The organism is Pantoea eucrina (assembly GCF_001691555.1).
Classification (GTDB): domain Bacteria; phylum Pseudomonadota; class Gammaproteobacteria; order Enterobacterales; family Enterobacteriaceae; genus Pantoea; species Pantoea borealis.
In genome coordinates, this window is record NZ_MAYN01000008.1 from 1348025 (window position 1) to 1405695 (window position 57671).

At 57.0% G+C, this 57671-nt stretch carries 53 protein-coding genes (2 of these 53 running past the window's edge); 28 read left to right on the forward strand and 25 right to left on the reverse strand.

Annotation, left to right across the window (positions count from 1 at the left end):
- Nucleotides 1-340, forward strand: partial view of an efflux RND transporter periplasmic adaptor subunit gene (locus BBA90_RS12445; RefSeq protein ID WP_065649418.1) — the final stretch only. The gene continues 815 nt to the left of window position 1, outside the view; 340 of the gene's 1155 nt are visible here — the last part of the coding sequence; its start codon lies beyond the left edge, outside the window; the stop codon is at nt 338-340.
- A 15-nt stretch (nt 341-355) separates the two neighbouring features.
- A complete protein-coding gene (locus tag BBA90_RS12450; RefSeq protein WP_065649419.1) occupies nt 356-3508 on the forward strand; it encodes an efflux RND transporter permease subunit in 3153 nt (1050 codons plus the stop codon).
- Nucleotides 3509-3594: 86 nt separating this feature from the next.
- Here the strand turns inward: BBA90_RS12450 and BBA90_RS12455 are convergent, their stop codons facing one another.
- Entirely contained in the window at nt 3595-4077 is a 483-nt protein-coding gene (locus BBA90_RS12455) for an RrF2 family transcriptional regulator (protein ID WP_065649420.1), read from the reverse strand.
- A 159-nt stretch (nt 4078-4236) separates the two neighbouring features.
- Nucleotides 4237-5436, reverse strand: coding sequence for an MFS transporter (locus tag BBA90_RS12460; RefSeq protein ID WP_065649421.1), 1200 nt, complete (start codon nt 5434-5436; stop codon nt 4237-4239).
- 201 nt (nt 5437-5637) lie between these two features.
- Between BBA90_RS12460 and tus the strand changes: the two genes are divergently transcribed.
- Nucleotides 5638-6567, forward strand: a complete 930-nt coding sequence (gene tus, locus BBA90_RS12465) for a DNA replication terminus site-binding protein (RefSeq protein WP_065649422.1) — start codon at nt 5638-5640, stop codon at nt 6565-6567.
- Nucleotides 6568-6590: 23 nt separating this feature from the next.
- Here the strand turns inward: tus and fumC are convergent, their stop codons facing one another.
- Nucleotides 6591-7988 carry a class II fumarate hydratase gene (fumC, locus tag BBA90_RS12470; protein WP_065649423.1) on the reverse strand — a complete coding sequence of 466 codons (1398 nt, stop codon included), beginning with the start codon at nt 7986-7988 and terminating at the stop codon, nt 6591-6593.
- A 179-nt stretch (nt 7989-8167) separates the two neighbouring features.
- Here fumC and manA point away from each other — a divergent pair, with 179 nt between their 5' ends.
- The 3 genes from manA to add all read left to right on the forward strand — a co-directional run bounded on the left by manA (nt 8168) and on the right by add (nt 12124).
- Nucleotides 8168-9352, forward strand: coding sequence for a mannose-6-phosphate isomerase (gene manA, locus BBA90_RS12475; protein WP_065649424.1), 1185 nt, complete (start codon nt 8168-8170; stop codon nt 9350-9352).
- Between the two features lie 119 nt (nt 9353-9471).
- A complete protein-coding gene (locus BBA90_RS12480) occupies nt 9472-10971 on the forward strand; it encodes a YdgA family protein (protein WP_065649425.1) in 1500 nt (499 codons plus the stop codon).
- A gap of 154 nt (nt 10972-11125) precedes the next feature.
- A complete protein-coding gene (add, locus tag BBA90_RS12485) occupies nt 11126-12124 on the forward strand; it encodes an adenosine deaminase (protein WP_065649426.1) in 999 nt (332 codons plus the stop codon).
- Between the two features lie 48 nt (nt 12125-12172).
- Here the strand turns inward: add and BBA90_RS12490 are convergent, their stop codons facing one another.
- The 5 genes from BBA90_RS12490 to BBA90_RS12510 all read right to left on the reverse strand — a co-directional run bounded on the left by BBA90_RS12490 (nt 12173) and on the right by BBA90_RS12510 (nt 17855).
- Nucleotides 12173-13213: an oxidoreductase gene (locus tag BBA90_RS12490; protein ID WP_065649427.1), complete on the reverse strand. Its 1041-nt coding sequence runs from the start codon at nt 13211-13213 to the stop codon at nt 12173-12175.
- Between the two features lie 65 nt (nt 13214-13278).
- The gene (gene araC, locus BBA90_RS12495; RefSeq protein WP_065649428.1) at nt 13279-14202 is read right to left on the reverse strand and encodes an arabinose operon transcriptional regulator AraC; all 924 of its coding nucleotides are present in this window, start codon (nt 14200-14202) and stop codon (nt 13279-13281) included.
- 56 nt (nt 14203-14258) lie between these two features.
- Entirely contained in the window at nt 14259-15245 is a 987-nt protein-coding gene (gene araH, locus BBA90_RS12500) for an L-arabinose ABC transporter permease AraH (protein WP_065649429.1), read from the reverse strand.
- Nucleotides 15246-15262: 17 nt separating this feature from the next.
- Nucleotides 15263-16783 (reverse strand): L-arabinose ABC transporter ATP-binding protein AraG, encoded by a 1521-nt coding sequence (araG, locus tag BBA90_RS12505; RefSeq protein ID WP_065649430.1) that lies wholly within the window; start codon nt 16781-16783, stop codon nt 15263-15265.
- A gap of 88 nt (nt 16784-16871) precedes the next feature.
- Nucleotides 16872-17855 (reverse strand): arabinose ABC transporter substrate-binding protein, encoded by a 984-nt coding sequence (locus BBA90_RS12510; protein WP_065649431.1) that lies wholly within the window; start codon nt 17853-17855, stop codon nt 16872-16874.
- Nucleotides 17856-18222: 367 nt separating this feature from the next.
- Here BBA90_RS12510 and BBA90_RS12515 point away from each other — a divergent pair, with 367 nt between their 5' ends.
- Both BBA90_RS12515 and araA read left to right on the forward strand, forming a co-directional pair.
- The gene (locus BBA90_RS12515; protein WP_065649432.1) at nt 18223-19908 is read left to right on the forward strand and encodes a ribulokinase; all 1686 of its coding nucleotides are present in this window, start codon (nt 18223-18225) and stop codon (nt 19906-19908) included.
- Between the two features lie 12 nt (nt 19909-19920).
- The gene (gene araA / locus BBA90_RS12520; RefSeq protein ID WP_065649433.1) at nt 19921-21423 is read left to right on the forward strand and encodes an L-arabinose isomerase; all 1503 of its coding nucleotides are present in this window, start codon (nt 19921-19923) and stop codon (nt 21421-21423) included.
- 1210 nt (nt 21424-22633) lie between these two features.
- On the opposite strand, the gene yjfF is transcribed toward araA, so the two are convergent.
- Genes yjfF through ytfQ form a run of 4 tightly spaced genes read right to left on the reverse strand, consistent with a single transcriptional unit; the run spans nt 22634 to nt 27157 of the window.
- Nucleotides 22634-23620, reverse strand: a complete 987-nt coding sequence (yjfF, locus tag BBA90_RS12530) for a galactofuranose ABC transporter, permease protein YjfF (protein ID WP_065649435.1) — start codon at nt 23618-23620, stop codon at nt 22634-22636.
- A complete protein-coding gene (gene ytfT / locus BBA90_RS12535) occupies nt 23617-24618 on the reverse strand; it encodes a galactofuranose ABC transporter, ATP-binding protein YtfT (RefSeq protein ID WP_412159152.1) in 1002 nt (333 codons plus the stop codon). The genes yjfF and ytfT overlap by 4 nt, the downstream gene beginning before the upstream one ends.
- 7 nt (nt 24619-24625) lie before the next feature.
- Nucleotides 24626-26146: a galactofuranose ABC transporter, ATP-binding protein YtfR gene (gene ytfR / locus BBA90_RS12540; RefSeq protein ID WP_065649437.1), complete on the reverse strand. Its 1521-nt coding sequence runs from the start codon at nt 26144-26146 to the stop codon at nt 24626-24628.
- A gap of 54 nt (nt 26147-26200) precedes the next feature.
- Nucleotides 26201-27157, reverse strand: a complete 957-nt coding sequence (ytfQ, locus tag BBA90_RS12545) for a galactofuranose ABC transporter, galactofuranose-binding protein YtfQ (protein ID WP_065649438.1) — start codon at nt 27155-27157, stop codon at nt 26201-26203.
- A gap of 619 nt (nt 27158-27776) precedes the next feature.
- On the opposite strand from ytfQ, the gene ydgT reads away from it, so the two are divergent.
- The 9 genes from ydgT to nth all read left to right on the forward strand — a co-directional run bounded on the left by ydgT (nt 27777) and on the right by nth (nt 35256).
- Nucleotides 27777-27992 carry a transcription modulator YdgT gene (ydgT, locus tag BBA90_RS12550; RefSeq protein ID WP_039384201.1) on the forward strand — a complete coding sequence of 72 codons (216 nt, stop codon included), beginning with the start codon at nt 27777-27779 and terminating at the stop codon, nt 27990-27992.
- Between the two features lie 2 nt (nt 27993-27994).
- On the forward strand, nt 27995-28438 hold the full coding sequence (locus tag BBA90_RS12555; protein ID WP_065649439.1) for a DUF2569 domain-containing protein: 444 nt from the start codon (nt 27995-27997) through the stop codon (nt 28436-28438).
- Between the two features lie 113 nt (nt 28439-28551).
- Nucleotides 28552-29133 (forward strand): electron transport complex subunit RsxA, encoded by a 582-nt coding sequence (gene rsxA, locus BBA90_RS12560; RefSeq protein WP_065649440.1) that lies wholly within the window; start codon nt 28552-28554, stop codon nt 29131-29133.
- Nucleotide 29134: 1 nt separating this feature from the next.
- Nucleotides 29135-29713 carry an electron transport complex subunit RsxB gene (rsxB, locus tag BBA90_RS12565; protein WP_065649441.1) on the forward strand — a complete coding sequence of 193 codons (579 nt, stop codon included), beginning with the start codon at nt 29135-29137 and terminating at the stop codon, nt 29711-29713.
- Entirely contained in the window at nt 29706-32228 is a 2523-nt protein-coding gene (gene rsxC, locus BBA90_RS12570; protein WP_065649442.1) for an electron transport complex subunit RsxC, read from the forward strand. The genes rsxB and rsxC overlap by 8 nt, the downstream gene beginning before the upstream one ends.
- A complete protein-coding gene (gene rsxD, locus BBA90_RS12575) occupies nt 32229-33287 on the forward strand; it encodes an electron transport complex subunit RsxD (RefSeq protein ID WP_065649443.1) in 1059 nt (352 codons plus the stop codon).
- A gap of 3 nt (nt 33288-33290) precedes the next feature.
- Complete coding sequence (gene rsxG / locus BBA90_RS12580) at nt 33291-33920, forward strand: electron transport complex subunit RsxG (protein ID WP_065649444.1); 630 nt, start codon at nt 33291-33293, stop codon at nt 33918-33920.
- A complete protein-coding gene (locus tag BBA90_RS12585) occupies nt 33917-34624 on the forward strand; it encodes an electron transport complex subunit E (protein WP_065649445.1) in 708 nt (235 codons plus the stop codon). The genes rsxG and BBA90_RS12585 overlap by 4 nt, the downstream gene beginning before the upstream one ends.
- Entirely contained in the window at nt 34621-35256 is a 636-nt protein-coding gene (nth, locus tag BBA90_RS12590; protein WP_065649446.1) for an endonuclease III, read from the forward strand. Before BBA90_RS12585 ends, nth begins: the two co-directional genes overlap by 4 nt.
- 35 nt (nt 35257-35291) lie before the next feature.
- Here the strand turns inward: nth and BBA90_RS12595 are convergent, their stop codons facing one another.
- Complete coding sequence (locus BBA90_RS12595; protein ID WP_206099911.1) at nt 35292-36356, reverse strand: mechanosensitive ion channel family protein; 1065 nt, start codon at nt 36354-36356, stop codon at nt 35292-35294.
- Between the two features lie 747 nt (nt 36357-37103).
- Between BBA90_RS12595 and dtpA the strand changes: the two genes are divergently transcribed.
- Both dtpA and gstA read left to right on the forward strand, forming a co-directional pair.
- Nucleotides 37104-38609 carry a dipeptide/tripeptide permease DtpA gene (dtpA, locus tag BBA90_RS12600; RefSeq protein WP_065649448.1) on the forward strand — a complete coding sequence of 502 codons (1506 nt, stop codon included), beginning with the start codon at nt 37104-37106 and terminating at the stop codon, nt 38607-38609.
- Between the two features lie 167 nt (nt 38610-38776).
- The gene (gstA, locus tag BBA90_RS12605) at nt 38777-39382 is read left to right on the forward strand and encodes a glutathione transferase GstA (RefSeq protein ID WP_065649449.1); all 606 of its coding nucleotides are present in this window, start codon (nt 38777-38779) and stop codon (nt 39380-39382) included.
- 41 nt (nt 39383-39423) lie between these two features.
- On the opposite strand, the gene pdxY is transcribed toward gstA, so the two are convergent.
- The 5 genes from pdxY to anmK all read right to left on the reverse strand — a co-directional run bounded on the left by pdxY (nt 39424) and on the right by anmK (nt 43888).
- A complete protein-coding gene (gene pdxY, locus BBA90_RS12610; RefSeq protein ID WP_065649450.1) occupies nt 39424-40284 on the reverse strand; it encodes a pyridoxal kinase PdxY in 861 nt (286 codons plus the stop codon).
- A 54-nt stretch (nt 40285-40338) separates the two neighbouring features.
- A complete protein-coding gene (gene tyrS, locus BBA90_RS12615) occupies nt 40339-41613 on the reverse strand; it encodes a tyrosine--tRNA ligase (protein WP_065649451.1) in 1275 nt (424 codons plus the stop codon).
- Between the two features lie 138 nt (nt 41614-41751).
- Complete coding sequence (pdxH, locus tag BBA90_RS12620; RefSeq protein ID WP_065649452.1) at nt 41752-42408, reverse strand: pyridoxamine 5'-phosphate oxidase; 657 nt, start codon at nt 42406-42408, stop codon at nt 41752-41754.
- A gap of 19 nt (nt 42409-42427) precedes the next feature.
- Nucleotides 42428-42757, reverse strand: a complete 330-nt coding sequence (locus tag BBA90_RS12625) for an MliC family protein (RefSeq protein ID WP_065649453.1) — start codon at nt 42755-42757, stop codon at nt 42428-42430.
- 9 nt (nt 42758-42766) lie between these two features.
- Nucleotides 42767-43888 carry an anhydro-N-acetylmuramic acid kinase gene (gene anmK / locus BBA90_RS12630; protein WP_065650478.1) on the reverse strand — a complete coding sequence of 374 codons (1122 nt, stop codon included), beginning with the start codon at nt 43886-43888 and terminating at the stop codon, nt 42767-42769.
- 277 nt (nt 43889-44165) lie between these two features.
- Here anmK and slyB point away from each other — a divergent pair, with 277 nt between their 5' ends.
- Complete coding sequence (slyB, locus tag BBA90_RS12635) at nt 44166-44633, forward strand: outer membrane lipoprotein SlyB (protein WP_039384159.1); 468 nt, start codon at nt 44166-44168, stop codon at nt 44631-44633.
- 40 nt (nt 44634-44673) lie between these two features.
- Here the strand turns inward: slyB and slyA are convergent, their stop codons facing one another.
- The 5 genes from slyA to BBA90_RS12660 all read right to left on the reverse strand — a co-directional run bounded on the left by slyA (nt 44674) and on the right by BBA90_RS12660 (nt 47733).
- Nucleotides 44674-45111 (reverse strand): transcriptional regulator SlyA, encoded by a 438-nt coding sequence (slyA, locus tag BBA90_RS12640; protein WP_039384157.1) that lies wholly within the window; start codon nt 45109-45111, stop codon nt 44674-44676.
- A 197-nt stretch (nt 45112-45308) separates the two neighbouring features.
- Nucleotides 45309-45776 carry a hypothetical protein gene (locus BBA90_RS12645; protein WP_065649454.1) on the reverse strand — a complete coding sequence of 156 codons (468 nt, stop codon included), beginning with the start codon at nt 45774-45776 and terminating at the stop codon, nt 45309-45311.
- A 127-nt stretch (nt 45777-45903) separates the two neighbouring features.
- The gene (gene sodC, locus BBA90_RS12650; RefSeq protein WP_065649455.1) at nt 45904-46422 is read right to left on the reverse strand and encodes a superoxide dismutase family protein; all 519 of its coding nucleotides are present in this window, start codon (nt 46420-46422) and stop codon (nt 45904-45906) included.
- Nucleotides 46423-46503: 81 nt separating this feature from the next.
- Nucleotides 46504-47400 carry an aldo/keto reductase gene (locus tag BBA90_RS12655; protein WP_065649456.1) on the reverse strand — a complete coding sequence of 299 codons (897 nt, stop codon included), beginning with the start codon at nt 47398-47400 and terminating at the stop codon, nt 46504-46506.
- A gap of 63 nt (nt 47401-47463) precedes the next feature.
- A complete protein-coding gene (locus BBA90_RS12660) occupies nt 47464-47733 on the reverse strand; it encodes a DUF1289 domain-containing protein (RefSeq protein WP_075050744.1) in 270 nt (89 codons plus the stop codon).
- A 185-nt stretch (nt 47734-47918) separates the two neighbouring features.
- Here BBA90_RS12660 and eptA point away from each other — a divergent pair, with 185 nt between their 5' ends.
- The 5 genes from eptA (at nt 47919) to rnt (ending at nt 52633) form a co-directional block, all read left to right on the forward strand.
- Nucleotides 47919-49556, forward strand: coding sequence for a phosphoethanolamine transferase EptA (gene eptA / locus BBA90_RS12665; RefSeq protein ID WP_065649457.1), 1638 nt, complete (start codon nt 47919-47921; stop codon nt 49554-49556).
- A 39-nt stretch (nt 49557-49595) separates the two neighbouring features.
- Nucleotides 49596-50198: a TetR/AcrR family transcriptional regulator gene (locus BBA90_RS12670; RefSeq protein WP_065649458.1), complete on the forward strand. Its 603-nt coding sequence runs from the start codon at nt 49596-49598 to the stop codon at nt 50196-50198.
- A 42-nt stretch (nt 50199-50240) separates the two neighbouring features.
- Nucleotides 50241-51338 (forward strand): alkene reductase, encoded by a 1098-nt coding sequence (locus BBA90_RS12675; protein ID WP_065649459.1) that lies wholly within the window; start codon nt 50241-50243, stop codon nt 51336-51338.
- Between the two features lie 95 nt (nt 51339-51433).
- Complete coding sequence (gloA, locus tag BBA90_RS12680) at nt 51434-51841, forward strand: lactoylglutathione lyase (protein ID WP_065649460.1); 408 nt, start codon at nt 51434-51436, stop codon at nt 51839-51841.
- 108 nt (nt 51842-51949) lie between these two features.
- Nucleotides 51950-52633 carry a ribonuclease T gene (gene rnt / locus BBA90_RS12685; protein ID WP_065649461.1) on the forward strand — a complete coding sequence of 228 codons (684 nt, stop codon included), beginning with the start codon at nt 51950-51952 and terminating at the stop codon, nt 52631-52633.
- Nucleotides 52634-52671: 38 nt separating this feature from the next.
- Here the strand turns inward: rnt and BBA90_RS12690 are convergent, their stop codons facing one another.
- Nucleotides 52672-53004 (reverse strand): Grx4 family monothiol glutaredoxin, encoded by a 333-nt coding sequence (locus BBA90_RS12690; RefSeq protein ID WP_065649462.1) that lies wholly within the window; start codon nt 53002-53004, stop codon nt 52672-52674.
- Between the two features lie 352 nt (nt 53005-53356).
- Here BBA90_RS12690 and BBA90_RS12695 point away from each other — a divergent pair, with 352 nt between their 5' ends.
- The gene (locus BBA90_RS12695; protein WP_065649463.1) at nt 53357-54145 is read left to right on the forward strand and encodes a C40 family peptidase; all 789 of its coding nucleotides are present in this window, start codon (nt 53357-53359) and stop codon (nt 54143-54145) included.
- Nucleotides 54146-54543: 398 nt separating this feature from the next.
- On the forward strand, nt 54544-55569 hold the full coding sequence (gene purR, locus BBA90_RS12700; RefSeq protein ID WP_065649464.1) for an HTH-type transcriptional repressor PurR: 1026 nt from the start codon (nt 54544-54546) through the stop codon (nt 55567-55569).
- Here purR and punR read toward each other — a convergent pair.
- The gene (punR, locus tag BBA90_RS12705) at nt 55566-56477 is read right to left on the reverse strand and encodes a DNA-binding transcriptional activator PunR (protein WP_065649465.1); all 912 of its coding nucleotides are present in this window, start codon (nt 56475-56477) and stop codon (nt 55566-55568) included. The genes purR and punR overlap by 4 nt on opposite strands.
- Before the next feature lie 109 nt (nt 56478-56586).
- Here punR and punC point away from each other — a divergent pair, with 109 nt between their 5' ends.
- Nucleotides 56587-57671 carry the 5' portion of a purine nucleoside transporter PunC gene (gene punC, locus BBA90_RS12710; protein ID WP_065649466.1) on the forward strand. 109 nt of this gene lie beyond the right edge of the window, so only the first 1085 of its 1194 coding nucleotides appear in the window; the start codon lies at nt 56587-56589; its stop codon lies beyond the right edge, outside the window.

The following is a 57671-nucleotide window of genomic DNA, read 5'->3' on the forward strand; positions in this document are numbered from 1 at the left end:
CACCATCCGCATGCGCGCACGGCTTGATAATTCACAGCGCGAGCTGACGCCGGGGCTGTTTGCCCGCGTCCGGCTGCCGGGTCGCGCTGATTTCACCGCGCTGCTGATTGATGACAAGGCAATTCTTACCGATCAGAATCGCCGTTATGTCTACATTGTTGACGCAGAAGGAAAAGCGCAGCGGCGGGATATCCGGCCCGGCGATCTCTCCGGCGGACTGCGTATTGTTCAGCAGGGTCTGCAGCCTGGCGATCGCGTGATCGTTAACGGCCTGCAAAAAGTCTTTATGCCCGGCATGCCGGTACAGGCTCAGTCTGTCGCAATGCGCCCCGCCCCTTAACCGAGACCCTATTCTATGGATTTCTCTCGCTTTTTCATCGACCGGCCCATTTTCGCGGCGGTGCTGTCGATACTGATTTTTGCCACCGGGTTAATTGCCATTCCGCTGCTGCCGATCAGCGAATACCCGGATGTGGTGCCGCCCAGCGTACAGGTGCGTGCCGAATATCCCGGCGCTAACCCAAAAGCGATCGCGGATTCTGTCGCCACGCCGCTGGAAGAGGCGATCAACGGCGTTGAAAATATGATGTATATGAAGTCGGTGGCCGGCTCCGATGGCGTACTGGTCACCACCGTGACTTTCCGCCCCGGCACCGATCCCGACCAGGCGCAGGTTCAGGTGCAGAACCGCGTGGCGCAGGCTGAAGCACGCCTGCCGGAAGCGGTGCGCCAGCTGGGGCTGACCACCCAGAAAATGTCGCCCACGCTGACGCTGGTTGTGCATCTTTTTTCACCCCACGGCAAGTATGATTCGCTCTACCTGCGCAACTACGCCACCCTGAAGGTAAAAGATGAGCTGGCACGCCTGCCCGGCGTCGGCCAGATTCAGATCTTCGGTGCCGGCGAATATGCGATGCGCGTCTGGCTCGATCCCGGCAAAGTCGCCGCACGCGGCATGACGGCCGCAGAGGTGATTGCCGCCATGCGCGAACAGAACGTGCAGGTCTCTGCCGGCCAGCTCGGCGCGGAACCCACCCGCAAAGCCAGCGATTTCCTGCTCTCTATCAACACCCAGGGGCGGCTGGAGAGCGAGGAGCAGTTTGGCGCTATCATCCTGAAAAGCACGGCTGACGGTTCTCTGGTGCGGCTGCGCGACGTGGCACGCATTGAAATGGGCTCCGGCAGCTACGCCCTGCGTTCGCAGCTGAATAACAAGGATGCGGTCGGCATCGGTATTTTCCAGGCGCCGGGGGCAAACGCAATTGATCTCTCCGACGCGGTGCGGGCAAAGATGAACGAGCTGGCAACCCGTTTCCCGGAGGATGTGCAGTGGGCAGCGCCTTATGATCCTACGGTGTTTGTCCGCGACTCTATCCACGCCGTGGTGCAGACGCTGTTTGAGGCGATTGTGCTGGTTGTGCTGGTTGTGATCCTGTTTCTCCAGACCTGGCGCGCCTCCATTATTCCGCTGCTGGCGGTACCGGTGTCCGTGGTCGGTACCTTTAGCGTGCTCTGGCTGCTGGGTTTCTCACTCAATACCCTCAGCCTCTTCGGGCTGGTGCTGGCTATCGGCATTGTGGTGGATGACGCCATCGTGGTAGTGGAGAACGTTGAGCGCAATATCGAACAGGGTCTGACGCCGGTGGCTGCCGCACACCAGGCGATGCGCGAAGTATCAGGGCCGATTATCGCCATCGCGCTGGTGCTCTGCGCAGTGTTTGTGCCGATGGCGTTTCTCTCCGGCGTGACCGGGCAGTTCTATAAGCAGTTTGCCGTGACCATCGCCATCTCGACGGTGATCTCCGCCATTAACTCGCTGACGCTCTCGCCGGCGCTGGCGGCCAAGCTGCTGAAAGGCCATCACGCGCCAAAAGATCTGCCCGGCCGGCTGATTGACCGTCTGTTTGGCTGGCTGTTCCGTCCGTTTAACCGTTTCTTCCAGCGCAGTGCAACGGGCTATGAATCCCTGGTCGGCAGCACGCTGCGCCGGCGCGGCGCGGTGTTTGCGGTCTATCTGCTGCTGCTTGCCGGTGCAGGCTTTATGTTCCACAGCGTGCCAGGCGGGTTTATTCCCACACAGGATAAACTTTATCTGATCGGCGGCGTAAAAATGCCGGAGGGGGCTTCGCTGGCGCGCACCGATGCGGTGATCCGCGAGATGAGCGAGATTGGCATGCATACTGACGGCGTCGCCTATGCGGTTGCGTTTCCTGGACTGAACGCGCTGCAGTTTACCAATACGCCGAATGCCGGCACGGTATTCTTTGGCCTGAAACCCTTCAGCGAACGCACGCGCAGCGCGGCAGAAATCAATGCTGAGCTGAATGCCAAAATCGCGAAAATTCAGCAGGGTTTTGGCTTTTCGATTATGCCCCCGCCGATCCTGGGTCTGGGCCAGGGGTCAGGTTACTCGCTTTATGTGCAGGATCGCGGCGGTCTCGGCTATGGCGCACTGCAGGAGGCTATTAATACTCTCTCCGGTGCCGTGATGCAGACGCCGGGCATGATGTTTCCGATCTCCTCCTATCAGGCCAACGTCCCGCAGCTTGATGTGCAGGTCGATCGCGATAAAGCCCGCGCGCAGGGCGTGGCGTTGCCCGATCTCTTCACCACGCTGCAGGTTTATCTGGGTTCGGCCTACGTTAACGATTTCAACAAATTTGGCCGTACCTGGCGCGTGATGGCGCAGGCAGACGGGGATTTCCGGGACAGCGTTGAAGATATTACCTCGCTGCGTACCCGTAATGACCGGGGCGAAATGGTGCCCATCGGCAGCATGGTGCATGTCACCACCACCTACGGGCCCGATCCGGTGATCCGCTACAACGGCTATCCCGCTGCGGATCTGATTGGCGATGCCGATCCGCGCGTGCTCTCTTCCGCTCAGGCGATGGCGCAGCTGGAAACCATGTCAGAACAGATGTTGCCCAACGGCATGAATATCGAATGGACTGACCTGAGTTATCAGCAGGCAACCCAGGGCAACAGCGCATTTATCGTTTTCCCGGTTGCAGTCCTGCTGGCATTTCTGGTGCTGGCAGCGCTTTATGAGAGCTGGACGCTGCCGCTGGCGGTGATCCTGATTGTGCCGGTAACCATGCTTTCAGCGCTGGCGGGCGTCTGGCTGACCGGCGGTGATAACAACGTGTTTGTGCAGGTCGGGCTGGTGGTGCTGATGGGGCTGGCGTGCAAAAACGCCATTCTTATTGTGGAGTTTGCCCGTGAGCTGGAGATGCAGGGTAAAAGCATTACGGCCGCCGCACTGGAAGCCTGTCGTCTGCGTCTGCGGCCGATTGTGATGACCTCAATTGCGTTTATCGCCGGTACGATTCCGCTGATTCTCGGCGAAGGCGCTGGCGCGGAAGTGCGCGGCGTGACCGGTATTACCGTGTTTGCCGGTATGCTTGGCGTTACCCTGTTTGGCCTGTTCCTGACGCCGGTGTTTTACGTCACGCTGCGCAAGCTGGTGACACGACGCGCCCCTGCAGAAAGCGCAACGTCAGCATAACAACGTTATACATGCAAAAGCCCGGCTGCAGCCGGGCTTTTTTATATGCTATTGATGTTCCGGCTGCGTATGACGCACCGGTGTTATCAGGGTTTCTGGCAGAGTCCGGCGGGTTCAACATCCGGCAGCGGCTCACAATTGCTGGTATCGTTACTTTTCAGTTCGTTCAGCGCATCCGCCACGGTACGCGTCTCCAGCACTTTCAGCGACGCCTCTTCCGCCTCCTGAGCAATCGATTTGAAATACCAGCAGAGGTTGGCGCTGACCAGACAACGCGGTGCAACATCCGGTCGCGACGCCCACAGTTTTTTGTCTTCAATCACTGACGTATAGATATCGCGTAGCGTGATCTCCGCTGCGGGCCGGCCCAGATGAATTGAGCCGGTACGACCCAGCGTCGAAACAATAATGCCATCGCGCGTCAGCGGAACCATCAGTTTACGAATAAAACTGGGATTCGCCTCCAGACCGTACGCCAGAATTGCGCTGGTCGAGCGTTTTCCCAGTTGCTCCGCCATCGCGACACTTAAAACCATCTGCAGAGCTGTCGGGAAGCGATAATCTAACATTTCAATATCCTGAGTTGCGGCTTATCTTTTTGTTTTTATAGCGCGTCAATGAGTGAACAATGAGCAATAAATATAACAAACACTGTTGCTTTTTAGAAGCAACCCCGGCCTTACAGGGCACGGATTCCCCATCTGCAAGGCGGTTTGCGCACAAGCTGCTTAGTTTTGCACGGACGACGCCTGCGCCGGTAACTGCTGCTTAAGCAGCATGACCAGCAATACATTTACGCCTGCCAGCCCGCACAGCACCCAGAGCGTGATATCAGCGCCGGCATGGGCAAACAGCCAGCCGCCCGCCAGCGGCGTCAGCGCCTGCCCTATCAGCGCTGGCCGCGCCATACGACCGGTGACCACGGCATAATGCTCTGGTTTGACCACAACCAGCGGTAATGTACCGCGTACGATGGCCCGCAAGCCGTTCCCGGCGCCATACAGCATCATCGCAACCAGCGCCATGGCCGGAAACAGCGCCAGCAGCATTAGCCCCGCTGCGACCAGTCCCACAGAGAACAAAGCAGTCCATATGGGGTGACTACGCTTAAACAGGACATCCAGAAGCCGCGAGCCGATCTGACAGGGACCGAGAATGGCACTGAGCGCCAGCGCCGCGCTCAGTGAATAACCGCCTGACTGAAGCAGCGTAATAAGCTGAACCGAGATGGCGGTCATAATAACCGAAGCGAGGGTGAAAATGGCGCACAGCAGCCAGAAAAGTTGTGATGAGGGGGCGTTCTGCAGGGCATCAGAGACGGCGCCGGTCTCACCTCCCCTGCTCTCTGTTTGCATCACCGGCGGCGGCAGCGCATAGCGATAGGCGGGGAATACCAGCAGCGTGAGCAACGCAGCAATAATGAAACAGGCGTCACGCCAGCCGGCGAGCGCAATCAGCCATGCCGTTCCCGGCCATACCAGCGTGGTACATAAGCCCGAAATCAGCGTCACCCCGGTAATGGCGCTGCGCGCCTGTCCGCCATACAGCGTGCCGAGCGTCGCAAACAGCGCATCGTAAAGGCTCATGGCCATCCCTGTGCCTATCAGCAGCCATGCAGCAAAAAACCAGCCGGGCCGATAGCTCAGCCCCATGAGCACCAGGCCTGCAGCCATCACGATACCGCCGCCTGCCAGCAGTGCCGGTCCGTATCCACGGGCAATCAGACGGCCGCTAAGCGGCGCCAGCAAACCCGAGACCAGAATACCGAGCGACAGTGCGCCATAGACCCACTGCCGGGGCCAGCCGGTTTCAGCGATAATCGGAGCGGCCATCACAGCCATCAGGTAGAACGACCCGCCCCATGAAAGGATCTGGACCGCACCCAGCGTGATAATAGCCGGAATAGCGGGTTTTGCATGATAGCGCACAGGGTGGCCCCATATAAGATAAAGCGTTGTTATAGCATGGATATTCTTCAGGCTGAACGCTCTTTGCTGTTAAGCAGCTAACCACTCCGGGACTTCTGTCAGGCCTCATATAAAATTAATAAGTATGCTGTAACTAAAATAGCCTCTTGCCAGCGACGTGTACACAGGTACATTAAGGATGTTGTAACAAAGGAGAACATAATGGCTCGCTACGATTTAGTCGCTGATTTACATGAGTGCGTCAATACGCTGGAACAGCGCCTCGGCGCGCTGCGCGCCAGCATTGAGCAGCAGCCGCTGCTGGTGGCTCGCGTATTTAGCCTGCCGGCAATTGAAAAAGGTCATGAACATGACGAGATTGATAAAATAACGGTTACCCAGCATCTGGGAAAAAGCGCGCGCGAGATGGCGCTCACCCACTACTGCCGGCTGTTTATGCAGCATCAGTCAGAAAAGCTCAGTACTAAAGCGGCCGTACGGCTGCCCGGTGCGCTCTGTATTGAGGCAGACGAACATGCTGCTGAACAGATTACCCTGCAGGTCAGCGAGATCAACGCGCTCAAGCAGCGGCTGGAGCAGCTGATAACCGTGGAGTCCGGTTTACCGAGCGAAGCGCGCTTTGAATTTGTGCATCAGCATCTGCGCGGACTGATTACGCTGAATGCCTATCGCAGCGTGCCCCTGCTTCATGCGCCGGATACGCTGCGCTTTGGCTGGGCCAATAAAAACATCATTAAAAATCTGACGCGGGAAGCCGTTATTGAGCAGCTGGAGCGCAGCCTGAAAGCAAATCGCGCTCAGGCGCCCTGGACGCGCGAGCAGTGGGCAGAAAAAGTTCAGCTGGAGCTGGAGCTGGTGCGATCGCTGCCGGCGAGCGCAAAGCTGAAAATCAAACGGCCGGTCAAAGTGCAGCCTATTGCACGCGTCTGGCGCGCCAGCGAGAAGAAACAGACGCAGCTGGCCTGCCCTTCTCCGCTGCTGGTACTGTGTCGTGACAAAACGCAGGTGCCGGTACTGGGCGAACTGCTGAATTACGACGCAGAGAACATCGCCCATCGCTATAAACCGCTGGCGCAGCCGCTGCATCTGATCATCCCGCGTCTGCACCTCTGGAGCGACCGCCTCGCCTGACGGCGCGGCCGCCCCCTGCGGGATTACGCTTTCATGCTGCCAACCATCTCTTCCGGGCGCACCCAGGCATCGAACTGCGCCTCATCCAGATAACCGAGCTGCAGCGCGGCCGCTTTAAGCGTCAGGCCCTCTTTATGGGCTTTTTTGGCAATCTCAGCCGCTTTGTCATAGCCAATGTGCGTATTCAGCGCAGTTACCAGCATCAGAGACTCATTAAGCAGCTGATCGATGCGCTCCCGCACCGGCTCAATGCCTGTTGCACAGTGATGATTAAAGCTGTCCATGCCGTCGGCCAGCAGCCGTACCGACTGCAGGAAGTTATGAATCACCATAGGACGGAATACGTTCAGCTCAAAGTTGCCGGACGCGCCGCCCATATTGATCGCCACATCGTTGCCCATGACCTGGCAGCAGAGCATGGTCATCGCTTCACACTGCGTCGGATTCACTTTACCCGGCATAATCGAGCTGCCCGGCTCATTTTCCGGGATGCTGATCTCACCAATGCCGCAGCGCGGACCGGAAGAGAGCCAGCGGACGTCGTTGGCAATTTTCATCAGCGACGCCGCCAGACCTTTCAGCGCGCCGTGCGCATGCACCAGCGCATCGCAGGTTGCCAGCGCTTCAAATTTGTTGGGCGCGGTAACAAATGACTGACCGGTCAGCGCGGCCAGCGCCTGCGCCACGCGGACGGCGTATTCAGGATGCGTGTTCAGGCCGGTGCCCACGGCGGTGCCGCCCAGCGCCAGCTCAGACAGATGAGGAATGCTGTTTTCAACGTGCTTCAGGCTATGCTCCAGCATGGCCACCCAGCCGGAGATCTCCTGCCCCAGCGTCAGCGGCGTGGCATCCTGCAGGTGCGTACGGCCAATTTTCACAATATCGCTGAATGCATCTGCTTTGCGGGCCAGTGTGGTTTTGAGCACCTCCAGCTGCGGAATAAGCTGCTCGCGCAGTACCGTGACGGCCGCCACGTGCATAGCGGTGGGAAAGACATCGTTAGAGCTCTGGCTTTTATTCACATCATCATTAGGGTGCACCCGCCGCGCCATACCGCGCTCACCGCCGAGGATTTCGCTCGCGCGATTGGCCAGTACCTCATTCATATTCATGTTGGTCTGGGTGCCGGAGCCGGTCTGCCAGATCGCCAGCGGAAACTGATCGGCGTGCTGGTTGGCCAGTACCTCATCCGCCGCGCGAATAATCGCTGCCGCGCGATCGTCCGGCAGCAGCTGCAGATCGCGGTTCACCTCCGCCGCTGCCCGCTTGGTCTGCGCCAGAGCCCGGACCAGCTCAACCGGCATTTTCTCAGTTGAAATACGAAAATGCTCCAGCGAACGTTGCGTCTGTGCGCCCCAGAGTTTGTCTGCCGGCACATCGATGGGACCCATTGAATCTTTTTCAGTGCGACTGGCTGCCATAGCCCTCTTCTCCTTACTCAGTAGTGAAGTGATACCTGCATGGGACGTCTGAACACCCTGCTGGCGATCCGAATCAATAAAACAGTATGCGGTCACATCGCGTTTCCTGCACACAGGTCGCGCTAATTGCTGACATTTTCTGCTTTACTGGGCAATAACTGTTCAGCTGAGGGCAAAATATGCATAAATTGAATAACTCACTGCAGTATTACGACTGGGGCAGCACAACGGCGTTAACGGCACTGTATGGTATCGCCGATCCGCAGGGCCGGCCGCTGGCAGAACTGTGGATGGGCGCGCATCCGAAAAGTCCGTCCACGCTGATTGTTGACGGCCGGCACGCTTCGCTGCGCGATCTCATTGCGCGCGATCCGGTCGTCATGCTGGGAAGCGCCGTCGCCGACCGGTTCGGTGAACTGCCGTTTCTGTTTAAGGTGCTCTGCGCGGCGAAAGCGCTCTCCGTGCAGGCGCATCCGGACAAACACGCAGCTGCCGCCGGTTTTGCCCGTGAAAACGCGGCCGGTATTGCTCCGGATGCGCCGCAGCGCAGCTATAAAGATGCCAGCCATAAACCAGAGCTGCTCTATGCGCTTACGCCTTTCCAGGCGCTGAACGGTTTCCGCGAGCGGCCTGAAATGGTGTCGCTGCTGAGCGCGGTAGCGGGCGCGCATCCGCAGATTGGACACTTTATTGAGCAGGCCACGCCAGATGCCCTTGCCCGCCTGTTTGCCACGCTGTTCTCGCTGCAGGGGGATGAAAAAAGGCGTGCGCTGGCGATCCTGTGCTCAGTGGCAGCGTCACGGGATGCGGAGCCGTGGCTGACTGTACGGCAGCTGGCGGCTGATTACCCGGACGATAACGGTCTGTTTGCACCACTGCTGCTTAACCAGCTGCTGCTGCAGCCCGGCGAAGCGATGTTTCTCTCTGCCGGAACGCCACACGCTTACCTGCAGGGCACTGCACTGGAAGTTATGGCAAATTCAGATAATGTGCTGCGTGCCGGCCTGACGCCAAAATTTATCGATATGCCGGAGCTGCTGGCTAACCTGAACTTTACCGCCCGCGCGGCCGGTACGCTGCGGCTGCAGCCTGAGCGCGATGCGCAGGCGCTGCATTTTCCGGTGCCGGTGGATGATTTTGCTTTTGCCATTCACTTGCTTTCCGCCGTGGCGCAGCCGCTGGCACCGGCCGGCGTCGCCCTGCTGTTCTGTATTGAGGGTGAAGCACGGCTTGCCAGCGCGGATAGCCAGCTTATCCTGCAGCCAGGCGAATCCTGTTTTGTTGCCGCCCGCGAAGCACCGATTGCAGCCTCAGGCAGCGGACGTCTGGCCCGCGTCTTCTGCGCGCTCACTGCAGACGGCTGACGCTGCGCCGGTTAACTGCTATCCTTTCAGACGATTACTTTAAACGCCTGCGGGCGTTTTTCTTCACCCGGCGCGTTACCCTGACGGGGCGCGAACGCAAGGATAAGGATGACTCAGCGATGAAAAAGACTCAGGTTGCAGCAGGTGTGATTGTCGCGCTCGGTGTGGTTTGGACCGGCGCAGCGTGGTTTACCGGCAAGCAGATTGAAAGCCATAAGGATGAGATGCTGCAACATGCCAACAGCCAGATTAACGCCTGGGCACCCAACAGCCGCCTGACGCTGAGCTATCAGGATTATCAGCGCGGCCTGTTCAGCAGCAGCACGAAACTGGTTGTTCAGGCGAGCTCGCAAACGGTGGATAATCCGCTGCTTAAGCCGGGTCAGACCATTGTGCTGAATGAAACCATCGATCACGGCCCTTTCCCCTTTGCGCAACTGAAGCGCGGCAATATTCTGCCGGCAATGGCCTCAGTGCACTCAGAGCTTGCCAATACTGACGCGGTGAAAAAACTGTTCGCGCTGACTGACGGCAAATCACTGGTTGCAGCCGATACGCGTATTGGTTACAGCGGGGCTACTGATACGGCGCTGACCCTGCTGCCAGTGGATTACAGCAACGCACAGACCGGCGACCGGCTGGCCACCAACGGCGGTAAGCTTGACGTCAGCGCCGACAGCAAAGGCGATAAAGTCAGCCTGAAAGGTGAGTTTTCCAGCATCGCCGTCACCAGCAAAAATCAGCTGGAGCAGCCGGTGCTGTTCACCCTGAACGGTCTGGCACTGGGCGGTGATACTCACCTGAGCCCGGAAGGCGTGCGCGTGGGCGATCAGAACATCACGCTGGATAAACTGGAAGCGAGCATCAACGGTCAGCAGGGAATGACGCTGCAGAACATCGACGGTAAATCCTCTTTTGATAATAAAGAGGGCAAAATCGGCGGCACCATTGATTACAAAGTGGGAAATATCAACCTGCAGCAGCAGCCTTTCGGCGAAGCGCGTCTGGCGATGAAGTTTTCGCAGTTTGATGCGCAGGCGGTGAAAACCTTCTCCGATACTTACAATGCCCAGATGCAGGATCTGCTGCGCCAGCCGGGTGTGGCTGAGGATCCGATTCGCTATCAGGCCAGCGTGCAGACTATTTTGCGCAACAACCTGCCGCTGCTGCTGAAAGGCGCGCCGGCGGTGAGCATTGCGCCGCTGAGCTGGAAAAATGATAAAGGTGAAAGCACGTTTAACCTGAATATCGGCTTCAACGATCCGGCGGCAGTCAGCGGCGAGGCGCAGAGCCTGGGGGCAGCAGTGGATCGCATGCTGAAAACGCTGGATGGCAAACTGAATATCAATATGCCAATGGCAACAGAAACGATGCGTCATGTTGGCCTGGCAGAAGGATACCAGGGAGATGACGCGCAGAAGCTGGCCGATCAGCAGGTCAAAGGCGTGGCTGCGATGGGCCAGATGTTCCGTCTGACGCAGCAGCAGGATAATAATATTGTCACCAGTCTGCAGTATGCGAACGGTCAGGTAACGATGAACGGTGACAAGATGTCGCTGGAGCAGTTCCTCTCCCGCTATATGCTGGGAATGCCAACCAGTGAAGGCATGCCACAGTAACCTCTGCGGTACGCCGCCTCATCCTGCGGGAAGAGGCGGCGCCTTTTCGCTCTAATATTCACCATCTGTTCTCCGCTTTGCGCAAATCGCTGGCGCAGTTGCGCAAGATATTTTTATAATGCTCTGCACTTTATTCCTGACAAGCGAGTGCGCCATGATCGACCAGCAGCTTCCTCTTACCGATATTCACCGCCACCTTGATGGCAATATCCGCGCCCAAACTATTCTCGATCTCGGCCGCCAGTTTAACCTCTCTCTGCCCGCCAGCTCTCTTGAAGCACTGCGTCCTCACGTGCAGGTCACCGCTAACGAACCCGACCTGGTGAGTTTTCTGCAGAAGCTCGACTGGGGCGTTAAGGTGCTGGGCGATCTCGACGCCTGTCGCCGCATTGCGCTGGAAAACGTCGAAGATGCAGCGCGTGCAGGCATTCACTATGCGGAACTCCGCTTCTCTCCGGGCTATATGGCGATGACCCATAATCTGCCGGTAGCGGGCGTAACAGAGGCGGTAATTGATGGTGTGCGTGCGGGCGTGAAGCAGTACGGTGTGGATGTCAATCTGATTGGCATTATGAGCCGCACCTTTGGTGAAGAGGCGTGTTTGCGCGAGCTGGAAGGATTACTGGCACATCGCGACGGCATCACCGCCGTGGATCTGGCGGGCGATGAGCTGGGCTTTCCGGGCAGTGAGTTTCTGAGCCACTTCAACCGGGCACGTGACGCCGGTTTTCGCATCACCGTGCACGCCGGCGAAGCGGCGGGTCCGGAGAGTATCTGGCAGGCCATTCGCGAACTGGGCGCGGAGCGTATCGGTCACGGCGTTAAGGCGATTGAAGATCGGGCGCTGATGGATTTTCTGGCTGAGCAGCGTATCGGCATCGAATCCTGCCTGACCTCAAACATCCAGACCAGCACCGTCTCCTCGCTGGAGAAGCATCCGCTGAAAGCGTTCCTGCAGCACGGTATTCTGGCCACGCTGAATACTGATGACCCGGCGGTTCAGGGTGTGGAACTGGCGCATGAATATGAGGTGGCGGCCCCTGCAGCAGGTCTCTCTCTGGCAGAGATCCGCCAGGCGCAGGAAAATGGTGTGGCGATTGCATTCCTGAGCGAAGCGGAGAAAGCGGCGCTGCGCCAGCGCGTAGCAGGCTGAGGCGCTAAGCACCAGAGATAACGCGCCGCCCTGCGGCGGCGCGTAACATCAGCGCGGTGACATTGCCTGACGCTTCTCTGCAGACTGCAGACCCAGCTCAATCAGCTCCATAACCTGTATCGCCTCTTCTGCCTGCACCGGATTTTGCCCCGTGCCGGCTATCGCGTCGCGGATCGCCGCATAGTAGGCCGGATAGTTGCCCGGCTGCGTCAGCAGCTCCTGCTCCACCAGCATATCGCCTTCCGCCAGCGTCAGCGTGCCGTTGCGCATATCGTAGCCCCACGCCTGCTGCGGCGGTCTGGCGCCTGATTTCAGACTATCCTCCTGCGGATCGAGCCCATACTTTACGTAGCTGCCGCGCGTGCCGTGTACCACAAAGCGCGGTGACTCTGCTGCCACCAGCATGCTGGCGTGCAGCACCACGCGGCGCGTCGGGTAAGTCAGCACCGCGTGGAAATAGTCAGTGGTTTGCGCGCCCGGGCGCAGCTCTGCCATATCCACATTGATCGCGACCGGCATACCAAACAGCTGCAGCGCCTGATCCAGCACGTGCGGGCCGAGGTCAAACCAGATGCCGCTGCCCGGTCCCTTCATCTCGCGCCAGCGCTGGCGAACTTCCGGGCGAAAGCGGTCGAAATGTGACTCCAGATAGCGTATCTCGCCAAGCGTGCCCTCACTGAGTAACGTTTTCAGCGTCAGAAAATCGCTGTCCCAGCGGCGGTTATGGAATACCGACAGCAGCAATCCTCTGGATTTTGCCAGCTGATCGAGCTCACGCGCCTGCGATAGCGTGACGGTGAAAGGCTTGTCAACGACCACATGCTTGCCGGCATTCAGGGCCGCTTTAGCCAGCGGAAAATGGGTGTCATTGGGGGTGGGGATCACAATCAGCTGCAGGGTGGGATCGTCCAGCAGCGCCTGCGGATCGGCGACGACCTGTACCGAGGGCCAGTCAGCATGCACTTTACCGGCATCACTGCTGGAGATCGCTGCCAGTTCCATATCGGCTGTTCCGGCGATTAAAGGGGCATGAAAGGTTTTACTGGCAAAGCCATAGCCTATCAGGCCGACACGTAGTTTATCGCTCATTCTCACTCCTTTTGTCATATACCCGACTGATTTAAGACGAATCAGCCGGTGAGAACAAGGTGGAATCAGCTGAAAGAGATCGCCCGGCCAGGCTCCGGCCAGTTCTGCTGCGCTTCGAGCGCGTCGTGCGCATCCTGGCTGCGGCGGCGGAAATCACTCGGACTGACGCCCACGCGTTTGCGGAACACGCGTGAAAAGTAGAGCTGATCGTCATAGCCTACTTCCCGTCCCACGGAGGCGATAGGCTCCTGCGTTGTCTGCAGCAGCAGCTTGGCGCGGATCACCCGCTGATCTTCACGCCAGCGCAGCAGATTAATGCCCATCTGTTCGCGGAACAGATGCGCCAGCCGCGAAGGCGATAAACAGACATGCCGCGCCACCTCCTCGATTTTGACTTCGCTGGCAAGATGATTGGTCACAAACTGGCAGGCTTCAATCACGCGCGGATCGCGAATTTGCTGATGACTGCGCGGATCCTCTTCCACCGCACGCAGCAGCAGACGCTCCAGCAGGTTCATCGCCAGCTCTTCAGCAAAGCGACGCCCGGAGTTGTGCGTCTGTTCAATGCTGGCAAACAGGCGATCAAATTCGCCGCACAGCGCTTCGGTCAGACGCAGCCGGCCCACGCCCTGCTTCTGATCCTGCCACTCCAGCCAGTCGATCCAGTAGGCGCGCGGCCGAAAATAGACCCAGCGATGGTGCCAGCACGGACTGTCTGGTGCACGTCCATAGTAGTGCGGCGTTTTCGGCTGGAACAGCAGCAGGTCACCCGGCTCACAGTCAAAAGCGGATTCGCCATCAAAGACCCGGCCTTTGCCACGGATGGTGAGATTGAGAATATAGCCCTTCATCCCCAGCGGTCGATCGATAAAAAAGTCGAGCGGCTCCTGCGCGTTAATCGGCGTGAGCCCCGCTACCAGCCAGGCGTTAAACGGATAGCCCGGCAGCAGGGGGTTCTGTTGTTCACTGGGGGGTTCGCGATGGTACATAGTGCCCTCACTCTCAGCATGACGCGCGGCGCAACACCCGGGTTGCGCCGCCAGGATCAAACGGCTCTGTTTTTCTGTTTATAGCGATCGAAAATCACTGCGGCTAACAGTATCAGACCCCGCACGACATACTGTGAGAATGGCGAGATATTCAGTAAATTCATCGCATTCTCTACGGTCCCCAGGATCAGCACCCCCGCCACCACATAGGAAATTTTACCGATGCCGCCCTTCAGCGAGACGCCGCCCAGCACGCAGGCCGAGATCACAATCAGTTCATAGCCCAGCGAAGTCATGGGCTGACCGCTGGTCATACGCGAGGCCAGAATGATGCCCGCGGCGGCTGAAACCAGTCCTGAAAGGATAAAGATAATGATGCGGGTACGCACTACCGGCACGCCAGCCAGCCGGGCAGCTTCTTCATTGCCGCCAATTGCCAGTGTGTTGCGGCCAAACGTGGTTTTGTTCAGCAGGAAACCAAACGCAACCATGGTGGCAATGGTGAGCCAGATAGGTGCCGGCACGCCCAGCCAGTTAGCATAACCCAGCGCAAAAAAGCGTTCATCTTCAATGCCTACCGCTTTACCGTCAGAGAAGATATAGGCCAGTCCGCGCACAATCTGCATCGTTGCCAGCGTGGTGATCAGGGCGTTGATTTTTAACCGGGCAATGACAAATCCGTTCACAAAACCGGTCGCCATCCCCAGCAGCAGCCCGGCGGCTACGCCAATCCACAGGCTTTCGGTCATGTTGATCACCACCGCCGTCACCACGCCGGCGCAGGCGATAACCGAGGCGATGGAGAGATCAAAGTCGCCCGACGCCAGACAGAACAGCATACCGCAGGCCACCATGCCGGACATCGACATCGCCAGGCCCAGCCCTTTCATATTAATAAACGTGCCAAAGTTCGGCACAAAGATGGCGCAGACAATAAACAGCAGCGCAAAAACCACCAGCATGCCGAAATTGTCCCAGATACGTCCCAGCTGCAGCCCGCTGCGCTGCACCGGTGGCGTGTTGGAAGTGGTAGATGAAGCCATTGTTGCTCTCCTGTACATCAGGCCACGGCGGCCGCTTGAGGGGTTTTCGGCATCGCCAGACTGAGCGTCAGCTGTTCGGTTGCCGTGTCGTGCGTCAGTTCTCCGGCAATTTCACCTTCGCGCATGACAATAATGCGGTCGGCGAGCCCCATCACTTCGGGCAGATCGCTGGATGCAAACAGCACCGCAATCCCTTTGCCTGCCAGTTGGTAAATCAGATTGTAAATTTCATGCTTCGCGCCAACGTCAATACCGCGCGTTGGCTCATCCAGCATGATCACGTTCATCTCTTCCGAGAGCCAGCGACCCAGAATGGCCTTTTGCTGGTTGCCCCCGGAGAGGTTCATGATCAGCTGATGCGGACCAGGCGTCTTGATATTGAGCGAACGGATATGGCTTTCTGCGTTTTTCGCCTCCCAGGCAGGTCTGATCAGGCAGCCCGCCGTGAGGTTATGGCGTCGCGCGCTGATATTGATGTTCTCCCGCACGGAGTGCACCGGAATAATGCCTTCCGCTTTGCGATCTTCAGGACAGAGCATAATGCCCGCCCGGATGGCATCAATCGGCTGGCGGATCGTGAGCGGCCTGCCATCAAGTGAAACCGTGCCGCCACGCAGTTTTGTGGCCCCAAACAGCCCTTTCATCAGCTCGCTGCGTCCGGCACCTACCAGACCAAACAACCCTACAATTTCTCCCGCGCGCACGGTCAGTGAGACAGGCATGCGCACCCCTTTCGCCTCGACCTGGTCGAGCTGAAAACGAACGGCGCCCAGCTCGCGTGGCGCATAGCCATAGATATCGCCCAGGTTGCGCCCGACCATCGCCTCGACCAGATCGTCGTGGTGGGTATTGGGCATATCCGTAAACGTGCGCACATAACGGCCATCTTTAAACACGGTAATTGCATCGCTCAGGGCAAAAATCTCCTCCATGCGATGCGACACATAAAGCACCACCCGTCCCTCGGCCCGCAGCTGACGGATAACGCGGAACAGGTGCTCAATTTCGCGCGCTGAGAGCGAACTGGTTGGTTCATCAAACGCAATAATGCGGGCGTTGCGCGCCAGCGCCTTTGCAATCTCCACCATCTGCCACTGACCCAGTGAGAGATATTTCAGTGGCATATCGGGATCGATATCCATCCCGAGGTTTTTCAGCTGCAGTCCGGCTTCATAACGCAGCAGTTTGCGGTTTACCAGACCGCGTTTATGCGGCAGCTGGCCGAGATAGATATTCTCCGCCACGCTCATTTCCGGTACCAGGTGCAGCTCCTGATAGATGATGGCGACGCCGGCATCCAGCGCATCAACCGTATTGGTGAAGTGTTTTGCCTCGCCCTGGATGCGGATTTCACCGCTCGTGGGCTGATAACTGCCGCTGAGGATCTTCAGCAGCGTTGATTTTCCTGCGCCGTTTTCGCCCATCAGCGCGTGCACCTCACCGGCGCGGCACTCAAAGCCGATATCCTGCAGTGCTTTTACGCCAGGAAAGGTTTTGCTGATGCCATGAAAAGAGAGAAATGCCTGATCGGTCTCCATGGAAACTCCTGATAATGCCCGTCGGATTTCAGGTGCTCATAAATGCGCACCCTGCAAACCAGGTACGCATGAATGCGCGCCCTGTGCGTTACATCAGCCCTTTCTTCGCCAGTTCGGTTTTGAAGTTATCGCGGGTGATCAGCACCACATCCGTCACCTCTGTAAATCTGGCAGGTTCTTCGCCTTTAGTGACCCAGTTGTAGAGCATCTGGCTGCTCTTATAACCGTGAACATCCGGGCTGGGCAGCAGTGAACCATAGAAACCGGTCGCGGAGCCTTTAGAGAGTTCGCTGATCGCATCCACGCCGTTAATGCCGATACCAATCACATCCGGCGCTTTGAAACCCTGGCCCTCAGTGGCGCGCACGCCGCCCAGCACGGTGTTATCGTTCATGCCGACAATCAGCCAGTGTTTCACTTCCGGGTGCTGCACCAGCAGCGAGTTACCGGCATCAAACGCGCCGGGAATATCGTTGGATTTGGTCGGGACCTGATAAATCTGCTTCTCAGGGAAGCCTGCTGCTTTAATGGCCGCCATCGAGCCGCCGGTACGACGACGCGCCGTATCCAGTTCGTTAGCGGTGATCGCCATCACCGCCGTCTCTTTAACGTCCCAGCCGCGTTTCTGCATCTCTTTATAGAGTTCCTGACCCTGGCGCTCGCCGATCTTTGTTGCCGCCATCATTACCAGCGGAACGGTCTCCATTGGCTTGCCTTTCGCCGTGACAAACTGGTCATCTACCGCGATCACTTTCAGATCGTAGCTGCGCGCTTTCGCCATAATGGCCGAGCCGAGTTTGGGATCGGGGGTGCAGATGACAAAACCTTTCGCACCGCTGGCCGCGAGGCTGTCGATGGCGTTAAGCGTTTTTTCACCATCGGGGACCGCAATTTTAATCACCTCAAAACCCAGATCTTTGCCGGCTTTATCAGCAAATTTCCATTCGGTCTGAAACCACGGCTCCTCTGGTTGTTTAACGAGAAAACCGAGCTTCATCGTCTCGGCGATAGCGGAATGTGACATAACCGCGGCGAGGCTGACGGCCGCCAGCGCTTTAGTGAATTTATGCATGATGCTCTCCGGCACAATGGTGTTTTATCGCTGTTATTAACGTTTTTGTGTAAACGCTACCATCTGAATTCTGCTTTCTTGTACAGCGCAAAATCAGCGCGTTAGCTCAAGAGTTGCTGAAAGGCTGTGCAAACGCTGGGCTAGTTGTAGCGAGAAATGCGGCACAAAATGTAGAGCGGTATCACATAGCAAAACGAAGGCAAAAATATCCATATATTCAGCAAAATTAACCGGTGCCTGACTTTTGCGGCCGATCACACAACCTCTCCGATGACAGAAAAGTACATATTGTCAGCCACTGATGACTAACGGCCCGGGACATTGCCTCGCAGGATAGAACCCATATAACTCACACAGGAGAATCCCGATGGGTGCTGGCGCCATAACAATTGGGCTGGATTTTGGCAGTGACTCAGTGCGTGCGCTGGCGGTTGACTGCCACAGCGGCAAAGAGCTGGAAAAAGCGGTGGTCAACTATTCGCGCTGGGCGCAGGGCCAGTTCTGCGACGCGCACGCTAACCGGTTTCGTCATCATCCGCAGGACTACATCGATGCCCTGGAGCAGGCGCTGGTCAGCGTGCTGCAGGCATTAACGCCTGAACAGCGCGCGGCGGTAGCCGGGATCGGCGTGGATACAACCGGATCAACGCCGGCGCCTGTCGATCGCGACGGTAATGTCCTGGCGCTGCGACCGGAATTTGCCGCAAATCCCAACGCCATGTTTGTGCTGTGGAAAGATCATACTGCTATTGAAGAAGCTGAAGCGATCACGCGCCTGTGTCACAGCGGGCGCTTTACCGACTACACCCGCTATATTGGCGGCATTTACTCCTCCGAATGGTTCTGGGCGAAAATCTTACACGTCTCGCGGGAGGATGCCGCCGTGCGGGAGGCGGCTGTTTCCTGGGTTGAACTCTGCGACTGGGTGCCGGCGCTGCTAAGCGGTACGACCGCCCCCGATAAGCTGCGTCGCGGGCGCTGCGCCGCCGGACATAAATCGCTCTGGCATCCGGAGTGGCAGGGCCTGCCAGACGTGGCCTTTCTCAACGCGCTTGACCCCATGCTGACGGAACAGCTCGATTCACCGCTGTTTACCGATACCTGGACCGCCGACCTGCCGGTTGGCACACTGAGCGCTGAATGGGCTGCCCGTCTTGGATTATCCGAACAGGTGGTTATCTCTGGCGGCGCCTTTGACTGCCACATGGGCGCGGTCGGGGCCGGTGCTCAGCCCTATACGCTGGTAAAAGTCATTGGTACATCAACCTGCGACATTCTGATTGCAGACAGTGAAACCGTCGGCGACCGCGCGATCCGGGGCATTTGCGGCCAGGTCGACGGCAGCGTTGTTCCTGGTGCGATTGGCTGCGAAGCGGGCCAGTCGGCCTTTGGCGATATCTACGCCTGGTTCAGCCGCCTGCTCGGCTGGCCACTGCAACAGGCGGCGCAGCGTCATCCTGAACTGCAACCGCAGCTGGCTGCGCTGCAGCAGGATCTGATCCGCGAGCTTACCGAAGCCTGGGCCGCCAATCCGCAACTCGATCATCTGCCGGTGGTGCTGGACTGGTTTAATGGTCGCCGTACCCCGGATGCCAATCAGCGGCTGAAAGGCGTCATTACCGATCTTAATCTGGGCACCGATGCACCGGCACTGTTTGGCGGGCTGATCGCCGCCACGGCTTTTGGCGCAAGGGCCATTATGGAGTGCTTTGAGCAGCAGGCGATTCCGGTAAAAAGCATTCTGACGCTGGGGGGGATCGCCCGCAAATCCCCTGCCATTATGCAGGCGTGCTGTGATGTGATGAACCGTCCGCTGGATATTGTTGCGTCAGACGAGTGCTGCGCACTGGGTGCGGCAATTTTTGCGGCCGTGGCGGCAGAGGTCTATCCCGACGTACCTGCCGCTCAGCAGGTGATGGCCAGCCCGATTGCAGTCACGCTGCAGCCCGACGCACAGCGCGTAGCGGCGTATCAGCAGCTCTATCAACGTTATCAAAACTGGTGTGAGGCGGCTGAACCACAGTACGCGCCGCGCACCCTATCCGCACAGTAAAGGAGTGGTTTAATGGAACAGCATAACGCACAGCACGTGTGGTTTGTTATCGGTACACAGCACCTCTACGGCGCGGAAACGTTGCGCCAGGTGGAAGAGCACGCGCGTCAGGTAATGGAAGGGCTTAATCAGGCGGGTACACTGCCGGTGCCGCTGGTGCTTCAGCCGCTGGTCAAATCGCCGGATGAGGCGCTGGCGCTCTGCCGGGCAGCGAATCACGACAACCAGTGCGTCGGCATCATCACCTGGCTGCACACGTTTTCGCCGGCAAAAATGTGGATTGGCGGACTGAGCGTTTTAAATAAGCCGCTGCTGCAGTTCCATACCCAGTTTAATGCAGAGATCCCGTGGGACAGCATGGATATGGATTTTATGAACCTGAACCAGACCGCACACGGCGGCCGCGAGTTCGGTTTCATCGGCGCACGTATGGGATTACAGCATAGCGTGATCACCGGCCACTGGCAGGATCGCACCAGCCAGCAGCGTATCAGCCGCTGGATCAACGCCGCGCTGGCAAAACAGGCGAGCCAGCAGCTTAAGGTTGCCCGTTTTGGCGATAACATGCGTGAAGTTGCCGTCACTGAAGGTGACAAGGTTGCCGCCCAGATCCAGTTTGGCTACGCCGTTAACGGCTGGGGCGTGGGCGATCTGGTTGAGGTGATCAATGGCGTCAGCGACGGTGACGTCAGCGCGCTGATCGATGAGTATGAGAGTCAGTATCTCTTCAGCGAGGCGGCAGCCGTTAACGGCGACAAGCGGCAGAACGTGCTGGACGCTGCGCGCATTGAGCTGGGCCTGAAACGCTTCCTGGAGGATGAAGGGTGTAAAGCGTTTACCACCAACTTCCAGACGCTGCACGGTATGACGCAGCTGCCAGGGCTGGCAGTGCAGCGTCTGATGGGCCAGGGCTATGGCTTTGCCGGCGAGGGTGACTGGAAAACCGCAGCGCTGCTGCACATTCTCAAAGTGCAGGCAGGCACACGTGCGGGCGGTACCTCTTTCATGGAGGATTACACGTATCACTTCTCGCCGGGCAACGATCTGGTGCTGGGTTCGCACATGCTGGAAGTTTGTCCTTCTATCGCCAAAGAGGAGAAACCGCTGATTGATGTTCAGTTCCTGGGTATTGGCGGCAAGGCCGATCCGGCGCGCCTGATTTTCTCGACGCCGGCCGGACGCGCGATCAATGCCAGCGTGATCGATCTTGGCGATCGTTTCCGCCTGCTGGTTAACGTGGTGGATGCGATTGAGCAGCCTAAACCGCTGCCAAAGCTGCCGGTTGCCCGTGCGCTGTGGCGTGCTCAGCCGTCGCTGGCAACGGCGTCAGAAGCCTGGATCCTTGGCGGCGGCGCGCACCATACGGTATTCAGCCAGGCGCTGGATCTGGAGGATATGTATCTCTACGGCGAACTGAACGGTATTGAAGTCATGGTGATCGATGAAGAAACCCGCCTGCCTGCGTTTAAGGACGCGCTGCGCTGGAACGAAGTTTATTACCGCTTAGCCCGCTGATTCTGATAACTGACCAGAAATTAAGCCGCGCGCCGTCGCGGCTTTTTTATTGCCTGAAATTCCCGGTTTAAAACCGGCCAGGGAGCCAATATCGGCCAGGGGCACATAAATGCGTATGGCAAGGGAGCCGGTATCGGCCAGGGGCGCATAAATGCACCCCCTACGGGGGTAACGGTGGCACGCCGCAGGGGCGGCATTAATGCCGCCCTGGTTTCCGCAGATATCCGATACGGGAAGATGGGGTTCTGGCAATGCGCGATGGGGCTGGCAGGCCGGTAAAGCCCGGGGTGAAGAGCTAAGCGTCCGCGCCAGGGATGGCGCGGCCGATCGGCAGGACGCCGGGTTCCTTTGCGATCACCCCGGGCTTGACCGGCCGTGGTATCGAAATGAATGGGAAGCCAGGGAGCCGGTGTCGGCCAAGGGCGCATAAATGCGTATGGCTGAGGAGCCAATATCGGCCAGGGGCGCATTAATGCGTATGGCTGAGGAGCCGGTATCGGCCAGGGGCGCATGAATGCGCCCCCTACGGGGTAACGGTGGCTCGCCGCAGGGGCGGCATTAATGCCGCCCTGGTTTCCGCAGATATCCGATACGGGAAGATGGGGTTCTGGCAACGCGTGATGGGGCTGGCAGGCCGGTAAAGCCCGGGGCGAAGAGCAAAGCGTCCGCGCCAGGGATGGCGCGGCCGATCGGCAGGACGCCGGGTTCCTTTGCGATCGCCCCGGGCTTTACCGGCCGTAGTATCGAAATGAATGGAGGCTGAGGAGCCGGTGTCAGCCAGGGGCGCATGAATGCGTATGGCTGAGGAGCCGGTATCGGCCAGGGGCGCATGGATGCGTATGGCCAGGGAGCCAATATCGGCCAGGGGCGCATTAATGCGCCCCCTACGGGGTGACTGTGGCATGCCGCAGGGGCGGCATTAATGCTGCCCTGGTTTCCGCAGATATCCGATACGGGAAGATAGGGTTCTGGCAACGCGCGATGGGGCTGGCAGGCCGGTAAAGCCCGGGGCGAAGAGCAAAGCGTCCGCGCCAGGGATGGCGCGGCCAATCGGCAGGACGCCGGGTTCCTTTGCGATCGCCCCGGGCTTTACCGGCCGTGGTATCGACATGAATGGAGGCAGGGAGCCGGTGTCGGCCAGGGGCGCATAAATGCGCCCCCTACGGGTGGGATGATGCCGGATGGAGGCCAGGGGCGTATAAATGCGCCCCTACGGGGTCAGGCGTTTGACCGGTGCGTTTTGCTGGCGATCCCACATCACGGTCAGCATGCGCTGCAAGGCGATAAAAGCAAACAGCAGGATACCGATAGCAATCTTGGTCCACCACGAACTCAGCGTCCCGTCGAAATTAATCCACGTCTGAATCAGACCCTGAATCAGTACGCCAAACAGCGTGCCGAGCACGGTACCCACACCGCCCGACAGCAGCGTACCGCCAATCACTACCGAAGCAATTGCATCCAGCTCTACGCCCAACCCGGCCAGCGCGTAACCGGCTGAGGTATAGATAGAGAACACAATACCGGCCAGCGTCGCCAGCGTTGTGGAAAGCATATAAACCTTAATGGTCGTCGCGCGGGTCGACACGCCCATCAGCTGCGCCGAGGTGAGATTGCCGCCAATAGCGTATACCTGATTTCCGAATCGGGTACGGTGCGCCAGAATAATGCCCCCGGCGACCACCACCAGCATAATCACCGCCAGCAGGCTCAGCCGTCCGCCGCCAGGGATTTTCCACGCCAGGCCTGACAGCGTGGCGTAAAGAGGATGATCAATCGGAATGGAATTCTCTGACACCAGGTAACTGCAGCCGCGCAGAAAAAACATACCTGCCAGCGTAATAATAAACGCCGGGATCTTCAGCGCATCAATCAGCCAGCCCATCATGGCGCCGAACAGCGCCCCCAGCGCGAGAACCACTGCAAACGCCAGCAGCGGATCCAGGTGGAAATCACCGATAATGCGTGCCAGAAACACGCCGGTAAAGGCGATCACCGCCCCTACAGACAGATCGATGCCGCCGGACAAAATCACAAAGGTCATGCCCACGGCAATAATGCCCAGAAAAGCGTTATCCGTCAGAATATTGCAGATAACCCGTGTTGATGCGAAGCCTGGAAACTGGCTCAGACAGAACAGATAACCTGCCACAAATACCAGCAGCGTGATCATCAATGGCAAATGACGCTTTATCATCTTGAACGCTTCCCCTTCAGCATGGCGATAAAACGCGGCGACTGCAGCAACAGCACGCACATCACGACCACCGCTTTCACAACCTGGTTGAGTTCTGGCGGGAAACCCGACAGCAGGATCCCGGTATTCATAGACTGGATAATCAGAGCACCCATCAGCGACAGCACCAGGTTAAAGCGGCCGCCCATCAGGGATGCGCCGCCAATCACCACGGCCAGAATGGCATCCAGCTCCAGCCACAGGCCGGCGTTATTGGCGTCAGCACCCCGGATATCGGCTGCCACAATCAGTCCGGCTACCGCCGCACATAAGCCGCTAATCACATAGGTCGACATCACCACCAGCCAGCCGTTAACGCCTGCATTGCGCGCCGCGCGCAGGTTGATGCCCACCGCTTCAATAAACAGCCCCAGCGCTGTTTTGCGCGTTAGCAACCAGACGGCCAGCGCCACCAGCAGCGTGATCCACACCGGTACCGGTAACCAGAGCAGCGAGCCGCTGCCAAACCACGCCAGGCTCTCGCTGTTGAACGTCACGATCTGCCCCTGCGTAATCAGCTGGGCCACGCCCCGCCCCGCTACCATAAGAATCAGCGTGGCCACAAACGGCTGAATCTTCAGCAGCGCAACCAGCACCCCATTCCATAAGCCGCATAGCAGACCGGTGCCCAGCGTTACCAGTACAATCACGCTCAGGCTATGTCCGGCGACGGTCAGCGTGGCCGCCGTTGCGCCCGCAATCGCCATAACCGCACCCACGGACAGATCAATTCCGCCGGTCGCAATCACCAGCGTCATCCCCACGGCGAGCAGCGCTACCGGTGCAGCACGGTTCAGAATATCGATTGGGCTGCCAAACAGACGACCATCCTGAATATGAATGGCAAAAAAGTTATTCGCGACCAGGCTGTCAATCAGCAGCACCAGAATCAGCGCGGCGATCTGTGGCATACCCGGCGGCAGTTTCAGCTTACGTCTTTCAGGTTTTGACTGTGTCATAGGTGATTCAAGCATGTTGTGCGCCTCCCTCAGCAATGGCGTTCACAATGGACGCCACGGAGAGCTGCTCGAGTGGAATTTCAGCCACCTGCTTCAGATCGCGCATAATCACTACGCGATCGGCGTAGCCAACCAGCTCTTCCAGTTCCGAAGAGATCACCAGCAGCGCCAGACCATCCGCGCAGAGCGACTCGATCAAACGAATAATCTCAGCGTGCGCCCCCACATCGATGCCGCGCGTGGGCTCATCCAGGATCAGAAACTGGGGTTTGGTCACCAGCCAGCGCGACAGCAGCACCTTCTGCTGATTGCCGCCTGACAGCAACTCGATCGGCTGGTCGGCGTGCGGCGTACGAATGCCGAGACTTTTAATAAAGCGATCGGCAATAGCCTGCTGCTCGCGTCGCTTGATTGGACGCAGCCAGCCGCGCTGGGCCTGCAGCGCCAGAATAATATTCTCACGCACGGAAGCCGCACCAATAATGCCATCTGTTTTACGATCTTCGGGACAAAACCCCATTCCGAGGCGGGAGGCCTGCGCCGGGGTACGAATAGTCTGCACCTTGCCTTTAATGCGCGCAGTACCGCGATCGGCCCGCCGGATCCCAAACAGCACCTCTGCGGTTTCAGTGCGGCCTGAGCCGAGCAGACCCGCCAGGCCGACTACCTCGCCCGGCCTGACCTGCAGGCTGAAGGGTTCAATGGTGCCTTTTTTGCCGTAATCTTCAAACGCAACCACCGGCTGATCGCTGCGTAAGGTGCTGCCCTGCCGCTGCAGTGCGGTTTCGAGCAGCTCACGCCCCAGCATCAGTTTGATAAGCTCTATTTGCGGCAGTGAGGCGGTATCACGCGTGGCAATAAACTGGCCGTTGCGTAACACGGTAATGCGATCGGTAATACGGTACACCTGATCAAGAAAATGGGTCACAAAGATCAGACTCATGCCTCTGGCGCGCAGCTGCGCCATCAGCGTAAACAGCATCTCTACTTCACTGGCATCCAGACTCGCCGTGGGCTCATCCAGAATCAGTATCTGTGCGGACAAATCGACCGCGCGGCAGATAGCGATAATCTGCTGCATGGCGACAGAGTAATGTCCCAGCGGGCGCGTTACATCCAGCGCGAAGCCATAATTGCGCATCAGCGTGTCAGCATCACGGTTCATTTTGCGACGATCGACCATGCCAAAACGCTTTGGCTCACGGCCAATATAAAGGTTATCCGCCACCGACATATTTGGCAGCAGGTTAACTTCCTGATAGACCGTGCCGATCCCTGCGCGCTGCGCATCTGCCGTACTGTGCGGCGTGATTGCCTCTCCGTTAAGGGTGACAGTACCGGCATCGCGTGAATAGACGCCGGTCAGCACTTTAATCAGCGTTGATTTACCAGCGCCGTTTTCACCCAGCAGCGCCATGATCTCGCCTTTGCGGATAGTAAACGACACGTTGTCCAGCGCTTTTACGCCGGGAAACCCTTTACTGATGCCGCTCAGCGTGAGCAGCGGTGTATCATCGATGGTGCTCATCAGGCTCTACCTCGCTGACGTCAGCAGAGCCGCCCCGCAGGGCGGCTGCAGGGATCAGTAACCCATGTTTTTCTTTTTATCGAGTTCTGTCTGCGCATCCGCCGGCAGGAAGAGCTTCGACTCCGTTTTAATGATTTTTGGTGGCATGGTGCCATCTTTCTTAAACTTCTCCAGCGCATCAAACGCCGGGCCGGCCATATCTGGCGTCAGCTCTACGTTGGCATTGGCCTCACCGGCCAGCATCGCTTTATAGATATCCGGTACGCCATCAATCGACCCCGTCAGAATATCTTTGCCCGGCTTCAGACCTGCTTCTTTTATCGCCTGGATGGCACCGATTGCCATGTCATCATTGTGGGCATACACCATGCAGATGTTTTTGCCGTTATTCTCAGCTTTAATAAAGCTCTCCATCACCTCTTTACCTTTACTGCGGGTAAAGTCACCGGATTGAGAACGGATCACTTTAATGTTGTTATGTCCGGCTATCGCCTCTGCAAACCCTTTTTTACGATCAATAGCCACACTGGCACCGACCGTTCCCTGCAGTTCGACAACGTTACACTGCTTGTCGCCGACGGTTTTCACCAGCCAGTCACCAATCAGCTTGCCTTCCAGCACGTTGTCTGCGGTCACCACTGACATGTAGAGGGATTTATCCTTAACGACAATGGCGCGATCCAGCAGGAATACCGGGATTTTGGCATCTTTCGCTTCTTCCAGCACCGGCTCCCAGCCGGTCTGCACCACCGGCGCGATGAAGATGGCATCCACTCCCTGAGCAATAAACGAACGTACTGCTTTGATCTGATTTTCCTGCTTCTGCTGGCCATCGGCGATTTTCAGCGTAATACCGCGCTTTTTAGCTTCGCTTTTCGCTACGCTGGTTTCAGCTGCACGCCAGCCCGATTCTGAACCAACCTGCGAGAATCCCACTGTCATATCAGCAGCCAGCACCGGCGTGCTAAGCGCGGCGCTTACCATGGCGGTCAGGAGTAAACGTTTCCACATAGTTTTCATTCCTCTGAAGGGAGTGTGTAGTCGGGGTACAAACGCAGATTAAGCCTGACGTAATTCAGGTAAAACTAGCGCGACGTAACTCACAAAACAGAATGATTTAAAGGAGTTACGCTGTTGAAGCATGATTAGTGACCGTCAGCTTTATGGATAAAACGGCTGTGTTTTATTATCGAAGGGGATAAATAACTGTAATAAACAGAACTGGTTAGATTTGAACAGGCTGGAAGCGATTACAACGGCTGCGTAAAGAATGGTTATGCTGTTGTTCATAAAGCAATAAGCAATTTTGTGATAACCCGCACACTACGCCAGACGGTACGCTGGCTTAATCAACCCGTTGTGCCGGCGGGACTTAATTGCCGGCAAAAAATAAATAAAAAAAGCGCGGCGGTTATCCCCTGTTAGTTTTTCTCACAGCAGGGGAAATAAGATGTTTTCAAAATAGATGTTTTGCTGTGAAACCGCGCGGCATAACTAAAAAAATTGCTACTACTGAAGTAATTAATCTACCTGGTCTGAATTTTAAATTTTTTTAACACGGATATATAGACAGCAGCAGCGTGCTCCCTATACTTGAGCCCTCAATCGTTCTTTCTGTTTAATGGCAATCATGACTGCGCTGGATTACCTGCTAAAATTTCGCAAAGTGAATAATCTTGAGAGTCTTGAAAAACTCTACGATCATCTCAACTATTCGCTGACCGATGATAATGACATCATCAATATGTATCGTGCTGCCGATCATCGCCGCGCTGAACTGGTCTCTGGTGGCCGATTATACGATCTGGGCTGTGTACCTAAGTCAGTGTGGCGCTATGTGGTTTAATTATGTCTGAATCTCTTCACTCACCGCGCATCGGGGGCTGGCTGCTACTGCCGCTGGCCTGGCTGATTATGACCATGCTCACCAGCGCACTGGTTATCGCGCTCTACCTGCGTCCTCTGTTTGACAGCGAGCTGCGCACCACTCTGTTTTCACACGCTAATCTGCTGTTATCGCCGTGGCTGATTTCCCTGCTTACTGCCACTGCGGTCTGGCTCTACAGTATCTGGGTAGGCTGGATATTCTGCAGACGCTCACGGCGCCTGCCACGCCACTATACAATCTGGCTGCTGATGACCGTACTGCTGGCGCTGAAAACCTTTGCGTTTACGCCGGTTGCAGACGGCAAAGCGCTGCAGACTTTGCTTCTGACGCTGCTGGCTGCCGCCCTGTTCGTTCCCTACTTTAAGCGCTCACGGCGGGTTAAACATACGTTTACTGCTCCGTAATTCGTCAGGAATTTAATTCTGCGTGCTCTCAGGGCTGCTCCCGCCGGCGTAAAGGTTGAGATGTAGCTCTCATTTCCGGATAATATCTGCCTTTAGGCTTCCCAGGTTAAACCATGACCGATTACTTGCTTCTCTTTATTGGCACAGTGCTGGTGAACAACTTCGTGTTGGTCAAATTTCTCGGCCTCTGCCCGTTCATGGGCGTGTCAAAAAAACTGGAAACGGCCATTGGCATGGGACTTGCCACCACGTTTGTTATCACCCTCGCTTCGGTGTGCGCCTGGCTGGTTAACCATCTGATTTTGATCCCGCTGGATCTGGTTTATCTGCGCACCATGGCCTACATCCTGGTGATTGCCGTCGTGGTCCAGTTCACAGAAATGGTGGTGCGGAAAACCAGTCCATCTCTCTACCGGCTGCTGGGGATCTTCCTGCCGTTAATCACCACCAACTGTGCGGTACTGGGTGTGCCATTACTGAGCGTTAATCTTAACCATACGTTTCTGCAGGCCGCCCTCTACGGCTTTAGCGCCTCGCTGGGCTTTTCACTGGTGATGGTGCTGTTTGCCGGCATGCGTGAACGTCTGGTGCTGGCTAACGTGCCGGCACCGTTTAAAGGTAACTCTATCGCCCTGATTACCGCCGGCCTGATGGCGCTGGCGTTTATGGGCTTTACCGGTCTGGTGAAATTCTGATATGACCGCTATCTGGATAGCAATTGCTGTACTCAGCGCGCTGGGGCTGATTTTTGGTGGCCTGCTCGGCTACGCTTCGCGCCGTTTTGAGGTGGAAGAAGACCCTATTGTCGAACAGATTGATGCCGTACTGCCACAAAGCCAGTGCGGCCAGTGCGGCTACCCGGGGTGCCGCCCTTATGCGGATGCGGTAGGTAATAACGGTGAAGCGATCAATAAATGTGCACCGGGTGGTGAGCAGACCATGCTCAGGCTGGCTGAACTGCTGAACGTTGAGCCGCAGCCACTTGATGGTGGCGCCGACATCCTTACGCCGGTGCGTACCGTCGCGTGGATCGACGAAGAGAACTGCATCGGCTGCACCAAGTGCATTCAGGCGTGCCCGGTGGATGCTATTGTGGGTGCCACGCGCGCCATGCACACCGTGCTCAGCGACGTCTGCACGGGCTGCGACCTGTGTGTCGCTCCGTGCCCGACTGACTGCATTGAGATGCGCCCGGTCGCCACCACCCCAGCAAGCTGGAAGTGGGATCTCAACACTATTCCTGTAAAAGTGATCCCGGCAGAACATCATGCTTAATCTGTTAAATCTGTTTCGCAAAGAGAAGCTGTGGGATTTTCAGGGCGGTATTCATCCGCCGGAAATGAAAACACAGTCTAACGGCACGCCGCTGAGCACGCTGCCGTTGCCTGAACAGTTTATTATTCCCCTGAAGCAGCATATTGGCCATGAGGGTGAGCTCTGCGTCTCGCCAGGCGATCGCGTGCTGCGCGGTCAGCCGCTGACTTTTGGCAGCGGACGTATGCTGCCGGTACATGCGCCAACCTCAGGCACCATAGAGGCTATCGCGCCGCACATGACGGCGCACCCGTCCGGGCTCTCAGAGCTGTGCATTTTCCTGCGGGCTGACGGTGACGATCGCTGGATCGAGCGTGACGCGCAGCCTGATTACCGCGCGCTGAGCCGGGAAGAGGTCATCAGGCGCATCCACAGCGCCGGCGTGGCCGGGCTGGGTGGCGCCGGGTTCCCGACCGCCACTAAATTGCGTGGCGGCCTGCAGGGTGTCAAAACGTTAATCATCAATGCCGCAGAGTGCGAGCCTTATATCACCGCTGATGATCGGCTGATGCAGGATCACGCAGCTGAAGTGCTGGAAGGCTGCCGGATCCTCGCCTGGGTGCTGCAGGCAGAACGCGTTCTGGTAGGTATTGAAGATAACAAACCTGACGCCATTGCTGCCCTGAAACAGGCGCTGCGCGGCGAACGCGATATTGAGATCCGGGTTATCCCGACAAAATATCCCTCTGGCGGCGCGAAACAGCTGACAAAAATCCTGACCGGACGGGAAGTGCCGCACGGCGGACGCTCAACCGATATTGGCGTCCTGATGCAGAACGTCGGTACCGCCTGGGCGGTTAAGCGTGCGATTGTTGATGGTGAACCCATCACCGAGCGCGTGGTCACGCTGACCGGCGATGCGATTGCGCAACCGCGCAATGTCTGGGGGCGTCTTGGTACCCCGATCAGTCACCTGCTGCGCCAGGTCGGTTTCCAGCCGGGTCCGCGTCAGATGGTGATCATGGGCGGGCCACTCATGGGCTTTACCCTGCCCTCCCTCGACGTGCCGGTGGTAAAAATTACCAACTGTATTCTGGCGCCTGCCGCCAGCGAAATGGCTGCACCGCAGGAAGAGCAATCCTGTATCCGCTGCAGCGCCTGCGCGGATGCCTGTCCGGCGAAGCTGCTGCCGCAGCAGCTTTACTGGTATAGCCAGGGCGGCGATCATGAAAAAGCGCGCGCGCATAATATCGATGACTGTATCGAATGCGGCGCCTGCGCCTATGTCTGTCCAAGCAATATTCCGCTGGTTCAGTATTACCGGCAGGAAAAAGCTGAGCTGCGCGCTATCGATCTTGAGGCGAAACGTACAGCAGAAGCCAAGGCGCGCTTTGAGGCGCGTCAGGCACGCCTGGAACGCGAGAAACTGGCGCGTGAAGCGCGTCATGAAGAAGCGAAGCAGCGCGTTGCACGCAGCGATAACGGTGAACGCGACGCTGCCGCTGCTCGCGTTAAAGCGCGTCAGGCGAAAACGCCAGAGCAGGAAATAGCCGAACGTGAAGCGCGTCACGCCCAGGCGCTGGCACAGCAGGCGGCAACCCAGGCAGAAACGCAGCCGGTTACCCGTCAGACCGGCGATCCGCGTAAAGCGGCGGTGGAAGCCGCAATCGCCCGGGCGAAAGCGAAAAAAGCGGCTCAGCCAGAGAGCGAAGCCACGGCAGAGAACGACCCGCGTAAAGCAGCGGTGGAAGCCGCAATTGCGCGTGCGAAAGCGAAAAAGGCAGCCACGGAGCGTCCTGAGGTGAGTCCTGCTGATATGCCGGCAGCGGAAGCCTCTGCACCGGCAACGGAAGAGGATCCGCGTAAAGCTGCCGTCGCCGCGGCTGTTGCCCGTGCCAAAGCGAAAAAAGCAGCCGCGCAGGCCACAACCGCAGACGAGCCGGTTGCCGAAACGTCTGCGCCGGCAGCGGAAGAGGATCCGCGTAAAGCTGCCGTTGCCGCAGCTGTTGCCCGCGCCAAAGCGAAAAAAGCAGCCGCGCAGGCCACAACCGCAGACGAACCGGTCGCCGAAACGCCTGCGCCGGCAGCGGAAGAGGATCCGCGTAAAGCTGCCGTCGCCGCGGCCATTGCCCGCGCCAAAGCGAAAAAAGCAGCCGCGCAGGCCACAACCGCAGACGCGCCGGTTGCCGAAACGCCTGCGCCGGCAGCGGAAGAGGATCCGCGTAAAGCTGCCGTTGCCGCAGCTGTTGCCCGCGCCAAAGCGAAAAAAGCAGCCGCGCAGACCACAACCGCAGACGAGCCGGTTGCCGAAACGCCTGTGCCGGCAGCGGAAGAGGATCCGCGTAAAGCTGCCGTCGCCGCGGCCGTTGCCCGCGCCAAAGCGAAAAAAGCAGCCGCGCAGGCAGAAAGCTCACCGCCGCAGGCGGTACCGGCGGAACCTGAACCTGAAGACCCACGCAAAGCGGCCATCGCTGCGGCGGTCGCCCGTGCTAAAGCGCGTAAAGCGCAGCAGCAGCCTTCGACCACTGAGGAATAAATGGCCTTTCGTATCGCAAGCTCTCCCTACACCCATAACCGGCGCAGCACCGGTAACATAATGCTGCTGGTGGTACTGGCCGCCCTGCCCGGCATGGCGGCGCAGTGGTATTTCTTCGGCAGTGGTTTTCTGATCCAGGTTGTGCTGGCTATTGCGACAGCGCTGCTGACCGAAGCGGCGATACTGCGGTTGCGTCACAGCGCCGTTAAGCCGGTGCTGGCAGATAACTCAGCTCTGCTGACCGCGCTGCTGCTCGGGATCAGCCTGCCGCCGCTTGCGCCCTGGTGGCTGATTGTTCTGGGTACCCTGTTTGCCATTCTGATTGCTAAACAGCTCTATGGCGGACTGGGTCAGAATCCGTTCAACCCGGCAATGGTCGGCTATGTGGTGCTGCTGATCTCTTTCCCGGTGCAGATGACCAGCTGGCTGCCGCCCGATGCGCTGCAGGCGGTAAAACCGGACCTGATGGATTCACTCAGTATGGTGTTCCGCGGCCATACGCTGGCAGGCGAAACCATACAGCAGCTGCAGCTTGGGGTGGATGGCATCAGTCAGGCCACGCCGCTCGATACGTTTAAAACCGGACTGCGTGCCGGCCACAGCGCCGAAGCGCTTCACGCACAGCCCATCTACGCCGGGGTGCTGGCAGGGCTGGGCTGGCAGTGGGTCAACCTGGGCTATCTGCTGGGCGGCATGCTGCTGCTGGCAAAAAATGCGATTCGCTGGCATATCCCGGCCAGTATGCTGGCCTCGCTGGCGGTGTGCGCCACGCTCGGCTGGATCTTCTCGCCTGAGACGCTTAATACACCGCTCACCCACCTCTTTTCGGGGGCGACAATGCTGGGCGCATTCTTTATCGCCACCGATCCGGTTACCGCCTCCACCACTAACCGGGGGCGTCTGATCTATGGCGCGCTGATCGGTCTGCTGGTCTGGCTGATCCGCAGCTTTGGCGGCTATCCGGATGGCGTAGCGTTCGCCGTGCTGCTGGCAAATATCTGCGTGCCGCTGATTGACTACTACACTCAGCCGCGCGTTTATGGTCACCGGAAGGATTAAGGCATGATCGACGCTATTCGCAAAAACGCGGTGACGCTGGGGATGTTTGCCGTGGTGACGACCGGTGTAACCGCCGTGGTGAACTATGTGACCAAACCCACCGTTGAGCATCAGACTGCGCTGCAGCAGAAAAACCTGCTGGATCAGGTGGTACCGACCGCGCTGTACGATAATGCTATTCAGCAGGAGTGTTATCTGGTGCGCAACGCGGCGCTGGGTAACGAGCAGCCGCATCACCTGTATATCGCCCGTAAAGGCGACAAGCCGGTGGCCGCGGCGCTGGAAAGCACCGCCCCCGATGGTTACTCCGGGGCGATTCAGCTACTGGTAGGCGCCGACTTCAGCGGTACCGTGCTGGGCGTGCGGGTGATTGAACATCACGAAACACCCGGACTGGGTGATAAAATTGAGCTGCGCATCTCTGACTGGATCAACAGCTTTAATGGAAAACAGGTCAAAGGGGCCGATGACCCGCACTTTGCCGTGAAGAAAGATGGCGGCGATTTCGATCAGTTTACCGGTGCGACCATTACGCCGCGCGCGGTGGTTAACGCCACTAAACGCACGGCGCTCTATATTGAAACGCTGCCAGCGACGTTGCGTTCGCTGCCGGAATGTGGAGAAACACCATGAGTGAAGCGAAAAATCTGCTGATTGGCGGTTTATGGAAAAATAACTCTGCGCTGGTACAGCTGCTGGGACTCTGTCCGCTGCTGGCGGTGACCTCCACCGCAACCAATGCGCTGGGGCTGGGGCTGGCCACGACGCTGGTGCTGACCATTACCAACAGTGCCATCTCCGCCTCACGCCGCTGGGTACCGGCAGATATCCGCATCCCGATTTATGTGATGATTATCGCCTCGGTTGTCAGCTGCGTTCAGATGCTGATCAACGCTTATGCCTACGGTCTTTATCAGTCGCTGGGGATCTTTATTCCGCTGATTGTCACCAACTGTATTGTCGTGGGCCGCGCTGAAGCGGTAGCGTCAAAAAGCAGTATCCCGCTCTCCGCGCTGGATGGATTTGCTATCGGTATGGGCGCGACCTGCGCCATGGTCACGCTGGGATCCCTTCGCGAGCTGATTGGCAGCGGTACGCTGTTCAACGGTGCCGATCAGCTGCTCGGCCCGTGGGCAACCTCGCTGCGCATTGAAGTAGTGCACTTTGATTCACCTATGCTGCTGGCCATGCTGCCGCCCGGCGCCTTTATCGGTCTCGGCATGCTGCTGGCAGGAAAGTATGTTATCGATCAGAAAATGAAACAGCGCGCCGTGCTGCGCGCTGAAGCGGAAGCTAAAACAGTGGCTGCGCCAGGTGAAATCGGGAAAGCGGTGTGAATAAAGAGAAGCGCCTGCAGATCCTGACCCGTCTGCGTGATAACAATCCGCATCCGACCACTGAGCTGCAGTTCAGCTCACCGTTTGAACTGCTGATTGCGGTCCTGCTCTCGGCTCAGGCGACCGATGTCAGCGTAAACAAAGCCACGGCCCGTCTTTATCCGGTAGCGAATACTCCGGCGGCCATGCTGGCGCTCGGCGTTGACGGCGTCAAAGCGTACATTAAAACCATCGGGCTGTTTAACAGCAAGGCGGAAAACGTGATTAAAACCTGCCGCATATTGCTGGAGCAGCATGGCGGCGCGGTGCCGGAAGATCGTGCCGCGCTTGAGGCGCTGCCGGGCGTGGGCCGTAAAACCGCCAACGTGGTGCTGAACACCGCCTTTGGCTGGCCTACTATCGCCGTCGACACGCATATCTTTCGCGTCAGTAACCGTACACGCTTTGCGCCGGGTAAAAATGTGGAAGAGGTTGAAGAGAAACTGCTGAAAGTGGTGCCTGCCGCGTTTAAAGTCGACTGCCATCACTGGCTGATTCTGCACGGGCGTTATACCTGTATAGCGCGCAAGCCGCGCTGCGGGGCCTGCCTGATTGAAGACCTGTGCGAATACCGTGACAAGACAGAGATCTGAACGCGCGATGCCGTTTTACTGCACCGCGCGCCATTTTACGCTTCCGGGCTGCTCAGCGTAGCCCGTACATGCGGCAGGCACTGCGGATAGTGCTGCTGGATATATTCAATCATCTTCTCCCGCACGTAACAGCGCAGGTCAAACGCGGTAGGTGAATTATGGGCCGTCATCAGTAGCCTGATGGTCATGGTTTTTTCAGTGGTCTCAGTAACCTGCAGCACCTGCGTCTCCCGATCCCAGAGCCGGGTTTCATTGAGTATTTTTTCAAAATGGTCGCGCAGCGGCTCCAGCGGCATAGAGTAATCCAGATAAAGAAATACGGAACCTAAAATCTGTGCGTTGTTACGCGTCCAGTTCTGGAACGGATTTTCCGTAAAATAGGTTATCGGCAGTACAAGGCGGCGCAAATCCCAGAGACGTACAACGACATAGGTCAGGTTTATTTCCTCAATCCAGCCCCACTCTTTTTCTACTACCACCGCATCATCAATTTTTATTGGCTGGGTAAAAGCAATCTGAATACCGGCAAACAGATTAACCAGCGACTTCTGTAATGCAAACCCGATAATTATACCGGCCACCCCGGCCCCGGCAAGGATCGTCGTGCCAAACTTGCGCACACCCGGAAAGCTCAGCAAAATCAAAGATAAACAGAGTGTCACCAGCACGACGATGACCACTTTTTTCACATACATGATCTGCGTGCGAATTTTTCGTGCGCGCAGGTTATTTGAGATATTTATGTCATAACGAATAAACAGCATGTCCTGCGCGACATTAATCATCCTGATCATCAGCGAGCAGAAGGATAATATAATAAAGATGTGCAGTGTGGCATTAATAAAGCCAAGCGACTCCGGCTGAATATTAACATAATCTACGCCCGCGCTAATGAATAACAGCGGTAAAATAAGAAACATTGAGCCGCGCAGATGCTTTTCGAGAGATTTGAACAGTTTTTTATCACGCCCCTGCCAGTAACGGATCAGGCTGAGAAGAACAAATCGCGCCAGGAAGCCCAGTGCGAGCGACAGTGTGACGAGTAATACAGCAGGCACCCATTGCGGGACACCAGATAACTCACCCAGTATCAACGGCATCATTTTCCCTCATTGTTGACTGACGGCACGGCATCGCCAGTACGCTGAAAACACTGCCAGTTTCATCGTCAACGATAACCGGCACACAACATTTTGCTGACATGAGTATATGAAATTTATGAGAAACAGCGTCTGCCCGTTGCTGATTATTCGCCCGAAAAGGTGAGCTGATGTTTCCGTCAGCCGCAAACGGCGTCTGATGCCGGCTGAGCCGTGCCATGCTCTGCCAGTTTATCCGCCGGTAAAAAGGCCCTGCCGCGCCTGAAAAGTGCAGTTTCTTTTTTCACCTGATTAATTAATTGGAAAATTTGTGCACCAGATCAACAAAGTAGCGTTTCGGAAACGCCATCCTGCGCTTTTAGCTCAACAATCAACCTATTGTGCCCAAAATTCACTATTAAGCAGCAATATATGCCGTATAAATATTCATCATTAGTCTGTTATTCTGTTTTACTGCCACCTGGCGGTTTATTTCAGTAAACGGGTTTCTTAAACCCATATATCGCATGTTTATTCTGTTACAATTGATTTACACCCTATTAAACACTAAGTCATCTCGCTTAGTCGCGAATATCGCCCTGCCGGCATCGGGTATTCCAGCGTGTAAAAAATACTTGCCCTGTGGCTCCGATTCAGCCAAATTAGGCGCCGTTTTTCCTTTCTAATAACAATGTTGCGCGGGATGACCCAGACCGACGCAGACTTAATTCCTGTTACAAAACAGGCGATGTATAAACTGAGGTACACGTGTCAACTGCAAACAAACACACTGACGAGGCGGTAAGCCTCAACGCCTTCCGGCAACCTAAAGCATTTTATCTGATCTTCTCCATTGAGCTGTGGGAGCGCTTCGGCTACTACGGTTTACAGGCCATCATGGCGGTTTACCTGGTTAAACAGCTGGGGATGTCTGAAGCGGACTCTATTACGCTGTTTACCTCATTTAGCGCGCTGGTCTATGGCCTGGTGGCTATCGGCGGCTGGCTGGGTGACAAAGTACTCGGCACCAAGCGCGTGATTGTACTGGGCGTGATGGTGCTGGCGCTCGGCTATGCGCTGATCGCGTTTTCCGGGCATGACACCACGCTGGTTTACGTCGGTATGGCGACGATTGCCGTGGGCAGCGGCCTGTTCAAAGCGAACCCCTCTTCGCTGCTCTCGACCTGCTATGCGAAAGACGATCCGCGCATCGACGGCGCATTCACCATGTTCTATATGTCGATCAACATCGGTTCACTGTTCTCCATGATGCTGACGCCATGGCTGGCAGCGAAATATGGCTGGGGTGCCGCCTTCTCGCTCTCCGTCGTGGGGCTGGTGATCACGCTGCTTAACTTCCTGTTCTTTAAACGCCTGGTGAAAGAGTACGGTTCGAAGCCGGACTTTGCTCCGCTGCAGGTGGGTAAACTGCTGCTGACAATCGTGGGCGTCGCGGTGCTGATCGCACTCGCCACCTGGCTGCTGCATCACCAAAGCATTGCGCGCATGACGCTCGGCGTTGTTGCTCTGGGCATTGTTCTGATCTTTGCCAAAGAAGCGTTCACGCTGCAGGGTGCGGCGCGCCGCAAAATGATTGTGGCGTTTCTGCTGATGGTGGAAGCGATTGTATTCTTTGTGCTCTATATGCAGATGCCTACCTCGCTCAACTTCTTTGCGATCCGCAACGTAGAGCATGCCATTTTCGGCATCGCGTTTGAGCCGGAGCAGTTCCAGGCGCTGAATCCATTCTGGATCATGGTCGCCAGTCCGCTGCTGGCTGCTGTCTATAACAAGCTGGGCGATAAGCTGCCAATGCCACATAAATTTGCCATTGGCATGGTGCTCTGCTCCGGCGCGTTTCTGGTACTGCCGCTCGGTGCCGGCTTTGCAAATCAGGCAGGAATTGTCTCCGTCAACTGGCTGATCCTGAGCTATGCCCTGCAGAGTATTGGTGAGCTGATGATCTCCGGCCTGGGTCTGGCAATGGTGGCGCAGCTGGTACCCCAGCGTCTGATGGGCTTTATCATGGGCTCATGGTTCCTGACCACCGCGGGCGCAGCAATGATCGCTGGTAAAGTGGCCAACCTGATGGCGGTGCCGGAGAACGTGACCGATCCGCACACCTCACTGGCGGTTTACAGCCAGGTCTTTCAGCAGATTGGTATCGCCACCGGCGTTATTGCCCTGCTGATGCTGGTCACTGCCCCGCTGCTTAATCGCATGACGCAGGATGCGTCTGACGGTGCACTGAAGCGCGCCGGCGCCAGCGAGTAACCGCATACGGCTCTGCGTTATGCCATCTCTGATGGCGTCGCGGAGCCGCTTTTCTCCTGATAAGTTCCTTCCCATCTCCCTTTTTCCCTTGTAGTTTACTCAGAGTCCGCTATCCGGCGTGCCGCATTTGTCACGTCACTCATATCATTTGTTGAGGAGATGCAACAATGAAACTCTATTGCAAGCCCGGTGCCTGTTCCCTGTCCCCCCATATTGTCGCCCGCGAATGCGGCCTCGACTTTACGCAGGTGAATGTTGATTTGCAGAGCAAGCTAACGGAACAGGGCGAAGATTACTGGCAGATCAACCCTAAAGGTCAGGTCCCGGCGCTGCAGTTTGATGACGGAACGATACTGACAGAAGGCGTAGCGATTGTGCAGTATCTGGCGGATCTCAAACCCGATTATCACCTGCTGGCCCCGACCGGCAGTCTGACGCGCTACCATACACTGGAGTGGCTGAGTTTTGTCAGCAGCGAGCTGCACAAGGGATTTACGCCGCTGTTTCGCCCCGATACGCCAGACGCGTACAAGCCTCAGGTGCGTGCTCAGCTGGAGAAAAAGTTTCAGCTGGTGAATACGGCGCTGGAGGATAAACAGTGGCTGCTGGGCACACGCTATACCGTGGCCGATATCTATCTGTATGTGGTTACGCGCTGGGCAAAAGCAGTGAAGCTGCAGCTCGACGGGATGCCGGCGCTGGACGCGTGGTTTGCCCGCGTGAGTGAGCGTCCGGCGGTTCAGGCGGCGCTGCAGGCAGAAGGTCTGGCGTAAGCCTCGCGGCAGGCCGGCGCGGTGACCGGCCTGCCGTATGATTACAGTTTTTCTGCCGCGAAATGCTGCTGCGGCTGCGCAATAGCGTCCTGTGCCGCGACCAGCTGCAGCTCATACTCTCCCATCTGGTGGGTTTTCAGCATCACTTCATATACCGCTGCAGTGACATGCTCCAGCGCCTGCTGCAGCGATTTACCATGCAGCAGATCCACCAGCAGCAGACCGCTGGTCAGATCGCCCACGCCTACCGGCTGACGTACGCCAAAGTCCACCAGCGGGCGGCTGATATGCCAGCACTCATCAGCGGTAACCAGCAGCATCTCAAAGCGGTCGCTGCGCCGGCCGGCACGCGCCAGATGTTTGACCAGCACCACTTTCGGCCCCTGCGCAATCAGCAGACGCGCCGCATCCACTGCCTGGTCAATATCAGCAACCGTCTGCCCGCTCAGCATTTCCAGCTCCAGCAGATTGGGGGCAATCAGATCGCTGGCCGGCAGCGCCTGTTTACAGTGAAACTCTGCCACACCCGGCGCCACGATACAGCCTTTCTCCGGATGCCCCATCACCGGATCGCAGAAAAACCAGGCGTCCGGGTTAGCGGCTTTAACTTCACGTACGATCGCCAGAATCTGCTCACCCTGCTCTGCCGACCCCAGATAACCGCTGAGTACGGCATCGCAGGTTTTCAGGCGATCGATGGCGGCAATGCCGTTGACAATCTCAGTCAGATGGCTGGCCGGCATGACCGTACCGGTCCAGTGACCATACTGAGTGTGATTGGAGAACTGAACGGTATTCAGCGGCCAAACGTTTGCGCCCATGCGGCGCATCGGGAACTCTGCCGCGCTATTACCGGCGTGGCCAAACACCACGTGAGACTGAATTGCGAGAATATTTTTCATTATAACCCTGTACTGCCTTGCCATGAAAAAGGGCCGGAAACCGGCCCTGACACCTTACTGCCAGTTTATCAGGCAGTAGTGTTTTTTGCCGCGACGCAGCAGCGTAAAGCGGCCAAACAGCTTGTCGCTGTCGCTGAAACGATACTCGGCATCCGACTGTTTCTCTCCGTTCACAGAGACCGCATTAGAGCCGATCATGGTACGGGCCTGACCGCGTGACGGCACCAGCTCAGCGGCAACCAGCGCCTGCTGCAGATCGTCTTCCGCGCTGAGCGCGATAACCGGCATGCCGTCCTGCGCCAGCTGCTCAAAGTCTGCTTCGGTCATGTCGCTCAGGCTGCCTGAAAACAGGCTTTCTGTGATGCGTCTGGCCGCAGCCAGTCCTGCATCGCCGTGTACCAGGCGCGTGACCTGCTCGGCCAGCACGTACTGAGCGCGCGGCGCTTTGCCGCTGTTTTTGTCTTCTTCTTCGAGCGCGTTGATCTCATCCAGGCTCATGAAGGTAAAGAACTTCAGGAAGCGGTAAACATCCGCGTCAGCGGTGTTGATCCAGAACTGATAGAACTTATAAGGACTGGTTTTTTTCGCGTCCAGCCAGACGGCGCCACCTTCGGTTTTACCGAACTTGGTGCCGTCTGATTTAGTGATAAGCGGTACGGTCAGACCAAAGGCCTGCTGCTGATGCAGACGACGTGTCAGGTCGATACCCGAGGTGATATTTCCCCACTGATCAGAGCCGCCAATCTGCAGCACCACGCCATAACGCTTATAAAGCTCGGCAAAATCGTAGCCCTGCAGCAGATTGTAAGAGAATTCAGTGTAAGAGATCCCCTGATCCTCACGATTCAGACGCTGTTTAACCGCTTCGCGGTTGATCATCTGATTAACAGAGAAATGCTTACCGATATCGCGCAGGAACGTCAGCACATTCATGCCGCCGAACCAGTCGTAGTTATTCGCGGCGATAGCGCTATTATCTCCGCAGTCAAAGCTGAGGAATGGGGCAACCTGGTTGCGGATTTTTTCCACCCACTCACCTACGGTTTCACTGGTATTGAGCTTGCGTTCCGCTGCTTTAAAGCTGGGATCGCCAATCAGGCCGGTGGCTCCACCCACCAGCGCAACCGGCTTGTGTCCGGCATCCTGAAAACGCTTCAGGCAGAGCAGCGGCACCAGATGGCCCAAATGCAAGCTATCAGCGGTAGGGTCAAAGCCGCAATAGAGGGCAATTGGCCCTTGCGCCAGTCGCTCTGCTAACGCTTCTTCATCCGTTACCTGGGCCACAAGGCCCCGTTCCTGCAATTGTTGTATCAGGTTACTGCTGGTCATCACTGACTCCAAATTGATCGGGCTGCACCTGGGCTGGTACACAGCTTTCCGCTACGATGCGGAGACGAAAAAAAAGAGGGCTATAGCATAAAGCGCTGACGCTCACGGCGCCAGCGCTGAAACCGGGAAAAGCAGGTTTTACGGCGCTAACCGGTCAATCGTCCAGCCATTCTCACTGCGCTGATAGAGAAAACGATCGTGCAGCCGGTGTTCGCCGCCCTGCCAGAACTCCACGGCAGTAAACCGCACGCGGTATCCGCCCCAGAAAGTGGGCAGCGGGACGTCACCCTGCTGGAATTTCTGTTTGAGTTCCAGAAACTTGCTCTCCAGCACGCTACGCGCAGAGATGCGGCTCGACTGTTTTGAAACCCAGGCACCAATCTGGCTGTCGCGCGGCCGGCTATGGAAATATTTCATGACCTCCAGCGGCGAGAGTTTCTCTGCTTCGCCCAGCACCATCACCTGACGCTCCAGAAAGTGCCACGGCAGATGCAGTGAGATGCGCGGATTGTCTGCCAGCTGCAGCGCCTTCCGGCTACCGAGGTTAGTGTAAAAGATAAAGCCCTCAGCATCGTAGTGCTTGAGCAGTACAATGCGCTGATACGGCTGACCGCTGCTATCTACTGTCGCCACCGTCATGGCGGTGGGATCGGGCAGCTGCGCGGCACACGCCTGCTGCAGCCACTGTTCAAACAGGATCAGAGGATCCTCCGGCAAATCTTTGCGCCGCAGGCCGCCGCGGGTATATTCCCGGCGCAGATGGGCAATCTGTTGCAGGCTGTCGCTGTCGCTCATAGCGTCTCTCTTAACTCTCTTAAGACCGGTGGGTGTTTGCCGCATCCTGCAGTTCGCAGTCGTTGATAATCACTCTGTCATTGCGCTCAACAAAGGCGCTGGTGCCTTTCGACCAGAAAACATAGTGGCCGTCGCTGTAGCGCGCGCCGGATGCGGATACTGTCTGTTTCAGCGTCAGCGGTGTGCCGTCAAGAATAAAGCTGACCTGTTCTTTGCTGTTATCCAGCGTGACCGTCAGCGGCAGCGTACCGCACTGATAGTGCAGCGTTTCGGGCTGTGGCGCTGACTGCTGCAGCATACCGCAGCCGCTCAGTGCCAGGCAGCCCGCTGCCAGCATATATCTTTTCATTGCTTCTCCTTATCGTGTCGGCCGGCTGTTCGCCGGATAGATCGCGCCCAGCACGCTCATTTCACGCGCCCCGGTAACGGCAGGCAAATTGCCTGGCAGACCAGAAAGGGTTCTGAACGCCAGCCAGGCAAAGGCCAGCGCTTCCATATCATCCCCGCTGACGCCCGCAGCATCGGTAGGGGTAACTTCCGTGCCGGGAAGATGCGCCGCGAGCCGCGCCATGAGCAGCGGATTGCGGCCACCTCCGCCGCACACTAGCAGACGGTCGCAGCCGTTACTGAGCTGGATCTGCTGTGCAATTGTCAGCGCCGTCAGTTCGCTTAGCGTAGCCTGCACATCCTCCGGTGCCAGCGCCGGAAAAGCCTGCAGCTGACGCTCTATCCAGTCAGGATTAAAGTACTCCCGCCCGGTGCTTTTCGGTGGCGGCAGCGCAAACCAGGGATCGTTCAGCATCTGCTCCAGCAGCGCGGGCACGACCTGTCCGCTGGCGGCCCAGGCGCCGTTATGATCGTAGCTTACCCCCTGATGACGCCAGATCCAGGCATCAATCAGCATATTGCCAGGTCCGGTATCAAAGCCCCGCACCGGCTGCCCCGGGATCAGCAGCGACAGGTTAGCGATGCCGCCAATATTCAGCACCATGCGGCGTTCACTGCTGTCCATGAGCAGCGCCTGATGAAACGCAGGCACCAGCGGCGCACCCTGCCCGCCCAGCGCCATATCACGCCGGCGAAAATCGCCGACTACGGTCACGCCGGTGGCGGCGACAATCTGGTTATTATCGCCAATCTGCAGCGTATTGGGGGCCGCGCTGCCGGGTTCATGCCAAACGGTCTGACCGTGGCAGCCTATTGCCACAATGTCCTCTGCTTCCAGCGCCTGCTGACGCATCAGGGTCACCACCGCTTCGGCAAACAGCTTACCCAGTGCGGTATCGAGCTGCCCGAGCTGCGATAGCGTCAGTGGCTGTCCCTGACATATAGCCAGTACCTGCTGGCGCAGGGCGGGCGGAAACGGGTGACAGTAGCTCGCCTGCTGCGCCACCATGTGACTATCGATAGCCGCCAGCACCACATCCACGCCATCCAGACTGGTGCCTGACATAACCCCTATATAGCGTCCTGACTTTATCACGATAGCTCCTCATTATCCGGCGGATGCCGGCGCCGGCATTCTGCTGATGCCGCCCCTCTAATACGATGATAACTTTCTGCTTTTCACTCTGCCATGCGCAGTACGGCAGAGCAGAAATATTTTTATCGGCTGATTGAATTTTTGTTGATGAGGCATACTCTATGCTGCAACGCTGGCACTGATTGTGCGGCATCGCATCCATGCGCCGCTTTCTGTCTTATACTCTGTGCAGAGCAGGATGAGAACATGGCGTTTTTTATAAAGGAGCTTTCTGATGATTAAGCGTTTCATAGCCGTGGCCCTTGCCGGTGTAACGCTGGCAGGCTGTGTCAGCAATGACACCCTTTCGGGCGATGTTTACAGCGCCAGTGAAGCCAAACAGGTTCAAAATGTGTCGTACGGTACGCTGGTATCAGTGCGCCCGGTTAAAATTCAGGGTGGCGATGACAGCAATGTGATTGGCGCCATTGGCGGTGCGGTGCTGGGCGGTTTCCTGGGTAACACTATCGGCGGCGGTGCGGGTCGCAGCCTGGCAACTGCGGGCGGTGCGGTACTGGGCGGCGTTGCGGGCCAGGGTGTACAGGGTGCCGTCAACAAATCCAACGGCGTTGAGCTGGAAATCCGCAAAGATGATGGAAATACCATCATGGTCGTGCAGAAGCAGGATGCCAGCCGTTATTCACCGGGACAGCGTGTCGTACTGGCCTCCAACGGCAGCCAGGTCACGGTTTCTCCGCGCTAACTCTGCTGCACAAAAAAACCGACGCCTGGCGTCGGTTTTTTTATTTTTCGCGATGCTGTAATTCCAGAATATTCTTCTCAAGTCGTGCAATCAGCGTGACCATTTGATTGATCTCTTCTGCGCTGATCCCGGCCAGAATATCGTCGCGGGTGGCATCAATAACATGCTCGACCTGCCCGATAATCGGTGCGGCTTCTTTGGTCAGCCGGATGCGCTTCGCCCGCCGATCGTTTGCGCAGGTGGAGCGGGTGATCAGTCCCTTCTCTTCCAGCTGATCCAGCGTGCGCACCAGCGAGGGCTGCTCAATACCGATCGCTTTAGCCAGCTGGATCTGCGACTGTTCTGGCGGAAGTTGATGAATATTATGCAAAGTCACCCAGTGGGTTTGGGTCAGCTCCAGCGGCTTCAGGCGCTGATCGATTAACGCGCGCCAGATGCGCACCAGGCGCGACAGGTCGGTTCCAAGCGGCGTATCCATTTCATCTCCTTATAATTAGCTTGCTAGCTATCAAGCCAGATTTTACACTATTTTGCGAGTTTAGAGGATAAAATACAAATAGCAGGCCAGGCCTCGGGCGGCTTCACCGGGGAATGATGCGGCTTAACGGCCTGCCCGGTCTCTGCTCGCTCGCGAAGCGTACGCTGGCCCAGCCGCAGCAGGCGCTGCCGGAGTCGTTACCGGCAATATTTTGCCCACTGGTTCTGAAAGTCGTTTTGCAGCTGCTCAAGCGCTTTACGATCTTCAAACCGGCTTTTGTCCTGTTCGGTTTCCGGCCTGATCACCAGTGCTTTTTCATCATAAGAGTAGATAAACCGACGGGTCAGTGTGGTTCCGGTAAAGCTGCGCCCCTGAATGGAGCCGCAAACCACCGGCATAGTCTGCGTATAGATTGCCGTATTAAGGAAGTTGGTTTCACTGGCGCTGCGCAACACGTTCTGGCAATGGTGCTTTTCCAGCTGCTGCACACTGCGCGCTGTCAGCCACTCCCGCCCGCGGGCAATATGCTCGCAGCTGGCGCGCAGCGGGCTGGTATCTATATTGCGCTGAAGCTGACGGCTGGCGTCGAGACGTAACTGTGTTTCCCTGGGTCGATCGCACCCTGCAAGTAACAGTGCCAGCAGCACTATCCCTAAGCTTTTCATTCCTGCCCCTGAGTGGTTCCCTCTGACTGTATCACTATGATAGAGCGGAATAATCGTCCTGAGTAGCATTAAACGTTGTCAGAATTTTATTGCAGCGGGCAGCCCTTTCTGCGCTGCCCGCCGTTGATCAGATTACGCCACAGGCGAGGCGCGCGCCTCCGCCTCCCAGCGGTTCAGGATGATCTGCATGATTATCACCGCCCACGTGGACCATCAGCGCTTTACCTTTGATATCACCAAGTGATTTAAGGCGCGGGGCGACAACCGGATAGCTGGCTTTGCCGTCATCTGTGACATACAGCGCCGGCAGATCGCCGAGGTGTCCGCTGGCATAAGGACCGAGGTGTTTGCCGCTATTCTGCGGATCCAGATGGCCGCCCGCTGCGCCGGCTGCCACGGTTTTCCCCTGTGACTCACCCGGCTCACAGCTGCCTTTGGCATGGACATGGAAGCCGTGAATACCCGGTTTCATTCCGGACAACGCCGGCGTAAATTGCAAACCGTAATCCGTTTCCGTAATCGTCACGTTGCCCACGGCCTCGCCGACCCCCTGTGCAGAAACCTGATGCAGCGTGACCTCCTGAGAAGCGGCAAGTGCACCCGCCGAACAGGCCAGCGTCACAAGAGCAATAAGCGTTCTTTTCATAACGTCTCCTTACAATTGACAGACTGAGTAAGTCTGGACGCTTTTTGCCCGCGCTGCTGCAGTTTGACGAAGCTTTACGCTTCAGGGCACATCATAACCGAGCGCAGCTTTACGAATGCGGAACCACTGCTGGCGATTCAGCGTCAGCGCAGCCGCCTCTGCCGCCTGACCGATGCGGCCGGTTTTACCGGAGCCGATGATTGGCAGTGGCCGGGATGGCAGCATCATAATCCAGGCATAGACCACCTGCTCAATCGTGGCCGCACCGATCTCCCGCTGAACCTGGCTCAGCTCGTCGCGCAGCGGCTGGTAGTGTGGATCGCTGAACAGACGGCCGCCGCCGAGGCAGGACCACGCCATAGGACGCATGCGCGCCTGCTGGCACTGATCGAGCGTGTCATCCAGCAGCGCGGTCTGCTCCAGCGGCGAGATCTCCAGCTGGTTGGTCACCAGCGTGAACGGCAGGCGCGACTGCAGCAGCGAAAATTGTGCTGGCGTAAAATTTGAAACGCCAAAATGGCGTACTTTACCGCTCTGATGCAGCTGCATAAACGCTTCCGCCACGTCATCGGCGTCCATCAGCGGATCGGGACGATGAATAAGCAGCAGATCGAGGTAGTCGGTTGCAAAATGCGAGAGTGAGTTTTCCGTGCTGCGAAGGATGTGACTGGCATCGGTGATGTAGTGGCCGATCTGATGCTCAGGTTTGGCCCGCGTTGCGATGCCACACTTGGTGACAATCTGCAGCTGCTCACGTAACTGTGGCGCCAGGCGCAGCGCGGCTCCAAACGCCGCTTCGCACTGATAATCGCCGTAAATGTCCGCGTGATCGACCGTGGTCAGCCCCAGAGAGAGATGATACTCAATAAATGAGACCAGCTGCTGTGGTGTCATCCCCCACTCCATTAACCGCCAGTAGCCGACCACCAGAGGAGAGAACGCCGGCCCCTGAGGGGCGATAGCCTGTGGTTGTAACATAACAAAACTCCCTGCATTGAATGTTAAACAGGGAGTATAACGAATTGATGGCAGAATCAGCGCTTAAAACAGCGAAGGCTGCTGTGGATCCTGCCCCGCGTCCGGCTTTTGCTGACGCTGCAGGCGCAGATAGCGCTGCCGGCACAGCCGCAGCACCTCGCGTTTTTGTGCATCGCTGAAGCGCATCCAGTTAAAGCGCTCTTCACGGCTTCGCAGACAGCCGCGACAGTAACCGCGGGCATCGGTCTGACAGATGCCGCGACAGGGGCTGGGTACCGGGAAAAATTCGAGTTGTTCAGCCACATCTGCCTCTGATTCACCGCTGGATAACATAGTGATAACAGTTTCCGCGTGAACTGCAAGTCGTGCCGCCAAAAGAAAACGGTTTAGCCCCGTTCTTCGTGCTGATCATTAAGTGTTATTTAACTTTAACAAAAGTTATCATCTGATGTGCGATTAAGGTTATCCTCAGATTTCTTCTCTACTGTGCGTCCATTCCGGCTTAATAACGAACCCCAATGAAATCTTCTATTAAGTTACATTGTCACGAAAACCAGTTTAATTTGCTGGCAGCTCTGCTGTTTGCCGTTGGTCTGAATGCGCTGTTTCTGCGCCAGGCGTGGAAAATCATCACCTATACCCGTCTGCATGACTACCTTTTTGCCGCCAGTATGCCGGTGGTGCTGACTGCTGCCTTTTATCTCCTGTTTTGCCTGTTTGCCTGGCCCTGGGTGCGTAAGCCGCTATTGAGCGTGCTGATACTGATCAGTGCAGCGGCCAGCTATTTTATGTTCAGCTTCGGGACCGTGATTGATACCAATATGGTGGCAAACGTTTTTGAATCCAGCGTGCAGGAGGCAAATGCGCTGATAAGCCCGCGCTGGCTTGTCTGGATGCTGCTGTCAGGAGTGCTGCCGGTGCTGCTTATCGCTGTTGTGCGCGTCAGGCGCAGTCAGCGCTGGTGGTGGAGCGTATTGCAGCGGCTGGCGGGTGCGCTGGGTGCGCTGCTGGTGATCCTGCTGATGGCTGCCCTGTTCTACAAAGATTACGCGTCACTCATCCGTAATAACAAAGGAATGGTAAAAATGATCACGCCAGCCAATGTGATCAGCGGTGCCGGTCATTATATCGATAAGCGCTACCTGCAGGGCAGCCAGGCGCTGATTAAAATCGGACAGGATGCGCACAAAGGCCCGCTGATCGCGCAGGCGGCTAAAAAAACGCTGGTTGTACTGGTTGTAGGGGAAACGGCACGTGCGGAGAACTTTTCGCTGGGCGGCTATGCGCGCCAGACTAACCCGGAACTGCAGAAACAGCAGGTGATTTACTATCCGCATGCGACGTCGTGCGGCACCGAGACGGCGGTTTCTGTGCCCTGCATGTTCTCTGTTATGCCGCGCGAACATTACGACGCCGACCTGGCACATCACCAGGAGGGCGTGCTGGATGTGCTGGCTCACGCCGGAGTCAGCGTATTGTGGCGCGAGAATGATGGCGGCTGCAAAGGCGCATGCAACCGCGTGCCGCACACTGACATGACGCAGTGGTCGTTACCACAATATTGCCATAGCGGATTCTGCCTCGATGACGTGCTGCTGCACCGCTTCGATAATTACGTTGACAGTTTACATAACGACAGCGTAATTGTGCTGCATCAGATGGGAAGTCACGGCCCGGCCTACTATCTGCGCTATCCGGCTGCGTTCCGCCGGTTCACCCCCACCTGTGACAGCAACCAGATTCAGGATTGCGATCCGCAGGCGCTGGTTAACACCTACGATAATACCCTGCTCTATACCGATAATATGCTGAGCCAGACTATCGACAAGCTAAAAGCACTGAGCAACCGCTTTAATGTGGCGCTGGTTTATCTCTCCGATCATGGTGAATCGCTGGGCGAACACGGTATGTACCTGCACGGCGCGCCGTGGATGCTTGCCCCGTCACAGCAGACGCATATCCCGCTGCTGATGTGGTTCTCACCCGGCTACGCCAGCGCGTTTCATCTGGATGAGACCTGTCTGCGGCGGCAGGCCGCGACGCTGCCGGTCTCGCAGGATAACCTGTTTCATACGCTGCTGGGCCTGTTCGATATCCGGACACAGGTTTATCAGCCCCAGCTGGATATGATCAAATCGTGCCAGCAAAAAAGCTGACGCTTGCATTAGACCGACTGGTCTACTAGGCTTACGGCCATGAATAAAAGTGTGCAACGTAATGAAACCCGTGAACACCTGCTCGCTACCGGCGAGCAGGTTTGTCTGCAGCGCGGCTTTACCGGAATGGGCCTCAATGAAGTGCTCACGCTGGCGGCGGTGCCTAAAGGGTCTTTCTATTACTATTTCCGCTCCAAAGAAGCATTTGGCGTCGCGCTGCTGGAACGCTATTTCGTTAATTATCTGGAGCAGATTAATCAACAGCTCACGCTACCGTCCCTGCCCGCACGTCAGCGACTGCTGGCACATTTTCGCTCCGGTCAGCAGCTGTTTGCCAGGCAGGGACGCATTATGGGCTGCCTGGGCGTCAAGCTGTCGGCTGAGGTATGCGATCTCTCAGAACCGATGCGTGATGCGCTGCAGCGCGGTGCCAGCGCCATTATGGCCGCTTACGCACACTGCCTGACAGAAGCGGCGGCTGAACAGCCGCTGTTATTTAATCAGACCCCGGCGCAGCTTGCACAGCGTTGCTACCTGCTCTGGCTGGGAGCCAGCCTGCAGAGCAAAATTTCCCGCGAACCAGACTCCATTAATCTGGCACTCAGCACTATCGAACAGTGGCTTAACGGCCCGCAATTTTAAAAACTGATATTTATAGACGACCGGTCTAATAGAGGAAGTAACATGGCGAGCAAACAGCTATTCTCCCCGCTGAAAGTGGGTGCAATTACCGTTCCTAATCGCGTATTTATGGCACCGCTGACGCGACTGCGCAGCATTGAACCGGGTGACATTCCTACGCCTATGATGGCTGAGTATTATCAGCAGCGCGCCGGAGCAGGCCTTATTATTACTGAGGCGACGCAGGTCTCTTTCCAGGCTAAAGGCTACGCGGGCGCACCGGGCCTGCATACGCAGCAGCAGATTGATGCATGGAAAATGATCAACGAAGGCATTCACGCTGCTCAGGGTCACGTTGCGGTCCAGCTGTGGCATACCGGCCGCATCTCGCATTACAGCGTGCAGCCAGAGGGCAATGCCCCGGTTGCGCCTTCTGCCCTGCCTGCCGGAACCCGCACCTCGCTGCGTGCCGCTGATGGCAGCGTTTATCGCGAAGAGACCTCAGTGCCGCGCGAACTGACCGTTGATGAAATCAAACAGATTGTGCAGGATTTCGGACAGGCCGCAGCCAATGCCCGCGAAGCTGACTTTGACCTGCTTGAACTGCACTCGGCGCACGGCTATCTGATGCACCAGTTCCTGTCGCCTGACTCGAACAAGCGCGACGATGAGTATGGCGGCTCGATTGAGAAGCGCGGCCGTTTTGCGCTGGAGGTGGTGGATGCAGCCATCGCAAACTGGTCTGCCGATCGCGTCGGGATCCGCGTTTCACCTGTCGGGGCGTTTCAGAACCTGGAAAATGGCCCGGATGAAGAAGAAGCGGCGCTCTGGTATATCAGCGAACTGGGCAAACGCGGCCTGGCTTATCTGCACCTTTCTGAGCCAGACTGGGCGGGTGGCAAGCCTTACACTGATGCGTTCCGTGAAAAAGTTCGCGCGGCCTTCCCTGGTGTGATCATCGGTGCCGGCGCCTATAGCGTGGAAAAAGCGGATGATCTGATTGCGCGCGGTCTGATTGATGCCGTGGCGTTTGGCCGCGACTTTATTGCCAATCCGGATCTGGTTACACGCCTGCAGCAGGATGCTCCGCTTAATCCGCAGCGTCCGGAAAGTTTCTACGGCGGCGGTGCGGAAGGGTATATCGACTATCCGACACTGTAACTGACACCTGCCGCACAGCGATGCGGCAGCCCCGTTACCCGCTATACTTGCACTGTTTCTGCGTCAAAATCTGACTATTTCGAAAAGAGGATATTATGCGTTTACTTCACACCATGTTACGCGTTGGCGATCTGCAACGCTCAATTGACTTTTACACCCGCGTACTGGGTATGCGCGTGCTGCGTCAGAGTGAAAATGCAGAATATAAATATACGCTGGCCTTTGTTGGCTACACCGAAGAGAGCGAAGGTGCAGTCATTGAGCTGACCTATAACTGGGGCACAGAGAAATATGACCTCGGTAACGCTTATGGTCACATCGCACTGGGCGTAGACGATGTCGCAGCCACCTGCGAGCGCATCCGCAGTGCAGGCGGAAACGTAACCCGTGAAGCGGGTCCGGTGAAAGGTGGCAGTACCATCATTGCGTTTGTTGAAGATCCCGATGGCTATAAAATTGAGCTGATTGAAAACAAACATGCCGGTCATGGTCTTGGTAACTGATGCCTGACGCCAGCCCGCAAATTTGCGGGCTGGTTTTTCTCATCTGCTGCACCCTCCCGCCTTTTTTGCCATAATGCGCGCTGCCCTTTTCACTGCTATGAGATCCTGATGTCTGAATCGAACGCCCAGAACGCCCTTAACCAACGCTTTCGCGGCTTTTATCCGGTAGTTATTGATGTCGAAACCGCCGGTTTTAATGCGCAGACGGATGCGCTGCTGGAGATTGCCGCCACGACCCTGAAAATGGATGAGGATGGCTGGCTGCAGCGTGACGAGACCCTGCATTTCCACATTGAACCCTTTGCAGGTGCCCTTCTTCATCCTGAAGCGCTGGCGTTTACCGGTATCGATCCTTCGAACCCGCTGCGCGGTGCAGTGAGCGAATATGAGGCGCTGCACGCCATCTTTAAACAGGTGCGTAAAGGCCTTAAAGAGAGTGGCTGCAACCGGGCGATTATTGTGGCGCACAATGCCAATTTTGATCACAGCTTCGTCACGGCGGCAGCTGAGCGTGCCAGCCTGAAACGTAACCCTTTCCATCCGTTTGCCACCTTTGATACGGCGGCGCTGAGCGGGCTGGTGCTGGGACAGACGGTACTGGCAAAAGCATGCAAGGCGGCAGGTATTGATTTTGACAGCACGCAGGCGCATTCGGCGCTGTATGATACAGAGCAGACGGCAATGCTGTTTTGCGAGCTGGTTAATCGCTGGAAGCGTCTGGGCGGCTGGCCGCTGGCGCTAAACGATGCTGAAGCTGAAGGTGACGAGCCCGGCGAAAGCGCGGCAGAGTAAGATAATGAAAAAGGCCGGCATAGCGCCGGCCTTTTGCTTTATTCCGCTTCTTTGTGTTTCTCAGCGGTTTCTTTGATCAGCGGCTGAAGTTCACCACGCTGGAACATCTCAACGATGATGTCGCAGCCACCGACCAGCTCCCCATCCACCCACAGCTGCGGGAAGGTTGGCCAGTTAGCGTATTTTGGCATTTCAGCACGGATATCGGGATTCTGCAGAATATCGACATACGCGAAGCGTTCACCACAGGCAGAGAGCGCCTGCACAGCCTGAGCCGAGAAGCCGCAGCTTGGCAGTTTTGGCGATCCTTTCATATACAGCAGGATCGGATTTTCTGCGATCTGGCGCTGAATTTTTTCAACAGTACTCATTTTTGCCTTCCTTAATTCTTCACTTCGTGTTTGTTTATTGTAGCGACTTCGTCCCGTGACTGAAAACGGGAATTTGTCTCGTTGCAGCCTGAATCGCCATGTTTGTTAAGTTTGTTGCCCCAGGCGTATGACGAAGTGTGTATTAATACACGATTAGCAATAAACCTGCTGTGTTAAACACCTGAAACTGCTCATTTTTGCTACACAGCCACTACTATGAGCTATTTAATAAAAAAGACCTTACCTTTTGTAAAAAAAGTGGATTAGAATCAATCCGGCGCTGATCGCTGATCAGAATTTTCTAATATTGCCGCGGTCTGCTTCTGCAGTCTGCCGAACCTGTAACCGGACTATGCGTTTACTGATTACGCTTTTCATACTGGCTTTTGCTCAGCTGTTTTTTAACGTGGCCGCTGCTTCACCGCACAAGCCGGTTAACGCCAGCCTGCAGAAAGCGGAGAAAAAGAGCGCGCGCGATGATGAGCGCCGCAAACGACGCCCGGTTAAAACGTCGGCTAAAAAAACACGCGTCACGCCTGTACAAAAAGTTAAAACCAAAAAAAACCTCCCCGCAGAGCCTTCTGCCACTACACGCACCGCCCACAAAAAAGGGGCTGCACCCTCTGCCGGTAAAAAATATGGTCATCAGCGTACCAGCCGGAAAACAGTGGCAGCAGAAGAGACCACCGATACGCTGACCGGTGTCAGGCTCAGTAAATCTCACCGCCTGCGCTATCAGAAAGCACGTGAAACCGCCATGACTAAACTCATGGGCCAGCTGGGCAAACCTTATCAGTGGGGTGGCACCTCTCCGCTTACCGGATTCGACTGCAGTGGTCTGGTCTGGTACGCCTATAAAGATCTGGTTCGTTTTAAACTGCCGCGTACGGCCAATGAAATGTATCATCTGCGCGACGCTGCCCCCATCAAGCGTGAAATGCTGGAGAAAGGCGATCTGGTGTTTTTCCGCATCAATAATCGCGGGACCGCCGATCATGTTGGCGTTTATCTGGGTAACGGCAAATTCATTCAGTCGCCGCGCACCGGCAAGGATATTCAGATCAGCGCGCTGGGTGAAGATTACTGGCAGAAACATTATGTTGGCGCACGCCGTATGATGACCCCTAAAACCATTCGCTAACGGTTGCGCAACACGCAGAACCGCACGGCGTAACGCATTCGCGCTTCACGCCGGCACAGCCGCAAGGTCACGGCAGTTATCAGCAGCCGCACTGCGCCTGAAGTCTCCGTTGCCGCTTTCTGCCTGCACCACACGCTTTCGTATCTATCGCCGGAATAGAATTATTTTCGCCTGGCCGCAGGTAAACATCTCGTTTTATGACCCTCACCTTGCTAGAATCGCCGCCTTTCGTTGCGCAACACCTTTTGCGCACGCTGCTGTCATTATCTGCCACGGTTAATTACTCGCCTTAAATCAGCCATTTTTATGCTGAAATCGGGCAGAAAACCCTGCGCAGACGCAAACGTTTAACACTATACTTATCATAAAGTTGCGATAGGTTTAAGAGGTCCATTTTCATGGCAACAATTAAAGATGTGGCAAAACGCGCTGGCGTATCAACGACCACGGTTTCGCACGTCATCAATAAAACGCGCTTTGTCGCTGAAGAGACGCGTAATGCCGTGTGGGAAGCAATTAAAGCGCTGCACTATTCTCCCAGCGCTGTCGCCCGCAGCCTGAAGGTCAATCACACTAAGACGCTGGGTCTGCTGGCAACCTCCAGTGAAGCCCCCTACTTTGCTGAAATTATTGAAGCAATTGAGCATCACTGCTTCGCTCAGGGCTATACGCTGATACTGGGCAATGCGCATAACGACTTACAAAAGCAGCGCGCCTATCTGTCGATGATGGCGCAAAAGCGGGTCGATGGCCTGCTGGTGATGTGCTCTGAGTATCCGGACGATCTGCTTCAGATGCTGGAAGAGAATCGTAATATCCCGATGGTGGTGATGGACTGGGGCGCTTCACGCGGTGATTTTACCGATACCGTACAGGATAACGCATTCCAGGGCGGCTATCTGGCCGGTCGTTACCTGATCGAGCGTGGTCATCGCGATATTGGCGCGATTCCGGGTCAGCTGGAGCGTAATACCGGCGGCGGACGGCACGCCGGCTTTTTACAGGCGATGCATGAAGCGGGTATCACGGTGCGTGCCGAGTGGATCGTACAGGGCGATTTTGAGCCTGAATCGGGTTATCAGGCGATGCAGCAGATCCTGAGCCAGAAGCAGCGCCCTACCGCTGTGTTCTGCGGCGGCGATATCATGGCAATGGGCGCGATCTGCGCCGCCGATGAGATGGGCCTGCGCGTTCCGCAGGATATTTCGGTGATCGGCTATGACAATGTGCGCAATGCCCGCTACTTTACGCCGGCGCTGACGACGGTGCATCAGCCTAAAGCGCAGCTGGGCGAGAAAGCGCTGGAGATGCTGCTGGATCGCATCACCAGCAAACGCGAAGAGCCGCAAACGATTGAAGTTCAGCCCAGCCTGATTGAGCGTCGCTCTGTCGGGGACGGTCCGTTTCGCGACTATCGCCGCTAAGCGCGGCGTTCGCTGAGCCACTCATGGTTTAGCGTCTCAGCATCACCCAGGTAAGCCAGCAGCCACGTCAGTGCCGGTGATGCCCGCTGCCCGGCCCAGCTGACGCAGCAGGGGCTGTCCGGAAAAGGCTGCGGCAGGATCAGTTCTGCCAGCGCGCCGCTATCCAGTAGCGGTCGCGCCAGATGTCCCGGGATCATCCCCACGCACAGGCCAGCCTGCAGGCAGTCGATCCCGGTTTCCCACTCCGGCACCACCAGCCGGCGCTGATTATCCAGCGTCCATGTCATACGACGCGGGAGTGCGCGCGACGTATCCTCCAGCACCAGCGACGGCCATGCGCGCAGCGCCTCTTCATCAGGATGCGCGCTCTGCGCCAGCGGATGATCCGGACTGACCACGCAGCGCCAGTTAAGGGCACCCATATCCTGAAAAGCAAAGCGCCCGCCGACCGGGATCGCCTGCGTGGCACCAATGGCCACGTCAACCCGGCCATCGGCGAGCGCATCCCATACGCCGTTGAACACCTCATAGCTGATGATCAGCTCCATATCGGGAAAATGGCGATAGAAATCTTTAACCAGCTGGCGCGTGCGCTGCGGCTTAACAATGCAGTCTACGGCAATACTGAGTTGGCCGCGCCAGCCGTTGGCCAGCTGCTGACACTGACGTCGCGTCGCCAGCATTTTTTTGATAACAGAGCGCCCTTCACGCACAAAATGCTCGCCTGCCGGCGTCAGGACCACCTCCCGATGCTGGCGTTCAAACAGCTCCACGGCAAGCCAGCTCTCCAACTGCCTGATGGTATAGCTGATGGCAGAAGGCACGCGGTGCAGTTCCTGTGCCGCCGCGCTGAAACTTCCGGTGCGAGCCACGGCATCTGCTACCTCAAGCGCATATTCAGACCACATATTTTTTGCCTTCAAAAAATTTAACAGCACTCTGCAAATATTAGCGTTTCACAAAGCTGACTGCACCCTTTTACACTCCTTCGCGTTTCCCTGCCAAATGAGAAAAATAGTGATGTCTTCAAAAGGATTTCTGCCTTATCTGGCGCTGCTGAGCATGCTCGGCTTTCTTGCCACGGATATGTATCTGCCTGCATTCAGCGACATGCAGCGTGACTTTGCCACCGCACCGGGTGTTATCAGCGCCAGTCTGAGCCTGTTTCTGGCGGGCTTTGCCTGTGCGCAGGTAGGCTGGGGATTACTCTCTGACCGTATTGGCCGCAAACCGGTTCTCCTGGCTGGCCTGTCGATATTTGCCCTGAGCTGTCTGGCCATGTTGTGGGCAGACAACGTCTGGCTGATGCTGGCACTGCGTTTTATTCAGGCCGTGGGCGTGTGCGCCGCCGCCGTAAGCTGGCAGGCGCTGGTTATCGATCGCTACCCTAAAGCGCAGGCCAATAAAGTGTTTGCCACTATCATGCCGCTGGTTGCGCTCTCTCCCGCTCTGGCTCCGCTGCTGGGCGCCTGGCTGATGAGCCATTTTCACTGGCGTACTATCTTCCTGGTGCTGACGCTGATTACGCTGGTGCTGCTGGCTGGGACGCTTAAGCTCCGCTCGCCGCGAATCTCTCCTGCAGCGCGCGGCGATCAGCCTGGCTGGCTGGCGCTGCTGGCAACCCGCGCCTATAGCGGCAATGTCCTGATTTACTCCGCCTGCTCTGCCAGTTTTTTTGCCTGGCTGACAGGTTCACCCTTTATTCTGGCGGCGGCAGGCTTAACCCCGGCAGATATCGGACTTAGCTATGTGCCGCAGACGATTGCCTTTCTGATTGGCGGTTTTGGCTGTCGTGCGCTGCTTAATCGTTTTCAGGGTGCGCAGCTGCTGCCGTGGCTGCTGCTGATTTACAGCCTGAGCATTGTGAGCCTGTTTGCGGTTGCGCTGCAGCCCGCCCCGTCGCTGTTTGCCCTGCTGCTGCCTTTCTGCGGTATGGCTCTGGCAAACGGCGCTATCTACCCGATTGTGGTTGCCAGCGCGCTGGCGCCGTTCCCGCATGCCAGCGGTAAAGCAGCGGGTTTACAGAATCTGCTGCAGCTTGGCTTATGCTTCCTTGCCAGTCTGATTGTCTCAGCGGGTTTGCAGCAGGCGCTTTATCACAC

What these genes read in the sequence shown, in the direction of transcription:
- BBA90_RS12450 (WP_065649419.1), top strand. Translation starts at nt 356, where the DNA reads ATGGATTTCTCTCGCTTTTTCATCGACCGGCCCATTTTCGCGGCGGTG.
- BBA90_RS12455 (WP_065649420.1), bottom strand. Translation starts at nt 4,077, where the DNA reads ATGTTAGATTATCGCTTCCCGACAGCTCTGCAGATGGTTTTAAGTGTC.
- tus (WP_065649422.1), top strand. Translation starts at nt 5,638, where the DNA reads ATGGCTCGCTACGATTTAGTCGCTGATTTACATGAGTGCGTCAATACG.
- fumC (WP_065649423.1), bottom strand. Translation starts at nt 7,988, where the DNA reads ATGGCAGCCAGTCGCACTGAAAAAGATTCAATGGGTCCCATCGATGTG.
- manA (WP_065649424.1), top strand. Translation starts at nt 8,168, where the DNA reads ATGCATAAATTGAATAACTCACTGCAGTATTACGACTGGGGCAGCACA.
- BBA90_RS12480 (WP_065649425.1), top strand. Translation starts at nt 9,472, where the DNA reads ATGAAAAAGACTCAGGTTGCAGCAGGTGTGATTGTCGCGCTCGGTGTG.
- add (WP_065649426.1), top strand. Translation starts at nt 11,126, where the DNA reads ATGATCGACCAGCAGCTTCCTCTTACCGATATTCACCGCCACCTTGAT.
- BBA90_RS12490 (WP_065649427.1), bottom strand. Translation starts at nt 13,213, where the DNA reads ATGAGCGATAAACTACGTGTCGGCCTGATAGGCTATGGCTTTGCCAGT.
- araC (WP_065649428.1), bottom strand. Translation starts at nt 14,202, where the DNA reads ATGTACCATCGCGAACCCCCCAGTGAACAACAGAACCCCCTGCTGCCG.
- araH (WP_065649429.1), bottom strand. Translation starts at nt 15,245, where the DNA reads ATGGCTTCATCTACCACTTCCAACACGCCACCGGTGCAGCGCAGCGGG.
- araG (WP_065649430.1), bottom strand. Translation starts at nt 16,783, where the DNA reads ATGGAGACCGATCAGGCATTTCTCTCTTTTCATGGCATCAGCAAAACC.
- BBA90_RS12510 (WP_065649431.1), bottom strand. Translation starts at nt 17,855, where the DNA reads ATGCATAAATTCACTAAAGCGCTGGCGGCCGTCAGCCTCGCCGCGGTT.
- BBA90_RS12515 (WP_065649432.1), top strand. Translation starts at nt 18,223, where the DNA reads ATGGGTGCTGGCGCCATAACAATTGGGCTGGATTTTGGCAGTGACTCA.
- araA (WP_065649433.1), top strand. Translation starts at nt 19,921, where the DNA reads ATGGAACAGCATAACGCACAGCACGTGTGGTTTGTTATCGGTACACAG.
- yjfF (WP_065649435.1), bottom strand. Translation starts at nt 23,620, where the DNA reads ATGATAAAGCGTCATTTGCCATTGATGATCACGCTGCTGGTATTTGTG.
- ytfT (WP_412159152.1), bottom strand. Translation starts at nt 24,618, where the DNA reads ATGACACAGTCAAAACCTGAAAGACGTAAGCTGAAACTGCCGCCGGGT.
- ytfR (WP_065649437.1), bottom strand. Translation starts at nt 26,146, where the DNA reads ATGAGCACCATCGATGATACACCGCTGCTCACGCTGAGCGGCATCAGT.
- ytfQ (WP_065649438.1), bottom strand. Translation starts at nt 27,157, where the DNA reads ATGTGGAAACGTTTACTCCTGACCGCCATGGTAAGCGCCGCGCTTAGC.
- ydgT (WP_039384201.1), top strand. Translation starts at nt 27,777, where the DNA reads ATGACTGCGCTGGATTACCTGCTAAAATTTCGCAAAGTGAATAATCTT.
- BBA90_RS12555 (WP_065649439.1), top strand. Translation starts at nt 27,995, where the DNA reads ATGTCTGAATCTCTTCACTCACCGCGCATCGGGGGCTGGCTGCTACTG.
- rsxA (WP_065649440.1), top strand. Translation starts at nt 28,552, where the DNA reads ATGACCGATTACTTGCTTCTCTTTATTGGCACAGTGCTGGTGAACAAC.
- rsxB (WP_065649441.1), top strand. Translation starts at nt 29,135, where the DNA reads ATGACCGCTATCTGGATAGCAATTGCTGTACTCAGCGCGCTGGGGCTG.
- rsxC (WP_065649442.1), top strand. Translation starts at nt 29,706, where the DNA reads ATGCTTAATCTGTTAAATCTGTTTCGCAAAGAGAAGCTGTGGGATTTT.
- rsxD (WP_065649443.1), top strand. Translation starts at nt 32,229, where the DNA reads ATGGCCTTTCGTATCGCAAGCTCTCCCTACACCCATAACCGGCGCAGC.
- rsxG (WP_065649444.1), top strand. Translation starts at nt 33,291, where the DNA reads ATGATCGACGCTATTCGCAAAAACGCGGTGACGCTGGGGATGTTTGCC.
- BBA90_RS12585 (WP_065649445.1), top strand. Translation starts at nt 33,917, where the DNA reads ATGAGTGAAGCGAAAAATCTGCTGATTGGCGGTTTATGGAAAAATAAC.
- BBA90_RS12595 (WP_206099911.1), bottom strand. Translation starts at nt 36,356, where the DNA reads ATGCCGTTGATACTGGGTGAGTTATCTGGTGTCCCGCAATGGGTGCCT.
- gstA (WP_065649449.1), top strand. Translation starts at nt 38,777, where the DNA reads ATGAAACTCTATTGCAAGCCCGGTGCCTGTTCCCTGTCCCCCCATATT.
- pdxY (WP_065649450.1), bottom strand. Translation starts at nt 40,284, where the DNA reads ATGAAAAATATTCTCGCAATTCAGTCTCACGTGGTGTTTGGCCACGCC.
- tyrS (WP_065649451.1), bottom strand. Translation starts at nt 41,613, where the DNA reads ATGACCAGCAGTAACCTGATACAACAATTGCAGGAACGGGGCCTTGTG.
- pdxH (WP_065649452.1), bottom strand. Translation starts at nt 42,408, where the DNA reads ATGAGCGACAGCGACAGCCTGCAACAGATTGCCCATCTGCGCCGGGAA.
- BBA90_RS12625 (WP_065649453.1), bottom strand. Translation starts at nt 42,757, where the DNA reads ATGAAAAGATATATGCTGGCAGCGGGCTGCCTGGCACTGAGCGGCTGC.
- slyB (WP_039384159.1), top strand. Translation starts at nt 44,166, where the DNA reads ATGATTAAGCGTTTCATAGCCGTGGCCCTTGCCGGTGTAACGCTGGCA.
- slyA (WP_039384157.1), bottom strand. Translation starts at nt 45,111, where the DNA reads ATGGATACGCCGCTTGGAACCGACCTGTCGCGCCTGGTGCGCATCTGG.
- BBA90_RS12645 (WP_065649454.1), bottom strand. Translation starts at nt 45,776, where the DNA reads ATGAAAAGCTTAGGGATAGTGCTGCTGGCACTGTTACTTGCAGGGTGC.
- sodC (WP_065649455.1), bottom strand. Translation starts at nt 46,422, where the DNA reads ATGAAAAGAACGCTTATTGCTCTTGTGACGCTGGCCTGTTCGGCGGGT.
- BBA90_RS12655 (WP_065649456.1), bottom strand. Translation starts at nt 47,400, where the DNA reads ATGTTACAACCACAGGCTATCGCCCCTCAGGGGCCGGCGTTCTCTCCT.
- BBA90_RS12660 (WP_075050744.1), bottom strand. Translation starts at nt 47,733, where the DNA reads ATGTTATCCAGCGGTGAATCAGAGGCAGATGTGGCTGAACAACTCGAA.
- eptA (WP_065649457.1), top strand. Translation starts at nt 47,919, where the DNA reads ATGAAATCTTCTATTAAGTTACATTGTCACGAAAACCAGTTTAATTTG.
- BBA90_RS12670 (WP_065649458.1), top strand. Translation starts at nt 49,596, where the DNA reads ATGAATAAAAGTGTGCAACGTAATGAAACCCGTGAACACCTGCTCGCT.
- BBA90_RS12675 (WP_065649459.1), top strand. Translation starts at nt 50,241, where the DNA reads ATGGCGAGCAAACAGCTATTCTCCCCGCTGAAAGTGGGTGCAATTACC.
- gloA (WP_065649460.1), top strand. Translation starts at nt 51,434, where the DNA reads ATGCGTTTACTTCACACCATGTTACGCGTTGGCGATCTGCAACGCTCA.
- rnt (WP_065649461.1), top strand. Translation starts at nt 51,950, where the DNA reads ATGTCTGAATCGAACGCCCAGAACGCCCTTAACCAACGCTTTCGCGGC.
- BBA90_RS12690 (WP_065649462.1), bottom strand. Translation starts at nt 53,004, where the DNA reads ATGAGTACTGTTGAAAAAATTCAGCGCCAGATCGCAGAAAATCCGATC.
- BBA90_RS12695 (WP_065649463.1), top strand. Translation starts at nt 53,357, where the DNA reads ATGCGTTTACTGATTACGCTTTTCATACTGGCTTTTGCTCAGCTGTTT.
- purR (WP_065649464.1), top strand. Translation starts at nt 54,544, where the DNA reads ATGGCAACAATTAAAGATGTGGCAAAACGCGCTGGCGTATCAACGACC.
- punR (WP_065649465.1), bottom strand. Translation starts at nt 56,477, where the DNA reads ATGTGGTCTGAATATGCGCTTGAGGTAGCAGATGCCGTGGCTCGCACC.